General features: G+C 53.2%; 74 protein-coding genes and 1 pseudogene (1 of these 75 only partly in view). 16 read left to right on the forward strand and 59 right to left on the reverse strand.

Annotation, left to right across the window (positions count from 1 at the left end):
• The first annotated feature begins 417 nt into the window (after positions 1-417).
• Positions 418-972, forward strand: coding sequence for a gamma carbonic anhydrase family protein (locus PGR23_RS11100; protein ID WP_049059244.1), 555 nt, complete (start codon positions 418-420; stop codon positions 970-972).
• Here the strand turns inward: PGR23_RS11100 and PGR23_RS11105 are convergent.
• From PGR23_RS11105 to dprA, 6 genes are read right to left on the reverse strand one after another with little or no spacing between them, the layout of a single operon-like run.
• Entirely contained in the window at positions 948-1,205 is a 258-nt protein-coding gene (locus tag PGR23_RS11105) for a DUF1488 domain-containing protein (RefSeq protein ID WP_045397955.1), read from the reverse strand. The genes PGR23_RS11100 and PGR23_RS11105 overlap by 25 nt on opposite strands.
• Complete coding sequence (gene aroE / locus PGR23_RS11110; RefSeq protein WP_047047081.1) at positions 1,202-2,020, reverse strand: shikimate dehydrogenase; 819 nt, start codon at positions 2,018-2,020, stop codon at positions 1,202-1,204. Before aroE ends, PGR23_RS11105 begins: the two co-directional genes overlap by 4 nt.
• Before the next feature lie 3 nt (positions 2,021-2,023).
• Positions 2,024-2,596 carry an L-threonylcarbamoyladenylate synthase type 1 TsaC gene (tsaC, locus tag PGR23_RS11115; protein WP_015703634.1) on the reverse strand — a complete coding sequence of 191 codons (573 nt, stop codon included), beginning with the start codon at positions 2,594-2,596 and terminating at the stop codon, positions 2,024-2,026.
• Positions 2,589-3,143 (reverse strand): DNA topoisomerase family protein, encoded by a 555-nt coding sequence (locus PGR23_RS11120; RefSeq protein ID WP_015369441.1) that lies wholly within the window; start codon positions 3,141-3,143, stop codon positions 2,589-2,591. Before PGR23_RS11120 ends, tsaC begins: the two co-directional genes overlap by 8 nt.
• 26 nt (positions 3,144-3,169) lie before the next feature.
• Positions 3,170-3,643 carry a DUF494 family protein Smg gene (gene smg, locus PGR23_RS11125; RefSeq protein ID WP_015369440.1) on the reverse strand — a complete coding sequence of 158 codons (474 nt, stop codon included), beginning with the start codon at positions 3,641-3,643 and terminating at the stop codon, positions 3,170-3,172.
• A complete protein-coding gene (dprA, locus tag PGR23_RS11130) occupies positions 3,615-4,739 on the reverse strand; it encodes a DNA-protecting protein DprA (protein ID WP_380378716.1) in 1,125 nt (374 codons plus the stop codon). Before dprA ends, smg begins: the two co-directional genes overlap by 29 nt.
• A gap of 128 nt (positions 4,740-4,867) precedes the next feature.
• On the opposite strand from dprA, the gene def reads away from it, so the two are divergent.
• The 5 genes from def to mscL all read left to right on the forward strand — a co-directional run bounded on the left by def (position 4,868) and on the right by mscL (position 9,630).
• The gene (gene def, locus PGR23_RS11135; protein WP_045397945.1) at positions 4,868-5,377 is read left to right on the forward strand and encodes a peptide deformylase; all 510 of its coding nucleotides are present in this window, start codon (positions 4,868-4,870) and stop codon (positions 5,375-5,377) included.
• 14 nt (positions 5,378-5,391) lie between these two features.
• A complete protein-coding gene (fmt, locus tag PGR23_RS11140) occupies positions 5,392-6,339 on the forward strand; it encodes a methionyl-tRNA formyltransferase (protein WP_047047075.1) in 948 nt (315 codons plus the stop codon).
• Positions 6,340-6,391: 52 nt separating this feature from the next.
• Positions 6,392-7,687 (forward strand): 16S rRNA (cytosine(967)-C(5))-methyltransferase RsmB, encoded by a 1,296-nt coding sequence (gene rsmB / locus PGR23_RS11145; protein WP_047047073.1) that lies wholly within the window; start codon positions 6,392-6,394, stop codon positions 7,685-7,687.
• Positions 7,688-7,700: 13 nt separating this feature from the next.
• Positions 7,701-9,077 (forward strand): Trk system potassium transporter TrkA, encoded by a 1,377-nt coding sequence (gene trkA, locus PGR23_RS11150; RefSeq protein WP_015369435.1) that lies wholly within the window; start codon positions 7,701-7,703, stop codon positions 9,075-9,077.
• 142 nt (positions 9,078-9,219) lie between these two features.
• Positions 9,220-9,630, forward strand: coding sequence for a large-conductance mechanosensitive channel protein MscL (mscL, locus tag PGR23_RS11155; RefSeq protein WP_015369434.1), 411 nt, complete (start codon positions 9,220-9,222; stop codon positions 9,628-9,630).
• Here mscL and PGR23_RS11160 read toward each other — a convergent pair.
• The 31 genes and pseudogenes from PGR23_RS11160 to rpsJ form a co-directional block, all read right to left on the reverse strand.
• Positions 9,590-9,846: pseudogene (locus PGR23_RS11160) on the reverse strand (alternative ribosome-rescue factor A); the annotation flags it as partial. The gene mscL and the pseudogene PGR23_RS11160 overlap by 41 nt on opposite strands.
• 57 nt (positions 9,847-9,903) lie before the next feature.
• Positions 9,904-10,329, reverse strand: a complete 426-nt coding sequence (gene zntR / locus PGR23_RS11165) for a Zn(2+)-responsive transcriptional regulator (RefSeq protein ID WP_063416149.1) — start codon at positions 10,327-10,329, stop codon at positions 9,904-9,906.
• A 2-nt stretch (positions 10,330-10,331) separates the two neighbouring features.
• Positions 10,332-10,700 carry a DUF1992 domain-containing protein gene (locus PGR23_RS11170; RefSeq protein WP_047078581.1) on the reverse strand — a complete coding sequence of 123 codons (369 nt, stop codon included), beginning with the start codon at positions 10,698-10,700 and terminating at the stop codon, positions 10,332-10,334.
• 108 nt (positions 10,701-10,808) lie between these two features.
• Positions 10,809-11,195: a 50S ribosomal protein L17 gene (gene rplQ / locus PGR23_RS11175; RefSeq protein ID WP_004868344.1), complete on the reverse strand. Its 387-nt coding sequence runs from the start codon at positions 11,193-11,195 to the stop codon at positions 10,809-10,811.
• 40 nt (positions 11,196-11,235) lie between these two features.
• Positions 11,236-12,225 carry a DNA-directed RNA polymerase subunit alpha gene (locus tag PGR23_RS11180; RefSeq protein ID WP_002438685.1) on the reverse strand — a complete coding sequence of 330 codons (990 nt, stop codon included), beginning with the start codon at positions 12,223-12,225 and terminating at the stop codon, positions 11,236-11,238.
• Positions 12,226-12,250: 25 nt separating this feature from the next.
• Positions 12,251-12,871, reverse strand: a complete 621-nt coding sequence (gene rpsD / locus PGR23_RS11185) for a 30S ribosomal protein S4 (RefSeq protein ID WP_002919224.1) — start codon at positions 12,869-12,871, stop codon at positions 12,251-12,253.
• Between the two features lie 32 nt (positions 12,872-12,903).
• Complete coding sequence (gene rpsK / locus PGR23_RS11190; protein WP_004388621.1) at positions 12,904-13,293, reverse strand: 30S ribosomal protein S11; 390 nt, start codon at positions 13,291-13,293, stop codon at positions 12,904-12,906.
• A 16-nt stretch (positions 13,294-13,309) separates the two neighbouring features.
• Positions 13,310-13,666: a 30S ribosomal protein S13 gene (gene rpsM, locus PGR23_RS11195; RefSeq protein WP_015369429.1), complete on the reverse strand. Its 357-nt coding sequence runs from the start codon at positions 13,664-13,666 to the stop codon at positions 13,310-13,312.
• Between the two features lie 146 nt (positions 13,667-13,812).
• Positions 13,813-13,929, reverse strand: coding sequence for a 50S ribosomal protein L36 (rpmJ, locus tag PGR23_RS11200; protein WP_000868187.1), 117 nt, complete (start codon positions 13,927-13,929; stop codon positions 13,813-13,815).
• Positions 13,930-13,960: 31 nt separating this feature from the next.
• Positions 13,961-15,292 (reverse strand): preprotein translocase subunit SecY, encoded by a 1,332-nt coding sequence (secY, locus tag PGR23_RS11205; protein WP_015703640.1) that lies wholly within the window; start codon positions 15,290-15,292, stop codon positions 13,961-13,963.
• 7 nt (positions 15,293-15,299) lie between these two features.
• On the reverse strand, positions 15,300-15,734 hold the full coding sequence (gene rplO / locus PGR23_RS11210) for a 50S ribosomal protein L15 (RefSeq protein WP_015369426.1): 435 nt from the start codon (positions 15,732-15,734) through the stop codon (positions 15,300-15,302).
• 3 nt (positions 15,735-15,737) lie between these two features.
• Positions 15,738-15,917: a 50S ribosomal protein L30 gene (rpmD, locus tag PGR23_RS11215; RefSeq protein ID WP_001140434.1), complete on the reverse strand. Its 180-nt coding sequence runs from the start codon at positions 15,915-15,917 to the stop codon at positions 15,738-15,740.
• A 3-nt stretch (positions 15,918-15,920) separates the two neighbouring features.
• Complete coding sequence (gene rpsE, locus PGR23_RS11220) at positions 15,921-16,424, reverse strand: 30S ribosomal protein S5 (protein WP_015703641.1); 504 nt, start codon at positions 16,422-16,424, stop codon at positions 15,921-15,923.
• A 14-nt stretch (positions 16,425-16,438) separates the two neighbouring features.
• On the reverse strand, positions 16,439-16,792 hold the full coding sequence (gene rplR / locus PGR23_RS11225; RefSeq protein ID WP_006817270.1) for a 50S ribosomal protein L18: 354 nt from the start codon (positions 16,790-16,792) through the stop codon (positions 16,439-16,441).
• 9 nt (positions 16,793-16,801) lie between these two features.
• Entirely contained in the window at positions 16,802-17,335 is a 534-nt protein-coding gene (gene rplF / locus PGR23_RS11230; protein WP_008807049.1) for a 50S ribosomal protein L6, read from the reverse strand.
• 12 nt (positions 17,336-17,347) lie between these two features.
• Positions 17,348-17,740 (reverse strand): 30S ribosomal protein S8, encoded by a 393-nt coding sequence (gene rpsH / locus PGR23_RS11235; RefSeq protein WP_008807048.1) that lies wholly within the window; start codon positions 17,738-17,740, stop codon positions 17,348-17,350.
• A 33-nt stretch (positions 17,741-17,773) separates the two neighbouring features.
• Complete coding sequence (gene rpsN, locus PGR23_RS11240; protein ID WP_002919667.1) at positions 17,774-18,079, reverse strand: 30S ribosomal protein S14; 306 nt, start codon at positions 18,077-18,079, stop codon at positions 17,774-17,776.
• A gap of 14 nt (positions 18,080-18,093) precedes the next feature.
• Positions 18,094-18,633, reverse strand: a complete 540-nt coding sequence (gene rplE, locus PGR23_RS11245) for a 50S ribosomal protein L5 (RefSeq protein WP_003031123.1) — start codon at positions 18,631-18,633, stop codon at positions 18,094-18,096.
• Between the two features lie 14 nt (positions 18,634-18,647).
• Positions 18,648-18,962 (reverse strand): 50S ribosomal protein L24, encoded by a 315-nt coding sequence (gene rplX, locus PGR23_RS11250; protein ID WP_015369424.1) that lies wholly within the window; start codon positions 18,960-18,962, stop codon positions 18,648-18,650.
• Between the two features lie 10 nt (positions 18,963-18,972).
• Positions 18,973-19,344, reverse strand: a complete 372-nt coding sequence (gene rplN / locus PGR23_RS11255; protein ID WP_000613954.1) for a 50S ribosomal protein L14 — start codon at positions 19,342-19,344, stop codon at positions 18,973-18,975.
• A gap of 164 nt (positions 19,345-19,508) precedes the next feature.
• Positions 19,509-19,763 carry a 30S ribosomal protein S17 gene (rpsQ, locus tag PGR23_RS11260; RefSeq protein WP_002438707.1) on the reverse strand — a complete coding sequence of 85 codons (255 nt, stop codon included), beginning with the start codon at positions 19,761-19,763 and terminating at the stop codon, positions 19,509-19,511.
• Positions 19,763-19,954 carry a 50S ribosomal protein L29 gene (gene rpmC, locus PGR23_RS11265; protein WP_002919754.1) on the reverse strand — a complete coding sequence of 64 codons (192 nt, stop codon included), beginning with the start codon at positions 19,952-19,954 and terminating at the stop codon, positions 19,763-19,765. Before rpmC ends, rpsQ begins: the two co-directional genes overlap by 1 nt.
• Entirely contained in the window at positions 19,954-20,364 is a 411-nt protein-coding gene (gene rplP / locus PGR23_RS11270) for a 50S ribosomal protein L16 (RefSeq protein ID WP_002919759.1), read from the reverse strand. Before rplP ends, rpmC begins: the two co-directional genes overlap by 1 nt.
• A 12-nt stretch (positions 20,365-20,376) precedes the next feature.
• Positions 20,377-21,075: a 30S ribosomal protein S3 gene (rpsC, locus tag PGR23_RS11275; RefSeq protein WP_002919766.1), complete on the reverse strand. Its 699-nt coding sequence runs from the start codon at positions 21,073-21,075 to the stop codon at positions 20,377-20,379.
• Positions 21,076-21,092: 17 nt separating this feature from the next.
• The gene (gene rplV / locus PGR23_RS11280; protein ID WP_002919773.1) at positions 21,093-21,425 is read right to left on the reverse strand and encodes a 50S ribosomal protein L22; all 333 of its coding nucleotides are present in this window, start codon (positions 21,423-21,425) and stop codon (positions 21,093-21,095) included.
• Positions 21,426-21,439: 14 nt separating this feature from the next.
• On the reverse strand, positions 21,440-21,718 hold the full coding sequence (gene rpsS / locus PGR23_RS11285; RefSeq protein ID WP_001138115.1) for a 30S ribosomal protein S19: 279 nt from the start codon (positions 21,716-21,718) through the stop codon (positions 21,440-21,442).
• Between the two features lie 16 nt (positions 21,719-21,734).
• Positions 21,735-22,556, reverse strand: a complete 822-nt coding sequence (gene rplB, locus PGR23_RS11290) for a 50S ribosomal protein L2 (RefSeq protein ID WP_015369423.1) — start codon at positions 22,554-22,556, stop codon at positions 21,735-21,737.
• A gap of 17 nt (positions 22,557-22,573) precedes the next feature.
• The gene (gene rplW, locus PGR23_RS11295) at positions 22,574-22,876 is read right to left on the reverse strand and encodes a 50S ribosomal protein L23 (RefSeq protein WP_000617546.1); all 303 of its coding nucleotides are present in this window, start codon (positions 22,874-22,876) and stop codon (positions 22,574-22,576) included.
• A complete protein-coding gene (gene rplD / locus PGR23_RS11300; protein WP_000424395.1) occupies positions 22,873-23,478 on the reverse strand; it encodes a 50S ribosomal protein L4 in 606 nt (201 codons plus the stop codon). The genes rplW and rplD overlap by 4 nt, the downstream gene beginning before the upstream one ends.
• Before the next feature lie 10 nt (positions 23,479-23,488).
• A complete protein-coding gene (gene rplC / locus PGR23_RS11305) occupies positions 23,489-24,118 on the reverse strand; it encodes a 50S ribosomal protein L3 (RefSeq protein WP_015369422.1) in 630 nt (209 codons plus the stop codon).
• Between the two features lie 32 nt (positions 24,119-24,150).
• Positions 24,151-24,462 carry a 30S ribosomal protein S10 gene (gene rpsJ, locus PGR23_RS11310; protein WP_001181005.1) on the reverse strand — a complete coding sequence of 104 codons (312 nt, stop codon included), beginning with the start codon at positions 24,460-24,462 and terminating at the stop codon, positions 24,151-24,153.
• Positions 24,463-24,838: 376 nt separating this feature from the next.
• On the opposite strand from rpsJ, the gene PGR23_RS11315 reads away from it, so the two are divergent.
• Complete coding sequence (locus PGR23_RS11315; RefSeq protein ID WP_047047067.1) at positions 24,839-25,321, forward strand: prepilin peptidase; 483 nt, start codon at positions 24,839-24,841, stop codon at positions 25,319-25,321.
• On the opposite strand, the gene bfr is transcribed toward PGR23_RS11315, so the two are convergent.
• From bfr to fkpA, 11 genes are all read right to left on the reverse strand, one after another.
• Positions 25,305-25,781, reverse strand: coding sequence for a bacterioferritin (gene bfr / locus PGR23_RS11320; protein ID WP_015369420.1), 477 nt, complete (start codon positions 25,779-25,781; stop codon positions 25,305-25,307). The genes PGR23_RS11315 and bfr overlap by 17 nt on opposite strands.
• A 74-nt stretch (positions 25,782-25,855) precedes the next feature.
• Positions 25,856-26,050 (reverse strand): bacterioferritin-associated ferredoxin, encoded by a 195-nt coding sequence (gene bfd, locus PGR23_RS11325; RefSeq protein WP_015369419.1) that lies wholly within the window; start codon positions 26,048-26,050, stop codon positions 25,856-25,858.
• A 180-nt stretch (positions 26,051-26,230) separates the two neighbouring features.
• Positions 26,231-27,415 carry an elongation factor Tu gene (gene tuf, locus PGR23_RS11330; RefSeq protein ID WP_015369418.1) on the reverse strand — a complete coding sequence of 395 codons (1,185 nt, stop codon included), beginning with the start codon at positions 27,413-27,415 and terminating at the stop codon, positions 26,231-26,233.
• Between the two features lie 69 nt (positions 27,416-27,484).
• Entirely contained in the window at positions 27,485-29,599 is a 2,115-nt protein-coding gene (fusA, locus tag PGR23_RS11335) for an elongation factor G (RefSeq protein WP_045375915.1), read from the reverse strand.
• A 96-nt stretch (positions 29,600-29,695) separates the two neighbouring features.
• Positions 29,696-30,166, reverse strand: coding sequence for a 30S ribosomal protein S7 (rpsG, locus tag PGR23_RS11340; RefSeq protein WP_015369416.1), 471 nt, complete (start codon positions 30,164-30,166; stop codon positions 29,696-29,698).
• Between the two features lie 95 nt (positions 30,167-30,261).
• Positions 30,262-30,636: a 30S ribosomal protein S12 gene (rpsL, locus tag PGR23_RS11345; RefSeq protein WP_000246815.1), complete on the reverse strand. Its 375-nt coding sequence runs from the start codon at positions 30,634-30,636 to the stop codon at positions 30,262-30,264.
• A gap of 124 nt (positions 30,637-30,760) precedes the next feature.
• Complete coding sequence (gene tusB, locus PGR23_RS11350) at positions 30,761-31,048, reverse strand: sulfurtransferase complex subunit TusB (protein ID WP_045394886.1); 288 nt, start codon at positions 31,046-31,048, stop codon at positions 30,761-30,763.
• 7 nt (positions 31,049-31,055) lie between these two features.
• Entirely contained in the window at positions 31,056-31,415 is a 360-nt protein-coding gene (gene tusC / locus PGR23_RS11355) for a sulfurtransferase complex subunit TusC (protein ID WP_045394885.1), read from the reverse strand.
• A complete protein-coding gene (gene tusD, locus PGR23_RS11360; RefSeq protein ID WP_045394884.1) occupies positions 31,415-31,801 on the reverse strand; it encodes a sulfurtransferase complex subunit TusD in 387 nt (128 codons plus the stop codon). The genes tusC and tusD overlap by 1 nt, the downstream gene beginning before the upstream one ends.
• On the reverse strand, positions 31,801-32,523 hold the full coding sequence (locus PGR23_RS11365; RefSeq protein ID WP_004868391.1) for a helix-turn-helix transcriptional regulator: 723 nt from the start codon (positions 32,521-32,523) through the stop codon (positions 31,801-31,803). Before PGR23_RS11365 ends, tusD begins: the two co-directional genes overlap by 1 nt.
• A gap of 166 nt (positions 32,524-32,689) precedes the next feature.
• On the reverse strand, positions 32,690-33,508 hold the full coding sequence (gene fkpA / locus PGR23_RS11370) for an FKBP-type peptidyl-prolyl cis-trans isomerase (protein ID WP_015369412.1): 819 nt from the start codon (positions 33,506-33,508) through the stop codon (positions 32,690-32,692).
• A 221-nt stretch (positions 33,509-33,729) separates the two neighbouring features.
• On the opposite strand from fkpA, the gene PGR23_RS11375 reads away from it, so the two are divergent.
• A complete protein-coding gene (locus PGR23_RS11375; protein ID WP_015369411.1) occupies positions 33,730-33,948 on the forward strand; it encodes a protein SlyX in 219 nt (72 codons plus the stop codon).
• Positions 33,949-34,006: 58 nt separating this feature from the next.
• On the opposite strand, the gene slyD is transcribed toward PGR23_RS11375, so the two are convergent.
• The 4 genes from slyD to kefG form a co-directional block, all read right to left on the reverse strand.
• Positions 34,007-34,597, reverse strand: a complete 591-nt coding sequence (gene slyD, locus PGR23_RS11380; RefSeq protein WP_015369410.1) for a peptidylprolyl isomerase — start codon at positions 34,595-34,597, stop codon at positions 34,007-34,009.
• Between the two features lie 94 nt (positions 34,598-34,691).
• On the reverse strand, positions 34,692-34,892 hold the full coding sequence (locus tag PGR23_RS11385; RefSeq protein ID WP_004106389.1) for a YheV family putative zinc ribbon protein: 201 nt from the start codon (positions 34,890-34,892) through the stop codon (positions 34,692-34,694).
• A gap of 13 nt (positions 34,893-34,905) precedes the next feature.
• Complete coding sequence (gene kefB, locus PGR23_RS11390) at positions 34,906-36,711, reverse strand: glutathione-regulated potassium-efflux system protein KefB (RefSeq protein WP_047065852.1); 1,806 nt, start codon at positions 36,709-36,711, stop codon at positions 34,906-34,908.
• A complete protein-coding gene (kefG, locus tag PGR23_RS11395; protein ID WP_047065853.1) occupies positions 36,698-37,261 on the reverse strand; it encodes a glutathione-regulated potassium-efflux system ancillary protein KefG in 564 nt (187 codons plus the stop codon). Before kefG ends, kefB begins: the two co-directional genes overlap by 14 nt.
• Positions 37,262-37,434: 173 nt before the next feature.
• Between kefG and PGR23_RS11400 the strand changes: the two genes are divergently transcribed.
• The 4 genes from PGR23_RS11400 to PGR23_RS11415 all read left to right on the forward strand — a co-directional run bounded on the left by PGR23_RS11400 (position 37,435) and on the right by PGR23_RS11415 (position 41,728).
• Positions 37,435-39,339: an ABC transporter ATP-binding protein gene (locus PGR23_RS11400; protein ID WP_396279352.1), complete on the forward strand. Its 1,905-nt coding sequence runs from the start codon at positions 37,435-37,437 to the stop codon at positions 39,337-39,339.
• 209 nt (positions 39,340-39,548) lie between these two features.
• Positions 39,549-40,571, forward strand: coding sequence for a hydrolase (locus PGR23_RS11405; RefSeq protein ID WP_045375901.1), 1,023 nt, complete (start codon positions 39,549-39,551; stop codon positions 40,569-40,571).
• On the forward strand, positions 40,568-40,786 hold the full coding sequence (locus tag PGR23_RS11410) for a YheU family protein (protein ID WP_015369405.1): 219 nt from the start codon (positions 40,568-40,570) through the stop codon (positions 40,784-40,786). The genes PGR23_RS11405 and PGR23_RS11410 overlap by 4 nt, the downstream gene beginning before the upstream one ends.
• Positions 40,787-40,858: 72 nt before the next feature.
• A complete protein-coding gene (locus tag PGR23_RS11415) occupies positions 40,859-41,728 on the forward strand; it encodes a phosphoribulokinase (RefSeq protein WP_015369404.1) in 870 nt (289 codons plus the stop codon).
• Between the two features lie 62 nt (positions 41,729-41,790).
• On the opposite strand, the gene PGR23_RS11420 is transcribed toward PGR23_RS11415, so the two are convergent.
• Positions 41,791-42,195, reverse strand: a complete 405-nt coding sequence (locus tag PGR23_RS11420) for an OsmC family protein (protein WP_015703648.1) — start codon at positions 42,193-42,195, stop codon at positions 41,791-41,793.
• Between the two features lie 304 nt (positions 42,196-42,499).
• On the opposite strand from PGR23_RS11420, the gene crp reads away from it, so the two are divergent.
• Positions 42,500-43,132 (forward strand): cAMP-activated global transcriptional regulator CRP, encoded by a 633-nt coding sequence (gene crp, locus PGR23_RS11425; protein ID WP_000242758.1) that lies wholly within the window; start codon positions 42,500-42,502, stop codon positions 43,130-43,132.
• A 50-nt stretch (positions 43,133-43,182) separates the two neighbouring features.
• Complete coding sequence (locus PGR23_RS11430; RefSeq protein ID WP_396279351.1) at positions 43,183-45,261, forward strand: YccS/YhfK family putative transporter; 2,079 nt, start codon at positions 43,183-43,185, stop codon at positions 45,259-45,261.
• On the opposite strand, the gene argD is transcribed toward PGR23_RS11430, so the two are convergent.
• The 5 genes from argD to ppiA all read right to left on the reverse strand — a co-directional run bounded on the left by argD (position 45,251) and on the right by ppiA (position 48,592).
• Positions 45,251-46,471: a bifunctional acetylornithine/succinyldiaminopimelate transaminase gene (gene argD, locus PGR23_RS11435; protein ID WP_047078894.1), complete on the reverse strand. Its 1,221-nt coding sequence runs from the start codon at positions 46,469-46,471 to the stop codon at positions 45,251-45,253. The genes PGR23_RS11430 and argD overlap by 11 nt on opposite strands.
• An 89-nt stretch (positions 46,472-46,560) precedes the next feature.
• A complete protein-coding gene (pabA, locus tag PGR23_RS11440) occupies positions 46,561-47,124 on the reverse strand; it encodes an aminodeoxychorismate synthase component 2 (protein ID WP_396279350.1) in 564 nt (187 codons plus the stop codon).
• 32 nt (positions 47,125-47,156) lie between these two features.
• A complete protein-coding gene (locus PGR23_RS11445) occupies positions 47,157-47,759 on the reverse strand; it encodes a putative adenosine monophosphate-protein transferase Fic (protein WP_047048022.1) in 603 nt (200 codons plus the stop codon).
• Entirely contained in the window at positions 47,749-47,916 is a 168-nt protein-coding gene (locus PGR23_RS11450; protein WP_064571555.1) for a YhfG family protein, read from the reverse strand. Before PGR23_RS11450 ends, PGR23_RS11445 begins: the two co-directional genes overlap by 11 nt.
• A gap of 106 nt (positions 47,917-48,022) precedes the next feature.
• Positions 48,023-48,592: a peptidylprolyl isomerase A gene (gene ppiA / locus PGR23_RS11455; protein WP_015369397.1), complete on the reverse strand. Its 570-nt coding sequence runs from the start codon at positions 48,590-48,592 to the stop codon at positions 48,023-48,025.
• 277 nt (positions 48,593-48,869) lie between these two features.
• Between ppiA and tsgA the strand changes: the two genes are divergently transcribed.
• The gene (gene tsgA, locus PGR23_RS11460; RefSeq protein ID WP_396279349.1) at positions 48,870-50,048 is read left to right on the forward strand and encodes an MFS transporter TsgA; all 1,179 of its coding nucleotides are present in this window, start codon (positions 48,870-48,872) and stop codon (positions 50,046-50,048) included.
• On the opposite strand, the gene PGR23_RS11465 is transcribed toward tsgA, so the two are convergent.
• Positions 50,045-51,367: a cytosine deaminase gene (locus PGR23_RS11465; RefSeq protein WP_032715192.1), complete on the reverse strand. Its 1,323-nt coding sequence runs from the start codon at positions 51,365-51,367 to the stop codon at positions 50,045-50,047. The two genes, tsgA and PGR23_RS11465, sit on opposite strands and share 4 nt — an antisense overlap.
• A gap of 215 nt (positions 51,368-51,582) precedes the next feature.
• Between PGR23_RS11465 and nirB the strand changes: the two genes are divergently transcribed.
• On the forward strand, positions 51,583-52,482 hold the 5' portion of the coding sequence (gene nirB, locus PGR23_RS11470) for a nitrite reductase large subunit NirB (RefSeq protein WP_047078892.1). 1,644 nt of this gene lie beyond the right edge of the window; only the first 900 of its 2,544 coding nucleotides appear in the window; it begins with the start codon at positions 51,583-51,585; its stop codon lies beyond the right edge, outside the window.

The raw sequence follows: 52,482 nt of genomic DNA on the forward strand, positions 1-52,482 counted from the left end.
GACTTGGTATTCATTTTTCGTCCGAGGACGTTAAGAATCCATGTCACTTTGAGTGCCCACACAGATTGTCTGATAAATTGTTAAAGAGCAGTTGCGACGCGCTTTAGCGCTCTGTCGCGAGGTGGCGTATATTACGCTTTCCTCTTTCAGAGTCAACCCTGAATTTCAGAATTTTTCTCTTCAACCGAACCGGCTGTTTGTGTGAAGTGATTCACATTTGCCGTGTCAGTGGGAGCGCATTATAGGGATCCCATTTTTTTGCACAAGCCTTTTTTCGATCTTTTTTTCTGAATGATGGTTTTTCGCGCTTTTCGCGCTGTTATTGCTCAAATAGCTCAATTTTTATCAGAAAAAGGGGTTGCGGGAGCGCCTGAAAGCTACCAAAGTCTGCTTATCTACCCTGATGTTGAGGCAGCCATGTCCAGTAATATACGTCCTTATAAAGAATTATTTCCCCAAATCGGTCTGCGGGTGATGCTGGATCCCAGCAGCGTTGTGATAGGCGACGTCAGAATTGCCGATGATGTAAGCATTTGGCCACTGGTCGCCATCCGCGGCGACGTGAACTATGTGTCAATCGGCGCACGTTCGAATATTCAGGACGGCAGCGTCCTGCATGTCACCCACAAGTCTTCTTATAACCCTGAAGGTAATCCGCTGCTCATCGGTGAGGATGTTACCGTCGGGCATAAGGTCATGCTGCACGGTTGCACTATCGGCAATCGCATTCTTGTCGGAATGGGGTCAATTCTGCTGGATGGCGTGGTAGTAGAGGATGACGTGATGATCGGCGCCGGCAGCCTGGTTCCGCAAAACAAGCGTCTGGAAAGCGGATACCTCTACTTTGGCAATCCGGTAAAACAAATCCGCCCCCTGACGGAGGCGGAATATGCAGGGCTGAAGTATTCAGCCAACAACTATGTGAAGTGGAAAGACGACTACCTGGATCAGGAAAACCAGACCCAACCCTGAGGGTCTTCTTGCCGATCGCGAATTAGCGCTTCCGCTTCATCTTCCAGATCCCAGCGATGTTCACTAAATAGAGCCAGCCACTGCGCTGGCTCATCGCCACCGAATCGTTGCTGCAGTGTCTTACCCCGAATAGCGCAGGTTAACTGCATACCATTGACCAGCGCCGGGAATAGGATGCATTGCCGTTCAGCGTCCCACTCTTCTCTATCGGGAAATTGGATCGCCTGGTTCACGCATTCAGTTCCTGATGTAAAACGGCAATTACCGGAGCAATTTCCGGTAGCGTACCGTGCCACAGCAGAACGGCATGTGCGGCCTGAGCCACCAGCATACCTAATCCATCCGCCAGTTTTTTAGCGCCATACTGCTGGCACCAATGCAGAAATGGCGTATTTCCTTTCTGATAGAACATGTCATAGCAGTAAACGTCGGCATGAATTAACGAGGAAGGTATTGCCGGGATATCGCCACTTATACCGCTGGACGTCGCGTTAATAATGAGGTCAAACTGGTGGCCTTCCAGTTTATCCAGCGGTAACGCGCTAACGCTGCCGGTATGAGCAAAAAGCGTTGCCAGCTCATGAGCGCGGGAAAAAGTACGGTTAACAATAGTGACCGCGCAATCTAAAGAGAGCAGCGGTAACAATACACCACGCGATGCGCCGCCTGCGCCAATCAATAAAATCCTCATACCAGGTTTGATAAAACCCAGGCGCTCTAAATCGCTTAATAACCCTATGCCATCCGTATTGTCGCCAAGCAGACGGCCATCTTCCAGGCGCTTCAACGTATTGACTGCACCAGCCAGCGCGGCGCGTTCAGTGAGTTCATCGGCACGGGCAAAAGCTTCCTCTTTAAAGGGAACGGTCACGTTAGCGCCCTTACCGCCCGTGTTGAAAAAAGCGTCCAGGGTATTCACAAAATCATCTAATGGCGCCAGTACCCGACCGTAGGGGTGCGCAATATGTAACTGTTCGGCAAACAACTGATGAATGGAAGGCGACTTGCTATGCGCTATAGGGTTACCAAAAACGGCATAAGTTTCCATAAATTACCCCTGGCGGAACTGTTCACCCGTCAGGGCATCACGGATTTCAGATGGGTTTTGCCGCCCGCCCGTTGCGCCATCCACCACCGGGAAACTGTCGCCAAACTGGGCACGTACTTCAGCAGTAGTCCGGCACGGCGGCTGACCGGTTAAGTTGGCGCTCGTTGAGACCAGCGGCTTTCCGTAGGCTTCACATAATTCAATTACCAGTGGATGATCGGTAACGCGCACGGCCAGCGAATCAAAGCGCCCCGTCAGCCAGCGTGGAGTATCCGGACGCGCCGGGAACACGAACGTCACCGGGCCGGGCCAACAGGAAAAGATAGCTTCACGCTGGGCGTCGCTTAACCGGGAATCATCAATATACGGTTTCAACTGTTCAAAGCTGGCGGCGATAAGAATCAGTCCCTTTTCAACAGGGCGCTGTTTTAACGCCAGAAGACGCATCACGGCCGTTTCGCTATCCGGATCGCAACCAACGCCAAATACCGCTTCGGTTGGATAGGCGATAACATGTTCATTATTCAGTACCGCCACAGCCTGTGCGACGGTTTCTGAGGGCAGGTTTTTATTCACTTATTTGTTCCGCCGGGATCGGCTTTCCACATTGTTTACTGGCGCAAAAGCGTTTAACACCCTGCGCCGTTTTCTTTTCTATTAATAGCGGGTAATGGCATTCAGGGCATTCGCCCGCCACCGGTTTAAAATTAATAACGAACTGGCAATCAGGGTAGCGATCGCAGGAGTGAAAGGTTTTACCGAAACGGGAGCGACGCTGCACCAGATGACCCTGTCCGCATTGCGGACACGCGATAGCGGTCTCATCAGGTTTATCAATCAGCTCGGTATGTTCGCATTCGGGATAACGACTGCAGCCGATGAACATACCAAAGCGCCCCTGGCGTAACACCATAACAGCGCCGCAAGATGGGCACTCTTGCCCCTCCAGCACCTTGACGATATGTCCATCCGCCTGACTTTTCAGGGGACGGACATAGTCACAGTCCGGATAGTGAGAACAGCCGAGAAACGGGCCATGTTTCCCGGAACGAATCACCAGTTCGGCCCCGCACTGCGGGCAGGGCTCGTTTTTACGCACCGAAAACAGTGCTGATTTGGTCATAACAACTCGATGTTGCTGCAATAAGATTAATGCAGCATACCTTCATTTACTTCGAAGAGTAATTCTTCCATTTGCTGATAGGCGTTTTCACAGCCCGGAATATTAAACAGAACCATCAGGATCACCCATTTCAGGTCTTCCAGTTCAAACTCTGCCGTATCCAGCGCCAGTACGCGCTCTATCACCATTTCTCGCGTTTCGAGGTTCAACACCTGGATCTGCTCGAGGAAGAGTAAAAATCCTCGACAGCTGGCATCCAGACGCTGGCACTCTTCATCGGTATATACCCGAAGAGAGAGCGGGTCGGAGGCGAGCTGCATGGGTTCAACGAGACCTTCCTGATAATCAGCCAGTTTCTCGAGCCACATTAACGCGTTATAGATGTCTTCCCGCTCAAAACCTGCATCGGTCAGATCCCGCGTCAGTTTGTCCTGATCCACGCGCATTTCTGCTTCGTTATGGATATAAGTCTCAAACAAATACATGAGTACGTCGAACATGGCTTGCCCTCCTTAATCGGACATAGCCGCCGGGTACAGCTGCGATCCAGCCTGCTAACTCCAGTTCAAGTAGCTGGGCTACGGTTACTGGCACAGATTGGCCGGCACGTTCAGCGACAACGTCAACAGGTGTTACCTCATCTCCTACGTTAGCCAGGAGCTCTGGAAATGGCAATGCTACAGGGGGCTGATCTGCGTAATTATTTAGCAAATCAGCGGTCTCTTCCCGCGCTGACAGCTCATATTGCCAATACTCAAGGATCTCTTCCGGTGCGGTAACGGGAACCGCTCCCTGCTTTATCAGCCAGTGCGGCCCTTCAGAGCCTGGATTGCCAATTGGCCCAGGCAGGGCAAATACATCTCTACCCTGTTCCAGCGCGCAGCGGACAGTTACCAGGGAACCGCTTTTCAAGGCGGCCTCTATCACCAGAACCCCAGCGCTTAACCCGCTGATAATCCGGTTGCGGCGTGGGAAATTCCCCGGTAACGGTCGCGCAGAGAGAGGAAATTCGGAAAGTAGCGCGCCGCCGCTTTCCTCGATCTGCTTTGCTAAAGCCCGATGCCGGTGCGGATAGATATCAGATAAACCATTGCCTAATACGGCGATGGTTTTTCCCTTTACCGCCAACGCCCCGCGATGGGCAATACCGTCAATCCCCAACGCCAGACCGCTAGTAATGGTCAAGCCATACCGCGCTAGCGCTTCACTGAATGCCTTTCCCCACCGCGCGCCGTACCACGAGTGCGCGCGGCTCCCAATGATCGCCAACTGTCGGCTACACAAGAGATCAACATTACCGCTCACCAGCAGCGCGCCGGGATAATCGTCGATAGCGCGTAGCTGCGGCGGGTAACGTGCATGATCCGCTGAAAGCAAATGATGTTCTGGTTGTTCTAACCATTGCAGTGAGGCGTCAATCTCCTGTTGCTTAAAGGCAAGAAACTGCATTGCCTGCGCTTTAGTTAAACCGGCCTCATGCAACGTTTCATTATCCGCATGACCTGCGCCAGCCAGCCATCGCGCAACAAATACCATTTTATCGCCGTACAGGTTATTCACCCGCATCAGACGCAACCAAATCTCCGTGGGCGTCATCCGTTCCCCCTGCCATTAGCGGCTCAGCCAATCCTTGTGATTGGTTAGCGAGACTGTCAATTAGAGGGGGTTTTGTCTAGAATAGAGGTAATAATCTTATCAACTACTGAATACGACTCTGGATCTTTATGGCAGTTTTGCAAGTGTTACATATTCCGGACGAGCGCCTTCGCAAAGTCGCCGAGCCGGTCAAAGAAGTGAATGCAGAAATTCAGCGTATCGTCGATGATATGTTCGACACGATGTACGCTGAAGAAGGTATTGGTCTGGCCGCCACGCAGGTGGATATCCATCAGCGTATTATCGTTATTGATGTCTCGGAAAACCGTGAAGAGCGCCTGGTGCTCATCAACCCAGAGCTACTCGAAAAGGACGGCGAAACCGGCATTGAAGAAGGTTGCCTGTCGATTCCGGAACAACGTGCGCTGGTTCCACGTGCCGAAACCGTAAAAATCCGCGCGTTGGACCGTGAAGGCAACGCTTTCGAGCTGGAAGCTGATGGCTTGTTGGCTATCTGTATCCAGCATGAAATGGATCACCTGGTCGGTAAGCTGTTCATTGACTATCTGTCGCCGCTCAAACAGCAGCGCATTCGCCAGAAAGTTGAGAAACTGGATCGTTTACGCGCCCGTGCCTGATAACAAGGATTAACGTGTCACAAACACTACGTATCATTTTCGCCGGAACCCCCGACTTTGCAGCGCGTCACCTTGACGCGCTGTTGTCGTCTGAACATCAGGTGGTTGGCGTATTTACTCAGCCCGACCGCCCTGCTGGTCGCGGCAAAAAATTGATGCCGAGCCCGGTAAAAGTGCTGGCTGAAGCCAACAATCTACCGGTCTTCCAGCCATCCTCCCTACGTCCGCAGGAAAATCAGCAACTGATTGCCGATCTTAACGCCGATGTTATGGTCGTCGTGGCTTATGGACTGATCCTGCCGAAAGCGGTTCTTGAAATGCCGCGTTTGGGCTGCATTAACGTTCACGGCTCCCTGCTTCCTCGCTGGCGCGGCGCAGCGCCGATTCAGCGTTCGCTATGGGCTGGCGATGCCGAAACCGGTGTCACCATCATGCAGATGGACGTCGGTCTTGATACCGGCGACATGCTGTATAAGCTCTCCTGCCCGATTACCGCGGAAGATACCAGCGGTAGCCTGTACGATAAGCTGGCCGACCTTGGCCCAGAGGGTCTACTGGCGACCTTAGCGCAGCTGGCCGATGGTAGCGCAGAGCCTGAAGTTCAGGACGAATCGCTAGTCAGTTACGCCGAGAAGCTGAGTAAGGAAGAGGCCCGTATTGATTGGTCGCTTTCCGCAGAACAGCTCGAACGCTGTATCCGCGCATTTAATCCCTGGCCAATGAGCTGGCTGGAAATCGATGAGCAACCGGTGAAGGTGTGGCATGCATCCGTTATTGCAGAATCCGCCAACGCAGAGCCAGGCACTATCGTTGCAGCAACCAAGCAAGGGATCCAGGTTGCCACCGGCAACGGTATTCTGAATCTGGAATCACTGCAGCCGGCAGGGAAAAAAGCGATGAGTGCCCAGGATTTACTGAACTCTCGCCGGGAATGGTTTATCCCCGGAAACCGCCTTGCCTGACGCACTTCTCTTCTAAAGCCCGGGTTCGCCGGGCATTTTTATTTTTGCGCTTATGAAAAAGAATAGTAATTTACGCAGCCTGGCAGCCCAGGCTATTGAGCAGGTCGTAGAGAAAGGCCAGTCTTTAAGCAATGTTCTGCCGCCGCTTCAGCAAAAAGTGAGCGAAAAAGACAAAGCGCTGCTGCAGGAGCTGTGCTTCGGCGTCTTGCGTACCTTAAGCCAACTCGAGTGGCTGATTGGTAAACTAATGGCGCGTCCGATGACCGGCAAACAGCGTACCGTACATTTCCTGATCATGGTCGGCCTGTATCAGCTACTTTATACGCGAATTCCCCCGCACGCCGCGCTGGCGGAAACGGTGGAAGGCGCGGTGGCAATTAAGCGTCCGCAGCTTAAAGGGCTTATCAATGGCGTATTACGCCAGTTTCAGCGCCAACAGGAAGAGCTGCTGGCCGAATTCGCCCAGCATGAGAACCGGTATCTCCATCCTAAATGGCTGCTTAAACGTCTGCAGCAGGCCTGGCCGGAACAATGGCAGGATATTGTGTCAGCTAATAATTTACGCCCGCCAATGTGGCTGCGTGTGAATCGCAGTCATCATTCGCGAGATGAATGGCTCTCTCTGCTGGAAGACGCGGGTTTACAGGGTTTCGCTCACCCGGACTATCCGGATGCCGTCCGTCTTGCCTCCCCGGCCCCGGTCCATGCGTTACCGGGATTTGAAGAAGGCTGGGTCACCGTTCAGGACGCCTCAGCTCAGGGCTGCATGCGCTACTTGCAACCGGAAAACGGCGAGCGCATTCTCGATCTCTGTGCGGCGCCGGGCGGCAAGACGACGCATATTCTGGAAGTCGCGCCGCAGGCAAATCTAATGGCGGTCGACATCGACCAGCAGCGTCTGTCTCGTGTCTATGACAACCTGAAACGTCTGGGTATGAAAGCGGAAGTGAAACAGGGCGATGGCCGCTATCCTGAACAGTGGTGCGGCGATGAGCAGTTCGACCGTATTTTGCTTGATGCGCCATGTTCGGCCACCGGCGTTATCCGTCGCCATCCGGATATTAAATGGCTGCGCCGGGATCGCGATATCGCCGAGCTGGCGCAATTACAGGCAGAAATTCTCGATGCCACCTGGGCTCATCTGAAACCGGGCGGTACGCTGGTCTATGCGACATGCTCTATTTTGCCGGAAGAGAATAGCCAACAGATCGCCGCCTTCCTGGCCCGTACCAGAGATGCCGAACTCCATGAGACAGGGACGCCGGAAAACCCGGGTCAGCAAAATCTGCCAGGGGCGGAAGAAGGCGATGGCTTCTTTTACGCTAAGCTAATCAAAAAGCGGAATTAATGGGTCACTGCTGATGAAGATTATTATTCTTGGCGCCGGACAGGTAGGCGGCACGCTGGCGGAAAATCTCGTCGGCGAAAACAACGATATTACCCTGGTCGATACCAATGGCGACCGTTTGCGCGGTCTGCAGGATAAGTTCGATCTCCGCGTCGTTCAGGGCCACGGTTCTCATCCGCGCGTGCTGCGTGAAGCTGGCGCCGATGATGCCGATATGCTGGTCGCCGTGACCAGCTCAGATGAGACCAACATGGTGGCCTGTCAGGTCGCCTATTCGCTGTTTAATACGCCGAATCGTATCGCCCGAATTCGTTCACCGGATTACGTTCGCGATGCCGATAAACTTTTTCATTCAGAAGCGGTACCAATTGACCATCTGATTGCTCCGGAGCAATTAGTCATCGATAACATCTACCGTCTGATTGAATATCCGGGCGCGCTTCAGGTAGTGAACTTCGCTGAAGGGAAAGTGAGCCTGGCCGTTGTGAAGGCTTATTACGGTGGACCACTGGTCGGTAATGCACTATCAACGATGCGTGAACATATGCCGCACATCGACACGCGCGTTGCGGCAATTTTCCGCCACGACCGACCAATTCGCCCACAGGGATCAACCATCGTTGAAGCTGGCGACGAAGTCTTCTTTATCGCCGCATCGCAACATATTCGCGCAGTAATGAGCGAACTCCAACGTCTGGAGAAACCCTACAAGCGCATTATGCTGGTCGGCGGCGGCAACATCGGCGCGGGTCTCGCGCACCGCCTGGAGAAAGACTACAGCGTGAAGTTGATCGAGCGCGATCAACAGCGTGCCGCTGAGCTTGCCGAAAAGCTGCAGAATACGATCGTCTTTTATGGCGATGCGTCGGATCAAGAGTTACTGGCGGAAGAGCATATCGATCAAGTCGATCTCTTTATTGCCGTCACCAATGATGACGAAGCCAATATCATGTCAGCAATGCTGGCCAAGCGGATGGGCGCGAAGAAGGTCATGGTGCTGATCCAGCGTCGCGCTTATGTCGATCTGGTTCAGGGAAGCGTGATTGATATTGCGATATCGCCGCAGCAAGCCACTATTTCTGCACTGCTGAGCCACGTACGTAAAGCTGATATTGTCGGTGTTTCGTCGCTACGCCGCGGCGTTGCCGAAGCGATTGAGGCCGTCGCGCATGGCGATGAAAGCACCTCTCGGGTAGTTGGCCGTTCAATTGATGAAATTAAGCTGCCGCCGGGAACGATTATTGGCGCGGTAGTGCGCGGTAATGACGTAATGATCGCCAATAATAATTTACGTATTGAGCAAGGCGACCACGTAATTATGTTCCTGACCGACAAGAAATTTATCTCCGACGTTGAGAGACTATTCCAGCCGAGCCCGTTCTTCCTGTAATTACAATGGGCGTCGCTCAGACGCCTTTTTATTATCCCTTATTTATCAATGGATAATATTTTCCGGCAATTATTCAACAGCAATGGAAAATGGAAATACATTTGATAAACTTATCAATGTCAGCTGGCTCAAGGAGAGTAAAATGGGTATGTTAAAAGAATTCCGCGAATTCGCAATGCGCGGGAATGTTGTCGATTTGGCAGTGGGTGTCATCATTGGTGCAGCATTCGGTAAAATTGTATCGTCTTTAGTGGCCGATATTATTATGCCTCCACTGGGTTTGCTTATTGGCGGGATCGACTTTAAACAGTTCGCCGTTACGCTACGCGATGCGCAGGGAGATGTCCCAGCCGTTGTCATGCATTATGGCGTGTTTATTCAGAACGTTTTCGATTTCATCATCGTCGCCTTCGCGATTTTCATGGCGATCAAACTGATGAATAAACTGAACCGTAAGAAAGAAGAAGCGCCTGCCGCTCCGGCGCCGAGCAAAGAAGAAGTTCTTCTGAGTGAAATCCGCGATCTGTTAAAAGAACAAAATAACCGTTCTTAATCAGCACACAGAAAGCAGAAGGCCAGTGGTAAAAAAGCGATTCGCTTGCTTGCCACTGGCCTCCCGGTCATTACGTCCTGCATGTTTTTCTTTACGTTGATAGCTTCCTTTCCCTTTCTTATTTTTCTCAACGCGCTGTCTGAATAATGGGTCATGCAGTAATGCCTCAATCGCATTATCTTTAATTTGCCCTTTGGTATGCTTATAGCGACTCATAGTAACTCCAGTTAATGTATGAATTCGGCGCGAGTGTAGATCCGCGCGCGGAAAAAATCAACGCCCGGCATGGCTACCGCTGGCGCCTTGCTCTAAAGCTTCGAGAATTGAGCAGTAAACGCTACTGTGCGCCGTGCCGCAGCAGGCATCATTCAGCCGCTGTAAAGAACGCCGCATCGTTTCCAGTTCTTTAATACGCGCTTCGACTTCACTTAGCCTGGCCAGGACGATCCCTTTAGACTCCTGGCAAGTATGATGTTCGGGATCGATACGGATCGATAACAGTTCGCGGATCGACTCTAGTGTAAAGCCTAATTGCCGGGCATAACGGATAAAACGCAGTCGCTGCAGATCGTTATCCGAATAGAGGCGAAAACCGCCTTCGGTGCGGATGTCGTGATCCATCATTTGCTGCTTTTCATAATAGCGGATGGTATCCGGGGTGACATCAGCCAGTTTGGCCAGCTCGCCAATACGATACATAGCTACTCCTCGTTCATTTTGTGCCACAGTCTATCGGCATAATCACCGCGTAGAAAATCGGTATTCATCCCTGCCTGACGTAATTTCAGCTCAAACAGAGTCAAGCGACGGTTTAACTCGGCATACCGCGGGTCGTCATGCTCAACGGTCTTGAGTAGGTCGCTCAACGCCATGGCATCTCTACGTAACTCGAGTTCAGGTGGTAAACAGCCGGCATTTTTTAATAAGCGGTAACCGGCGCGTAGTTCCGGCGGCACATGTGAATCATCATCCAGCGCCAGCGGTTCGCCGCTGCCCGTCAGATTATCAAACTCGCCTTTAGATTGTGCGTCGAGGATGTGGCGTTCTGCCCACTGGTCCAGTAACCACATTATACGGCTCCCAGGGATGAACAAAAAGAGTACAGATAGTGTAATGAAGTGGGGTGGCGGTAGATATAAAAAAACCCGCCGGGGCGGGTTTTTTTACGTTACTACAGATTACTCTGCAGCAGCTTCTGCTTTCAGCTCAGCACGATCAACCAGCTCGATGTATGCCATCGGCGCGTTGTCGCCTGCACGGAAGCCACACTTCAGAATGCGAGTGTAACCACCGGCGCGGCTCGCGAAACGCGGGCCCAGCTCGTTAAACAGTTTTGCCACGATCTCGTTATCACGAGTGCGGGCGAATGCCAGACGACGATTAGCAACGCTATCAGTCTTGGCAAGAGTAATCAGCGGCTCAACTACGCGACGCAGTTCTTTCGCTTTCGGCAGGGTCGTCTTGATGATCTCATGACGAACCAGCGAACCTGCCATGTTACGGAACATAGCCTGGCGATGGCTGCTGTTGCGGTTCAGTTGACGACCACTCTTACGATGGCGCATGACCTTATCCTTCTCAGTAAAACCTTAACCTGTGATCCGGTTACTCGTCAGCAATGCTTGCCGGCGGCCAGTTTTCCAGGCGCATGCCCAGAGACAGACCACGTGAAGCCAGCACGTCTTTAATCTCGGTAAGAGATTTTTTACCCAGGTTCGGCGTTTTCAGCAACTCAACCTCGGTACGCTGTACCAGATCACCGATATAGTGGATAGCTTCTGCCTTGAGGCAGTTAGCAGAGCGGACAGTCAATTCCAGATCGTCAACAGGGCGCAGCAGGATCGGATCGAACTCTGGTTTCTCTTCTTTCACTTCCGGCTGACGTACATCACGTAAGTCAACGAAAGCTTCCAGTTGTTCAGCCAGAATGGTTGCCGCACGACGAATCGCCTCTTCAGGATCGATTGTGCCGTTGGTTTCCATCTCGATGACCAGCTTGTCCAGGTCGGTACGCTGCTCAACACGCGCGGCTTCAACATTGTAGGCAATACGCTCTACAGGGCTGTAGCAGGCGTCGACCAGCAGACGGCCGATTGGGCGCTCATCTTCTTCCGAATGAATTCGGGCAGAAGCCGGCACATAACCGCGACCGCGCTGAACTTTGATGCGCATGCTAATAGATGCGTTCTCATCGGTCAGGTGGCAGATCACGTGCTGCGGCTTGACGATTTCGACATCACCGTCGTGGGTAATGTCGGCTGCAGTCACAGGGCCAATGCCAGATTTATTCAAAGTAAGGATGACTTCATCTTTACCCTGAACTCTCACCGCCAGCCCTTTCAGGTTGAGCAGGATTTCAAGGATGTCTTCCTGAACGCCTTCTTTGGTGCTGTACTCGTGCAGTACACCATCAATCTCAACCTCGGTCACCGCGCAACCCGGCATCGATGAGAGCAGAATACGGCGCAGTGCGTTACCCAGAGTATGGCCGAAGCCACGCTCTAAAGGCTCAAGGGTCACCTTGGCGTGCGTCGAACTCACTTGCTCGATATCGACCAGGCGCGGTTTTAGAAACTCTGTCACAGAACCCTGCATTGTGTCCTCTCTTTGGTACTAAGCTTTACTTGGAGTAAAGCTCGACGATCAGGTGTTCGTTAATGTCCGCAGACAGATCAGAACGCTCCGGCTGACGCTTGAACGTACCTTCCATCTTGCCAGCATCAACTTCCAGCCAGGTTGGCTTTTCACGCTGCTCAGCCAGCTCCAGAGCGGCTTTCACGCGAGATTGCTTTTTCGCTTTCTCACGGATGCTAACAACGTCATTCGCTTTTACCTGATAAGAAGCGATGTTAACAACACGACCGTTTACCATGATAGCCTTGTGGCTAACCAGCTGGCGTGCTTCAGCACGAGTGGCGCCGAAGCCCATACGGTATACAACGTTGTCCAGACGACCTTCCAGCAGAGCCAACAGGTTTTCACCGGTGTTGCCTTTCAGACGTGCTGCTTCTTTATAGTAGTTACGGAACTGACGCTCCAGCACACCGTACATACGGCGAACTTTTTGCTTTTCACGCAACTGCACACCATAGTCAGACAGACGCGGCTTACGCGCACCGTGCTGGCCAGGAGCTTGTTCAATTTTACACTTGGTATCGATCGCGCGAACGCCAGACTTAAGGAATAAGTCAGTGCCCTCACGACGGCTCAGCTTGAGCTTAGGACCCAAATATCTTGCCATTTTCTTTCTCCAACAATCCTAGAAACGAGGCGTTATACGCGACGTTTTTTCGGCGGACGACAACCGTTATGAGGGATCGGAGTCACATCAGTAATATTAGTGATGCGGAAACCAGCGGCGTTCAGTGCACGAATAGTAGATTCGCGACCTGGACCCGGACCTTTAACCATAACTTCCAGATTCTTGATGCCGTATTCTTTTACGGCTTCTGCGCAACGCTCTGCTGCAACCTGAGCTGCAAACGGAGTGGATTTGCGAGAACCACGGAAACCGGAACCACCGGCTGTTGCCCAACCCAGCGCGTTACCCTGACGATCAGTGATGGTAACGATGGTGTTGTTAAAAGAAGCATGGATATGAGCCACGCCATCAGAGACTTGTTTTCTTACACGCTTACGTGCACGAACTGGTGCCTTTGCCATTATTCAATCACCCCGATTATTTCTTGATCGGTTTACGCGGACCCTTACGGGTACGTGCGTTGGTCTTAGTACGCTGACCGCGAACCGGAAGACCACGACGATGGCGTAAACCACGGTAGCAACCAAGGTCCATCAGACGCTTGATGCTAAGGGTGATTTCACGGCGCAGATCACCTTCAACGACAAATTTACCTACTGCTTCACGCAGAGAATCAATCTGTTCTTCAGACAGCTCACTGATCTTAACATTTTCAGCGATACCCGTTTCAGCGCAGATGGCTTTAGAGCGGGTCTTGCCGATACCAAAAATTGCGGTTAAAGCAATTACGGTATGTTTCTGATCAGGAATGTTAATGCCTGCTATACGGGCCACTATGCACTCCTACTATTTAATATGTACGTACCATGCTGAAAAGCCCGTTTTCAGGATACTCAAATGGAAACGTACAGACATACAAAAGATTGGCTGGCTAATCTAGCCAGCTCAACCCAACTTTGCAAGAAAAATATGCGAATAAATCAGCCTTGGCGCTGTTTATGCTTTGGCTCGGCACTGCAAATCACACGGATGACACCATCACGCTTAACGATTTTGCAGTTACGGCATAATTTCTTGACGGAAGCACGAACTTTCATTTTTACTCTCCGTAACTTCTCGGGCGACCAGTTAGCGGCCGTAGCCTTTCAGGTTCGCCTTCTTCAATGCAGACTCATACTGACTAGACATCATCAGAGTTTGCACTTGAGCCATAAAGTCCATAATCACGACGACAACAATAAGCAGCGAGGTTCCACCGAAGTAGAACGGCACTTTCATTGCATCACGCATGAACTCCGGGATCAGGCAGATAAAAGTGATATACAACGCACCGACCAGAGTCAGGCGGGTCATTACTTTATCGATATACTTCGCCGTTTGTTCTCCCGGACGAATTCCTGGTACAAATGCACCGGACTTCTTCAGGTTATCTGCTGTTTCACGCGGGTTGAAAACCAACGCCGTGTAGAAGAAACAGAAGAAGATGATTGCAGACGCATAGAGTAACACATAAAGCGGTTGCCCAGGCTGCAAATACAGCGAAATTGTTGTCAGCCAGTTCCAACCAGTACCGCCCCCGAACCATGACGTGATGGTCGCCGGGAACAGAATAATACTGGAAGCGAAAATTGCCGGGATTACCCCCGCCATATTCACTTTCAGCGGTAAATGTGTGCTCTGTGCAGCATAGACACGACGACCCTGTTGACGCTTAGCGTAGTTTACCACAATGCGGCGTTGACCACGTTCAACGAATACAACGAAGAAGGTCACTGCAAATACTAATACTGCAACCAACAGCAACAGGAGGAAGTGCAGGTCGCCTTGACGCGCTTGCTCGATAGTATGGGCGATGGCCGGCGGGAGTCCCGCAACGATCCCGGCGAAGATCAGGATCGAGATACCGTTTCCGATACCGCGTTCGGTGATCTGTTCGCCGAGCCACATCAGGAACATAGTCCCTGTGACCAGACTAACAACAGCGGTGAAATAGAATGCAAAGCCCGGATTAATCACCAGGCCCTGCATACCAGGCATATTCGGCAGACCGGTAGCAATACCGATCGACTGGAATATAGCCAGCACCAGAGTACCGTAGCGGGTGTACTGGCTGATCTTACGACGACCAGACTCCCCTTCTTTCTTCAGTTCTGCCAGCGGTTGATAAACAACGGTCAGCAGCTGGACAATGATCGACGCCGAAATATACGGCATGATCCCCAGAGCAAAGATAGAAGCACGGCTGAGAGCACCACCAGAGAACATGTTAAACATTTCAATGATGGTGCCTCGCTGTTGCTCAAGCAGTTTGGCAAGTACAGTGGCATCAATACCAGGGATCGGAATAAAAGAGCCAATACGGAACACAATCAGCGCACCGATAACAAACAGAAGTCTGCGTTTCAGTTCGCCAATTCCACCTTTGGCACTTTGAAAATCTAATCCCGGTTGTTTAGCCATCTGCTACTTATTCCTCAATTTTACCGCCAGCAGCTTCGATAGCAGCACGAGCGCCTTTAGTCACGCGCAGGCCACGAACAGTTACCGGACGAGTTACCTCACCAGACAGGATCACTTTCGCGAACTCGATCTGGATACCGATAATGTTAGCCGCTTTCAGCGTGTTCAGGTCTACCACATCGCCTTCTACGTGAGCCAGATCAGACAGACGAACTTCTGCGGTGATCATTGCTTTACGAGAAGTGAAGCCGAATTTCGGCAGACGACGGTACAGTGGCATCTGACCACCCTCGAAACCGCGACGTACGCCACCGCCAGAACGAGAGTTCTGACCTTTGTGACCACGACCACCGGTTTTACCGAGGCCAGAACCGATACCACGACCCAGGCGTTTACCCGCCTTTTTGGAGCCTTCGGCCGGAGACAGAGTATTTAAACGCATCTCTTACTCCTCAACTTTAACCATGAAGGAAACCGCGTTGACCATACCACGAACAGCAGGAGTATCCTCGCGCTCTACGGTGTGACCAATACGACGCAGACCCAGGCCAAGCAGCGTTGCCTTGTGTTTCGGCAAACGACCGATTGCACTGCGGGTTTGAGTAATTTTAATAGTCTTTGCCATGGTTTATTTCCCCAGAATTTCTTCAACGGATTTACCACGCTTGGCAGCGACCATATCTGGAGACTTCATATTTTCCAAGCCATCAATAGTTGCACGAACCACGTTGATCGGGTTGGTGGAACCATATGCTTTAGCCAGAACGTTACGAACCCCAGCGACTTCCAGAACGGCGCGCATTGCACCACCGGCGATGATACCGGTACCTTCGGAAGCCGGCTGCATGAATACACGAGAACCCGTGTGAGTACCCTTAACCGGGTGCTGCAGGGTGCCAGTATTCAGCGCGACGTTAATCATATTGCGACGGGCTTTTTCCATCGCTTTCTGGATCGCTGCTGGAACTTCACGCGCTTTACCGTAACCAAAACCTACGCGACCGTTACCGTCACCAACTACAGTCAGAGCTGTGAAGGAGAAAATACGACCACCTTTAACGGTTTTAGATACGCGGTTAACCGCGATCAGCTTTTCCTGCAGTTCGCCAGCTTGTTTTTCGATGTGAGCCATCTTACACCTCTACCTTAGAACTGAAGGCCAGCTTCACGGGCAGCATCTGCCAGTGCCTGGACACGACCATGATATTGGAACCCGGAACGGTCAAAGGAAACATCTTTGATGCCTTTTTCCAGAGCGCGTTCAGCAACAGCTTTACCCACAGCTGCAGCCGCGTCTTTGTTACCGGTGTACTTCAGTTGTTCAGAGATAGCTTTTTCTACAGTAGAAGCAGCTACCAGAACTTCAGAACCATTCGGAGCAATTACCTGTGCGTAAATATGACGCGGGGTACGATGTACCACCAGGCGAGTTGCACCCAGCTCCTGGAGCTTGCGGCGTGCGCGGGTCGCACGACGGATACGAGCAGATTTCTTATCCATAGTGTTACCTTACTTCTTCTTAGCCTCTTTGGTACGCACGACTTCGTCGGCGTAACGAACACCCTTGCCTTTGTAAGGCTCAGGACGACGGTAGGCGCGCAGATCTGCTGCAACCTGGCCGATCACCTGCTTATCAGCGCCTTTCAGCACGATTTCAGTTTGAGTCGGACATTCTGCAGTGATACCGGCCGGCAGCTTATGTTCAACAGGATGAGAGAAACCTAAAGCCAGGTTTACTACATCCCCTTTGACCGCTGCACGATAGCCTACACCAACCAGCTGAAGCTTTTTAGTGAAGCCTTCGGTAACACCGATAACCATTGAGTTCAGCAGGGCACGCGCGGTACCAGCCTGAGCCCATCCGTCTACGTAACCATCACGCGGACCGAAGGTCAGAGCATTATCTGCATGTTTAACTTCAACAGCATCGTTGAGAGTACGAGTCAGCTCGCCATTCTTACCTTTGATCGTAATAACCTGACCGTTGACTTTAACGTCAACGCCGGCAGGAACAACGACCGGTGCTTTAGCAACACGAGACATTTTTTCCTCCGATTAGGCTACGTAGCAGATAATTTCGCCACCAAGACCAGCTTGGCGCGCTGCACGATCAGTCATAACACCTTTAGAGGTAGAAACAACTGCGATACCCAGACCCGCCATAACTTTCGGCAGCTCATCTTTACGTTTGTAGATGCGCAGACCTGGGCGGCTGACACGCTGAATGCTTTCTACAACAGCTTTACCCTGGAAATACTTAAGAGTCAGTTCCAGTTCCGGCTTGATGTCGCCTTCAACTTTAAAATCTTCAATAAAGCCTTCTTCCTTCAGCACGTTGGCAATTGCCACTTTCAGCTTGGAGGAAGGCATGGTGACCGCAGCTTTATTCGCGGCCTGACCGTTACGGATACGGGTCAGCATATCCGCGATCGGATCTTGCATGCTCATCTGTCTTTACTCCCGTGATTCAATTGGTGACAATTACCAGCTAGCCTTTTTCAGACCCGGGATTTCACCGCGCATAGCGGCTTCACGGACCTTAATACGGCTCAACCCGAACTTCCGCAGGAAACCATGCGGACGACCTGTTTGACGGCAGCGATTACGCTGACGAGACGGGCTGGAATCACGCGGCAGAGTCTGCAGCTTGAGAACAGCGTTCCAACGATCTTCGTCGGTTGCGTTCACATCAGAGATGATAGCTTTCAGTTCAGCGCGTTTAGCGAAGAATTTATCAGCTAAAGCCACGCGCTTTACTTCGCGTGCTTTCATTGATTGCTTAGCCATTAAGTAACCCTACCTTACTTGCGGAACGGGAAGTCAAAGGCAGCCAGCAGAGCGCGGCCTTCTTCATCAGATTTCGCAGTAGTGGTAATGGTAATATCCAAACCACGAACGCGGTCGACTTTATCGTAGTCGATTTCTGGGAAGATGATCTGCTCACGGACACCCATGCTGTAGTTACCACGACCGTCGAAAGACTTAGCGGACAAGCCACGGAAGTCACGGATACGCGGTACAGCAATAGTGATCAGGCGCTCAAAGAACTCCCACATGCGCTCGCCGCGCAGAGTTACTTTACAGCCGATCGGATAGCCCTGACGGATTTTGAAGCCTGCAACTGATTTGCGTGCTTTGGTGATCAGCGGTTTTTGACCGGAGATTGCTGTCAGGTCAGCTGCTGCGTTATCCAGCAGTTTCTTGTCAGCGATCGCTTCACCAACACCCATGTTCAGGGTGATCTTCTCGACCCGAGGGACTTGCATGACAGAATTGTAGTTAAACTCAGTCATGAGTTTAGCGACTACTTCGTCTTTGTAGTAATCATGCAGTTTCGCCATCGTACTACTCCAAATTACTTGATAGTTTCGCTATTAGATTTGAAGAAACGGACTTTTTTGCCGTCTTCGAATCTAAAGCCTACACGGTCAGCCTTGCCGGTTGCCGCGTTGAAGATAGCAAGGTTAGAGACTTGAATAGCTGCTTCTTTCTCTACGATGCCGCCTGGTTGGTTCAGGGCCGGAACCGGCTTCTGATGTTTCTTAACCAGGTTGATACCTTCAACAATGACCTTGCCGGAAGACAGGACATTTTTAACTTTACCGCGTTTACCTTTATCTTTACCGGTTAACACGATAACTTCGTCATCACGACGGATTTTCGCTGCCATGATTCGCTCCTTAGAGTACTTCTGGTGCCAGAGAGATAATTTTCATGAACTTCTCGTTACGAAGTTCACGAGTTACCGGCCCAAAAATACGCGTACCGATAGGTTGCTCGCTGTTATTGTTTAAAATAACGCATGCATTACCATCGAAGCGAATGACAGAACCGTCCGGGCGACGAACACCCTTCTTGGTGCGCACCACTACCGCCTTCAGCACATCACCTTTCTTGACCTTACCACGCGGAATTGCTTCTTTGATGGTGATCTTGATGATGTCGCCTACGCCTGCGTAGCGACGGTGCGAGCCACCCAGAACCTTGATACACATTACGCGACGTGCACCGGAGTTGTCGGCGACGTTCAGCATAGTCTGTTCTTGGATCATTTTAGTGCTCCGCTAATGTCAACTACTACTGGGACCCAAAAGCTGGGTCGTTAAAAAGCCCCATATCGAGGGCGCGGCATTATAACACCGCTTCTGCAATATGGGTAGAAAAAATAAACGGCCCATCGCTGAGCCGTTTATTCGTATTGAGAATGCGTACTCTATTACAGAACCGCTTTCTCTACAACGCGAACCAGCGTCCAGGACTTAGTCTTGGACAGTGGACGGCATTCACGGATTTCAACCTTGTCGCCGATACCACATTCGTTGTTCTCGTCATGTACGTGCAGTTTGGTCGTACGTTTGATGAATTTACCGTAGATCGGGTGTTTCACAAAACGTTCGATAGCAACAACAATGGATTTCTCCATTTTGTCGCTAACTACGCGACCTTGCAGAGTACGGATTTTATCGGTCATTACGCACCCGCCTTCTGAGTCAGTAAAGTCTTAACGCGTGCAACATCACGACGCACTTGCTTCAGCAGATGAGTCTGTTGCAGCTGGCCACTTGCAGCCTGCATACGCAGGTTGAACTGCTCACGCAGCAGGTTCAGCAGCTCAGCGTTCAGCTCTTCAACGCTTTTTTCACGCAGCTCTTTTGCTTTCATTACATCACCGTCTTAGTTACAAAGGTGGTTTTGATCGGCAGTTTCGCTGCTGCCAGGCCGAATGCTTCACGGGCCAGCTCTTCCGGTACGCCGTCCATTTCATAAAGGACTTTACCCGGCTGAATCAAGGCAACCCAGTACTCCACGTTACCTTTACCTTTACCCATACGAACTTCCAGCGGCTTCTCGGTGATCGGTTTGTCCGGGAATACACGGATCCAGATCTTACCTTGACGCTTAACTGCACGGGTCATAGCACGACGTGCTGCTTCGATCTGACGTGCAGTCAGACGACCACGGCCAACAGCTTTCAGACCGAAAGTGCCGAAGCTAACATCCGTACCCTGCGCCAGACCACGGTTGCGGCCTTTGTGCACTTTACGGAATTTTGTACGCTTTGGTTGTAACATCAGCGACGCTCCTTATTTACGGCCTTTACGCTGCTGCTTTTTAGGTTGAGCAGCCGGTTCCGGTTGTTCAACAGCAGCCATACCACCCAGGATCTCACCTTTGAAGATCCATACCTTAACGCCGATTACACCGTAAGTGGTGTGCGCTTCAGAGGTGTTGTAGTCGATGTCAGCACGCAGAGTGTGCAGCGGTACGCGACCTTCACGGTACCATTCGGTACGTGCGATTTCCGCGCCGCCCAGACGGCCGCTAACTTCAACTTTGATACCTTTAGCGCCCAGACGCATTGCGTTCTGTACAGCACGCTTCATAGCACGACGGAACATAACGCGACGTTCCAGCTGAGAAGTGATGCTGTCAGCAACCAATTTAGCGTCCAGTTCAGGCTTACGAACTTCGGCAATATTGATCTGTGCAGGAACGCCAGCGATATCCGCTACGACCTTGCGCAGTTTTTCTACGTCTTCGCCTTTCTTACCGATAACGATACCCGGGCGAGCAGTGTGAATGGTCACACGGATGCTCTTAGCCGGACGCTCGATAACGATGCGAGATACAGACGCTTTAGCCAGCTCTTTAGTTAAGAACTGACGTACTTTAAAATCGCTGTCCAGGTTGTCAGCGAATTCTTTGGTGTTCGCGAACCAGGTAGAGTTCCATGGTTTGACAATACCCAGGCGAATACCATTAGGATGTACTTTCTGACCCATTGCTAGTCTCCAGAGTCTCAGCGATCGGACACAACCACAGTGATGTGGCTGGTGCGCTTCAGGATGCGATCTGCACGACCTTTAGCACGCGGCATAATGCGCTTCATGCTCGGGCCTTCGTCTACGAAAATTTTCGCAACTTTCAGATCATCAATGTCAGCGCCATCGTTGTGTTCAGCGTTAGCAATGGCAGATTCCAGTACCTTCTTGACCAGTACAGCAGCTTTTTTGTTGGTGTAGGTCAGAATATCCAGGGCCTGCGACACTTTCTTACCGCGAATCAGGTCAGCTACAAGGCGAACCTTCTGAGCAGAAGAACGAGCATGGCGATGTTGAGCTAAAGTTTCCATCTCTTCCTCCTACCTTATTTCTTCTTCGCTTTTTTATCAGCAGCGTGGCCGCGATAAGTACGAGTCGGTGCGAATTCACCCAGTTTGTGACCAACCATTTCGTCGGAAACAAAGACTGGAACGTGCTGACGACCATTATGGACAGCGATGGTCAAACCGATCATGTTAGGAAAGATCGTTGAACGACGGGACCAAGTGCGCAGGGGCTTCTTGTCTCCGCTTTCCACCGCTTTCTCTACCTTCTTCAGCAAGTGCAGGTCAATAAAAGGACCTTTCTTGAGAGAACGTGGCATGGCTTATCCTCTAAAATTATTTGCTACGGCGACGTACGATGAATTTATCAGTACGCTTGTTGCTGCGGGTCTTCTTACCTTTGGTCTGCAGGCCCCACGGGGATACCGGGTGCTTACCAAAGTTACGACCTTCACCACCACCATGTGGGTGATCGACTGGGTTCATCGCAGTACCGCGAACGGTAGGACGAACACCACGCCAGCGTGCAGCACCTGCTTTACCCAGAACGCGCAGCATATGCTCAGCATTGCCAACTTCGCCCAGAGTAGCGCGGCAGTCTGCTTCGACTTTACGCATTTCACCAGAACGCAGACGCAGGGTGACATAAGCACCGTCACGAGCAACGATCTGAACGTAAGTACCAGCGGAACGAGCCAGCTGACCGCCTTTACCTGGTTTCATTTCTACGTTATGAACGGTAGAACCAACCGGGATATTGCGCATCGGCAGGGTGTTGCCTGCTTTGATTGCAGCATCAACGCCAGACTGAATCTGGTCGCCAGCTTTCAGGCCTTTCGGGGCCAGAATGTAACGGCGCTCACCGTCTTTGTACAGAACCAGCGCGATGTTCGCGGAACGGTTCGGATCGTACTCAAGACGTTCAACAACTGCCGGGATACCATCTTTGTTGCGTTTGAAGTCAACAATACGGTAAGCCTGCTTGTGACCACCACCGATATGACGAGTGGTGATACGGCCATTGTTGTTACGACCGCCGGATTTGCTGTTTTTTTCAACCAGCGGAGCAAAAGGTTTGCCCTTGTGCAGCTCTGGGTTGACCACTTTAACAACGTGGCGACGACCCGGAGATGTCGGTTTACATTTAACAACTGCCATTGTATTACTCCTCCGACTTACTCAGCGCCGCCGACGAAGTCCAGATTCTGGCCTTCCTTCAGGGTGACGTAAGCTTTTTTCCAGTCGCTACGACGACCGATACGCTGTCCGTGACGTTTAACTTTCCCTTTAACTACCAGGGTGTTAACGACTTCGACTTCGACTTCAAACAGTTTCTGCACAGCAGCTTTGATTTCTGCTTTGGTCGCGTCTTTAGCAACTTTGAGAACGATGGTGTTGGTTTTTTCCATCGCAGTAGACGCTTTTTCAGAAACGTGCGGTGCGCGCAGCACCTTCAGCAGACGTTCTTCACGAATCATGCCAGCATCTCCTCAACTTGCTTAACAGCATCAGCAGTCATTACGACTTTGTCGAAGGCGATCAGGCTAACCGGGTCGATACCAGTCGCATCGCGTACGTCAACCTTGTGCAGGTTACGTGCGGCCAGGAACAGGTTCTCGTCCAGCTCACCGGTGATGATCAGCACATCTTCCAGAGCCATGTCTTTCAGTTTCTGAGCCAGCAGCTTAGTTTTAGGCGCTTCTACAGAGAACTTCTCGACAACGATCAGACGATCCTGACGTACCAGTTCGGACAGAATGCTTTTCAGCGCGCCGCGGTACATCTTCTTGTTAACTTTTTGACTGTGGTCCTGCGGACGAGCAGCGAAGGTTACGCCACCGGAACGCCAGATCGGGCTCTTGATAGAACCTGAACGCGCACGGCCGGTACCTTTCTGGCGCCATGGCTTTTTGCCTGAACCAGTTACTTCAGCACGAGTCTTCTGAGCACGAGTACCCTGACGCGCACCAGCTGCATAAGCAACAACAACCTGGTGAACCAGCGCTTCGTTGAAATCACGACCGAAGGTAGTTTCGGAAACAGTCAGCGCGCTCTGCGCGTCTTTCAATACTAATTCCATTGCTATCCCCTTACGCCTTCACAGCTGGTTTAACGATCAGGTCGCAGCCGGTTGCACCCGGAACACCACCTTTAACCAGCAGCAGGTTGCGCTCAGCGTCAACACGTACTACGTCCAGGCTCTGAACAGTAACGCGTTCGTTGCCCAGCTGACCTGCCATTTTCTTGCCTTTGAACACTTTGCCCGGAGTCTGGTTCTGACCGATAGAACCCGGAACGCGGTGAGACAAGGAGTTACCGTGGGTAGCGTCCTGGGTACGGAAGTTCCAGCGCTTAACGGTACCAGCGAAACCTTTACCTTTAGAGGTACCGGTTACGTCAACTTTTTTAACGTCAGCAAACAGTTCAACGCTAATGTTCTGACCAACGGTGTATTCTTCACCATCTGCCAGACGGAACTCCCACAGGCCGCGGCCAGCTTCTACGCCAGCTTTAGCAAAGTGACCAGCTTCCGGCTTAGTTACACGGTTAGCTTTTTTAGCACCAGTGGTAACCTGAATAGCGCGATAGCCATCGTTAGCCAGATCTTTGACCTGAGTAACGCGGTTTGCTTCAACTTCGATAACGGTTACTGGGATAGAGACGCCATCTTCAGTGAAGATGCGGGTCATACCCACTTTTTTACCGACTAAACCAATCATTGTATCAACCTCTCAATCGCTCGATGACCTGATTAACCCAGGCTGATCTGCACGTCTACACCGGCAGCCAGGTCCAGACGCATCAGAGCATCAACGGTTTTTTCAGTTGGCTCAACGATGTCAACCAGACGCTTGTGAGTACGAATCTCGTACTGATCACGCGCATCTTTGTTGACGTGCGGAGAGATCAGAACGGTGAAACGCTCTTTGCGGGTCGGCAGCGGGATCGGACCACGGACTTGCGCACCAGTGCGCTTAGCAGTCTCGACGATTTCCGCGGTTGATTGATCGATCAGACGATGATCAAACGCTTTAAGGCGGATACGGATTCTTTGGTTCTGCATGAGACCAGAGCTCCAATTATTTTATAGACGAAATGATTACTCCTCATACCCATTACGATTGATGGGAGAGTGTAACCGTTCTTACAGAGTTCCCCGATTGGGAACATTGTTAGGTAGCAAACTGCGCTACCAGGGCTCATATCGAACCGGCCGTCAATTTTGACAGGCCCGCGCATTATACGCAAATTCAGGCGCGACGCAAGTGCTGATTAGAAAATCATCACCACAATTTGCGCGTCTTCTCGCGCAGGCGCTCAGCAATGCAATAACACGATAAATAAGTCAGGAATAAGCCTTCCATCTTGCACAAATGCGCTTTGCGCAAACGCGCGACGATAAGCAAAGTGAGCGCATTATCCCCTAACAGGAGTGTTCCATGCTTACCGTCCTCCCCTTCTTAGTTTGCTACTGTGCATTAACCCTGGCGTTGTGCCGGCAGGACCTGCTTCACGGTCTTCTTCCCGACAGTCTCACCTGCCCGCTGCTGTGGAGTGGTTTAGTTTTTTACCTGTGTCTTGCGCCGCAGCGGCTAGAAGATGCCGTCTGGGGGGCTATTGCCGGCTATCTTTTTTTTGCCCTGCTCTATTGGCTATATCGCATGTTTCGCAGCTATGAGGGATTAGGATACGGCGACGTTAAATATCTTGCCGCCCTCGGCGCCTGGCACGGCTGGCAAAGGTTGCCACAGCTGGTATTGGTCGCCTCGCTGTTTGCCGGGATGACATGGATGACATTGGCGTTGGTCAGGAGGAGGAAGCAACAACGATGGGATTTGAACAACCCGCTGCCGTTTGGGCCATTTCTGACTGCAGCGGGTTTTTGGTGCGGTTGGCAGACGTTCGCTAGTCTGACACTTTGATCTGCGATTGAAGGTAATTTTGCAGACCGATTTTGCCGATCAGATCTAACTCGGTTTCCAGCCAGTCAATATGGCCTTCCTCATCGGCAAGGATTTCAATCATCATATCGCGACTGACATAATCATGAACGCTGTCGGCATAGGCGATTGCCTCACGCAGGTTTTGCGCGCCTTCGAGCTCCAGCCGTAAGTCAGACTGCAGCATCTCTTCGACATCCTCACCGATGCCAAGTTTGCCAAGATCCTGCAGGTTAGGCAGCCCTTCAAGAAACAAAATACGCTCGATGTACTTATCGGCGTGTTTCATCTCATCGATAGATTCATGATATTCAATATCGTTGAGGCGCATCAGGCCCCAGTTCTTGAACATTCTTGCATGAAGAAAATACTGATTAATAGCAACCAGTTCGTTTCCCAATAATTTATTGAGATAACTTATGATTTTGACATCACCTTTCATTATAAAGACCCTCCGCTTCCACTTATTGAAGCGTAGTCCGGGCTATAAGGATGTCAAAAAGAGAAGGGTCGCGATCAGGCGATTTCTTTGAATTCCGGCATGCTGGTTAATTCATCTTCCATCACTTCGCGTGCCGCGCGGACGCACTTACCGCATTGATTTCCAACGGGAATAAACTTGCGTAATTGTTGAAAAGATTGCGGTTGAAATTGACGCACAACCTGGCGGATTTTTTTATCGCTAACGCCATTGCACAAACAAACGTACATATAAACTCCCGTTCAATTTATGCACAAAGTTTAAATGAGAATAGTTATGATTACAATAGACTGTTTATTAATTATCCGTAGCGGCGCACTTTATGAATATTTAAACCAACCTGGCTTATCACCAAATCACAGACAGCAAAAAGGGCGCCGAAGCGCCCTTTTTAATTCAAAGCTAACGAATTAGCCCAGAACTTTAGCTACAACGCCCGCGCCAACGGTACGGCCGCCTTCACGGATTGCGAAACGCAGACCGTCGTCCATCGCGATCGGGTGGATCAGGGTAACAACCATTTTGATGTTGTCGCCCGGCATTACCATCTCTACGCCTTCCGGCAGTTCGATGGTACCAGTCACGTCAGTAGTACGGAAGTAGAACTGCGGACGGTAGCCTTTGAAGAACGGAGTATGACGGCCGCCTTCGTCTTTGGACAGGATGTACACTTCAGATTCGAACTTGGTGTGCGGCTTGATGCTGCCCGGCTTAGCCAGTACCTGACCACGTTCGATTTCTTCACGTTTGATACCACGCAGCAGAACACCAACGTTCTCACCAGCACGGCCTTCGTCCAGCAGTTTGCGGAACATTTCAACGCCAGTACAGGTGGTTTTCGCGGTTTCTTTGATACCAACGATTTCAACTTCTTCACCAACTTTGATGATACCGCGCTCTACACGACCGGTAACAACGGTACCACGACCGGAGATGGAGAATACGTCTTCGATCGGCAGCAGGAACGGCTTGTCAATCGCACGCTCTGGTTCCGGGATGTAAGAATCCAGGAAGCCAGCCAGTTCGATGATTTTCGCTTCCCACTCTGCGTCGCCTTCCAGCGCTTTCAGAGCAGAACCACGAACGATCGGAGTGTCGTCGCCCGGGAAATCGTACTGAGACAGCAGTTCACGAACTTCCATCTCAACCAGTTCCAGCAGCTCTTCGTCATCAACCATGTCGCATTTGTTCAGGAACACGATGATGTACGGAACGCCTACCTGACGACCCAGCAGGATGTGCTCACGAGTCTGCGGCATCGGGCCGTCAGTCGCAGCAACAACCAGGATCGCGCCATCCATCTGAGCAGCACCGGTGATCATGTTTTTAACATAGTCGGCGTGGCCCGGGCAGTCTACGTGTGCGTAGTGGCGAGTCGGGGTGTCATATTCAACGTGAGAAGTGTTGATGGTGATACCACGAGCTTTTTCTTCCGGCGCGTTATCGATCTGGTCGAATGCGCGAGCAGCACCGCCGTAGGTTTTAGCCAGTACGGTGGTGATTGCAGCGGTCAGAGTAGTTTTACCATGGTCGACGTGGCCGATAGTACCAACGTTGACGTGCGGTTTTGTACGTTCAAATTTTTCTTTAGACACGGCTATATTCCTTACTATAGTGCTCTCCCCTCAGGAGAGAGCACGGGACTTAGGTTTTAATCCTGTGGATTATTTACCACGGGCTTCAATAACGGCCTGAGCAACGTTGTTCGGCGCATCATCATACTTCAGGAATTCCATGGTGTATGATGCACGACCTTTGGTCAGAGAACGCAGCTGAGTTGCATATCCGAACATTTCAGACAGCGGAACTTCAGCGTGGATCTTAACGCCAGTTACTTCAGATTCTTGACCGCGCAGCATGCCGCGACGACGGCTCAAGTCACCGATTACGTCACCGGTGTTCTCTTCCGGAGTTTCTACTTCAACCTTCATGATCGGCTCAAGCAGAACTGGTTTCGCTTTCTTAAAGCCTTCTTTAAAGGCGATAGAAGCGGCCAGTTTAAACGCCAGCTCAGAGGAGTCAACGTCGTGGTAAGAACCGAAGTGCAGACGGATACCCATATCAACTACCGGGTAACCAGCCAGCGGACCAGCTTTCAGCTGTTCCTGGATGCCTTTATCAACGGCCGGGATGTATTCGCCAGGGATTACACCACCTTTAATGTCGTTGATGAACTCGTAACCTTTCGGGTTAGAGCCCGGCTCCAGCGGGTACATGTCGATCACAACGTGACCGTACTGACCACGACCACCAGACTGCTTGGCGTGTTTACCTTCAACATCGGTAACTTTCTGGCGAATCGCTTCGCGGTAAGCAACCTGAGGTTTACCGACGTTCGCTTCAACGTTGAATTCACGCTTCATACGGTCAACGATGATGTCGAGGTGCAGCTCACCCATACCGGCGATGATGGTCTGGTTAGACTCTTCGTCAGTCCATACGCGGAATGACGGGTCTTCTTTAGCCAGACGACCCAGAGCCAGACCCATTTTTTCCTGGTCAGCTTTGGTTTTCGGCTCAACGGCGATGGAGATTACCGGCTCAGGGAATTCCATACGCTCCAGAATGATCGGCGCATCCGGGTCACACAGGGTGTCACCAGTGGTTACGTCTTTCAGACCGATAGCGGCAGCGATATCGCCCGCGCGAACTTCTTTGATCTCTTCACGTTTGTTAGCGTGCATCTGAACGATACGACCGAAACGCTCACGTGCAGCTTTCACGGAGTTCAGTACGGTATCACCAGAGTTAACCACACCGGAGTACACACGGAAGAAGGTCAGGTTACCAACAAACGGGTCGGTAGCGATTTTGAACGCCAGTGCAGAGAACGGCTCGTCGTCGCTTGCGTGACGCTCAGCCGGGGTATCTTTACCGTCGTCCAGGATGCCGTTGATTGCCGGAACATCAACCGGGGATGGCAGGTAATCAATTACCGCATCCAGCATCGCCTGAACACCTTTGTTCTTGAACGCAGAACCACAGGTTACCAGGATGATTTCGTTGTTCAGAACGCGCTGACGCAGAGCTTTTTTGATCTCTTCTTCAGTCAGTTCTTCACCACCCAGGTATTTTTCCATCAGCTCTTCGGAAGCTTCCGCAGCGGACTCGATCAGGTTCTGGTGCCATTCGTCAGCCAGGTCCTGCATGTCAGCCGGGATATCTTCGTATTCGAAGGTAACGCCCTGGTCTGCATCGTTCCAGTTGATGGCTTTCATTTTCACCAGGTCAACAACACCGGTGAAACCTTCTTCAGCACCAATTGCCAGCTGCAGCGGAACCGGGTTCGCGCCCAGACGGGTTTTGATCTGACCAACAACTTTCAGGAAGTTCGCACCCATGCGGTCCATTTTGTTAACGAACGCAATGCGTGGAACTTTATATTTGTTTGCCTGACGCCATACGGTTTCAGACTGCGGCTGAACACCACCAACTGCGCAGTAAACCATTACCGCACCATCAAGAACACGCATGGAACGTTCTACTTCGATAGTGAAGTCAACGTGCCCCGGGGTGTCGATGATGTTTACACGGTGCGGTTCATACTGTTTAGCCATACCAGACCAGAATGCAGTAGTCGCAGCGGAAGTGATGGTGATACCACGTTCCTGCTCCTGCTCCATCCAGTCCATGGTAGCGGCGCCGTCATGAACTTCACCGATTTTGTGGTTTACACCGGTGTAGAACAGAATACGTTCGGTAGTAGTGGTTTTACCGGCGTCGATGTGCGCACTGATACCGATGTTACGGTAGCGTGCGATGGGTGTTGTACGAGCCATTTGATTCCTCGTTTATTTCTTTAGGCGTTCAGTTAAGTTATCCAGAGCGGGCGACTCATCTGAAACGCCCGCCTGGTGACTATGACTCCGAAGGGATTACCAACGGTAGTGTGCGAACGCCTTGTTGGCTTCGGCCATACGGTGAACGTCTTCACGTTTCTTAACTGCAGTACCTTTGTTGTCTGCAGCGTCAGTGAGTTCGTTCGCCAGGCGCAGAGCCATGGATTTATCACCGCGTTTACGAGCAGCTTCAACGATCCAACGCATTGCCAGGGCATTACGACGAACCGGACGTACTTCAACTGGAACCTGATAAGTAGAACCACCTACGCGGCGGGACTTAACTTCGACAGTCGGGCGCACGTTTTCGAGCGCAACTTCGAAGGCTTCCAGTTCAGTTTTACCAGAGCGCTGAGCCAGGGTCTCCAGCGCGCTGTATACGATAGTTTCTGCAGTAGATTTTTTACCATCTACCATCAGGATATTTACAAATTTAGCCAGCAGTTCTGATCCGAACTTCGGATCCGGCAGAATTTTACGCTGACCAATGACGCGACGACGTGGCATGGAAATACTCCGTTGTTAATTCAGGATTGTCCAAAACTCAAAGAGTTTAGTTTGACATTAATATAAAACGTTTGGCCTTACTTAACGGAGAACCATTAAGCCTTAGGACGCTTCACGCCGTACTTGGAGCGAGCCTGCTTACGGTCTTTAACGCCGGAGCAGTCAAGCGCACCACGAACGGTGTGGTAACGAACACCCGGAAGGTCTTTAACACGACCGCCACGGATCAGGATCACGGAGTGCTCCTGCAGGTTGTGACCTTCACCACCGATGTAGGAGGTGACTTCGAAACCGTTAGTCAGACGCACACGGCAAACTTTACGCAGTGCGGAGTTCGGTTTCTTAGGAGTGGTGGTATATACGCGAGTACATACGCCACGTTTCTGCGGGCAGGCTTCCAGCGCCGGCACGTTGCTCTTTGCAACTTTGCGCGCGCGTGGTTTGCGTACCAGCTGGTTAACTGTTGCCATTAAATAGCTCCTGGTTTTAGCTTTTGCTTCGTAAACACGTAATAAATCGCCTCATATAATATGAGGACGCAGAATTTTAGGGCGGTGCCGAAAAGGTGTCAAGAAATATACAACGATCCCGCCATTACCAGGCCAACTGACCTTCATGTTTGACCGTAAGACTGACGAAATCAGTATAGTCAACCCTGACGACACTGTCCGCAATTTGACCAGCCAGCCCGCGGGCTTCGATATCGTCTTGCAGAGCATGTAGGGTTATGGGGGCGGATTGCAGGATTTCAAGGAAACGGCCGCCGTCAATCGCCGCAACCACGCCATCGGAGAGCAGCAGCAGATCGTCACCTGGCTTCACCAGACGCAGCATCGCATCGATATCGGCGTGCCAGGGAGAGACACTTAGAGTATGAAGCATGTGGGCCTCAGAATCGTAGAATCACGTTGAACTCGTCAAGCCGGGCGCGCAGCGCTTCTGGCTCGAGGCTTTCTGCATCCACCACCCACGGCGTATCGGCGGCCAGACCGCGTTCGCGGGCAGACGCCGCGCATAGCCAACACTGTTCGATGTCATACAGCGATAACAGCTTGAAGGTGGCGATATAATCACGGGCGAGGATTTTTCCCGGCTGCTGGCCAGGGATAATCTGAAACACGCCGTCGCCGACAAAGAAGACGCCGAGATCATCGGTAAGCGCCGAGGTCGCCAGTAAGGCGTCCAGCCCTTCCCTGCCGGCTGCGCTGCCGTGCGGCGCGGAAGAAAATACGAAAGCCACGCGTTTCATCAGAACTGCACCATTCTATCGCAGGTTAACGACGCTTCAGCCAGCGCGCCTAGTCCGCTTAAGGTGAATCCCGGCTGCAGATTCTGCGCCGGCAAACCAAGCTGCTGCGCTTCGCGTTCATCGGTCACGCCGCGGCGTAGCGCGGCTGCCACGCAAATGTGCAGCGCAACGGCATGTTCATCATGCAGGCGCTGCCAGTGACGCACCAGATCTACCTCATCGCTGGCAGGGGCCGTCAGCTGATTGGCGTTGTAGACTCCTTCGCGATAGAAAAACACGCAGGCCAGTTCATGCCCTGCGTTAATAACCGCCTGCGCAAACTGCCACGCGCTACTGGCCTGCTGAGTACCGTAGGCAGGCCCGGTTACCGTGATGGCAAAACGCATTACTTATCGAGTCCCTGGAAATCACCGCTTTTAAACTGGCGGATGTAGAGGTACACCGTGTGTTTAGAGATATTCAGGCGATCGGCTACCTGGTTAATCGCATCTTTGATATCGAAGATGCCTTTCTCGTAAAGATTCAACACGATTTGGCGGTTTTTCGCGTTATTCGACACGTTGCGATCGGCATTCACCTCTTCAATGGTGAACTCCAGCGTTTGTGCGACCAGGTCATCTACCGACGAGGCGAAGTTGACCTGCGAGTTGACTTCCGGCGTTTCCGGCGGAATGAAAGTGCTCATAATCTGCGAGAACGGGACATCGAGGTTCATGTTGATACAAAGCAGACCAATCACCCGATGTTCGCGGTTACGTATGGCGATAGTCACCGATTTCATCAGCACGCCGCTTTTCGCGCGGGTAAAATAGCACTTCGATACGCTGCTATCCGCTCCCGTCATATCGTGCAGCATACGTAACGCCAGATCGGTAATCGGCGAGCCAATTTGGCGGCCGGTATGTTCACCGTTAGCGATACGAATAGCGGAGCATTTTAAATCCTGCAGTGAGTGCAGCACGATTTCACAGTGGGAGCCAATGAGCATCGCTAACCCGTCCACCACCGCTTCATAGGATTTTAGGATATCGAAGTCGGTCTGGTCGAAAGGACGTTGATCCAGCAGGTCAAGCTCGCTGGTTTCGTTGGTTAAAAGCGACCTGGACATGTAAAAAAGCACTCCTTTTCAGGAGCCTGTCGTTATCGTCAGGGCAGGCTCATCATCATTATTAAGCTATCTAAAGTAATACAGCGCCTGAGGAATTTTCCAGTTTTAATTATATCTGCTGCCAATAAAAAAGCCGCCGCCCCTGAAGGCGGCGGCTTATGGCAGATTACTTCTTAGCGTCTGCAGCCGGTGCTTCGGCAGCGGCTTCTGGCTTAGCATCAGCCTTCGGAGCCGGTTTGATGTCCAGCAGTTCTACATCGAATACCAGCGTAGAGTTAGCCGGGATACCCGGAACGCCAGTTTTGCCGTAAGCCAGATCCGGTGGGATGACCAGCTTGATTTTGCCGCCTTTTTTGATGTTTTTCAGGCCTTCGGTCCAGCCCGGGATAACGCCATCAAGACGGAAAGAGAGCGGCTCGCCGCGGGTGTAAGAGTTGTCGAACTCTTTACCATCGATCAGCGTACCTTTGTAGTTCACCACGACGGTATCGCTGTCTTTCGGCGCATCGCCGGTACCGGCTTTCTCGACTTTATACATCAGGCCGGATTTAGAAGTTTTCACGCCCTTCTCTTTAGCGAAGGCGTCACGGAACGCTTTGCCTTTGGCATCGTTCTCAGTCGCATCTTTTTCCATCTTCTGCTGAGCGGCGGTTTTCACGCGGGTCTCAAAGGACTGCAGAGTGGTTTCAATTTCTTTGTCGGACAGTTTGCTCTTATCGGCAAACGCATCCTGCACACCGGCGATCAGCTGGTCTTTATCCAGTTTGATACCCAGCTTCTCTTGTTCTTTCAGGGAGTTTTCCATGTAACGGCCGAGGGATGCACCCAGCGCATAAGCGGATTTTTGATCGTCATTTTTAAATGCCGATTTGCTGTCCGCCGCCGGTGCGGCTTTTGCTGCGGTATCGGCAGCAAAGGTCAGCGGTGCATTCAGGGCAACGGCCATCGTGGTCGCCAGCAGCGTTACTTTAAACAGTGATTTCATCCATTTCTCCAGGGCCGGGGCATCTCACCCCAGGGTTATCATAAAAAGCAAAAAACGTACTATAGAACGTTGCAGAACAAATCTACATACGGACCTACCTGAATATCGCCTCATTTCAGACTATTTTTGTATGAATTAGTTTCCTCTCTGACGTTACGATGCTGCGTTAACGCGGAAACTTGAGTAGAATCCGCCCGCAAACAAGACAGAAGAGGCGACCTATGAACGATAGCACAATGGAGACGCGTCTGGCGGAACTGGAAAGCCGACTGGCGTTTCAGGAGATCACCATCGAGGACCTCAACAAAACCGTCACGGCGCATGAAATAGAAATGGCCAAAATGCGCGAACATATGCGCTTGATGATCGAAAAACTGAAAGCGACGCAGCCGTCGCACATCGCGTCACAGTCTGAAGAGACGCCGCCTCCGCATTATTGAGACGTAAAAAAAGCGGGTCTCCCCGCTTTTTTTAGCTATTCGCGCGAACGCGACGCCATTAGTGGCAACCGCAACCGCCGTTACCGCAACCACCTTTGCCGTGTTCATGGTCGTGACCATGATCGTGGCCGTGGCCGCCGCAGCAACCGTCATGACCGTGGTCATGATCGTGATCGTGGCCATGAGCGCCGTGTACGTGACCGTGTTCCAGCTCTTCTGCAGTGGCTTCGCGCAGGGCGACAACTTCTACGTTGAACTTCAGATTCTGGCCAGCCAGCATGTGGTTGCCGTCAACCACCACGAAATCGTCGCCGACTTCGGTGATTTCTACCGGTACCGGACCCTGGTCGGTTTCAGCCAGGAAGCGCATGCCAACCTGCAGTTCGTCAACGCCCATGAAGACGTCTTTAGGAACGCGCTGAACCAGGTTTTCGTCATACTGGCCGTACGCGTCATTCGCGCCGACTTCGACATCAAATTTGTCGCCCACTTCGTGGCCGTTTAATGCGTTTTCCAGGCCGGAAATCAGGGAACCGTGACCATGCAGGTAGTCCAGCGGCGCACTCACCGGAGACTCATCAACCAACACACCGTCTTCTGTACGTACCTGATAGGCCAGGCTGACCACCAGGTCTTTTGCTACTTTCATGATATCTCCTGAGCATGGGAAGAATAGTGGCGCAGATTGTAGCGGAATTCTGCAGCCGTGTACCCTCTAGCTTAAAAAAAGGCGACAGATAACGCTAGTCCGGATGAAAAATGCCGATCACTTGCTCTTCTTTGCGAACGTGTTCGCGGACCTCTTTATCGGCCTCGCGCATCTGATGTCCGCACTTAACGCACTCAACAATATCGACATTATTCTCGCGCCACATCGCCAGTGAATCCTGTGCCTGGCACGCCGGACATTTTGCGCCGGCAATAAAACGTTTACGTACCGCCATTTTGCTCTACCTTCTATTCAAACTCGTCCCAGCCGTCCAGCTGCCGGCTTTCTTTCTGCATCTCACGCTCAAAAATCTCTTCCAGCTCGCGCCGGGCTTCCCGCACGCGGGATATCTGTACGGTATCAGTATGCACCGGCATTAACTCGCGAAGCATTCGCATATCGAGGCGTCGAAAGTGTAACTGAGCGCGCTGCGCCTGATGCGGATGCATTCCCAGAGTCACCAGCGCCTTGCGCCCCAATTCCAGGGCGCTGGAGAAGGTTTCACGCGAGAACTGCGTCACGCCGGCCTGTAATAGCTCATGCGCCTCTACGCGCCCCCGTGCTCGCGCCAGAATATGCAGGTGGGGAAAATGCTGTTGGCACATCTCCACCAGCTTCATGGTATCTTCCGGCTCGTTGCAGGTAATCACGATCGACTGCGCCTCTTCCGCCCCCGCCGAGCGCAGCAGCTCAAGCTGCGTCGCATCGCCGAAATAGACTTTGTAGCCATATTTGCGCATCAGGTTAACCGCGCTGATATCGCGTTCAAGCACGGTAATACGCATTTTATTAGCCATCAGCAGACGCCCAATCACCTGACCAAAACGCCCGAAACCGACGATAATCACCTGTGGCTTATCATCCTCGACCCACGGCGCCTCATCGGTATCTTCCGCCGGGTTAAGCCGTCGCGACAGCACTTTATCAATGATCTTCATCAGGAGCGGCGTGGTCATCATCGATAAGGTTACGGTAACCAGCAGCAGCGCCATCTGATCGTTATGGAACAGTTTCTGCGAAGCCGGCATGGAAAAGAGAACAAAGGCGAACTCGCCGCCCTGGCTCAATACGCCGGCGAACTGCGTGCGCTCGGAGCTGCGCAAACCATATACCCGAGCCAATACATAGAGCACCAACGCTTTCACCGCCACCAGCGCGGCAACGCTTACCACCACCCACAGCAGATGGGTGTAGAGCACGCCAAGATTCAGCGCCATGCCGACGGAGATAAAAAACAGCCCCAGCAGCAGGCCTTTAAACGGCTCAATAGCGATTTCCAGCTCGTGGCGATATTCGCTTTCCGCCAGCAGCACGCCGGCGATAAACGTCCCCAGCGCCATCGACAGCCCCAGGGCGTCCATAAACAGCGCGGAACCCAGCACCAGCAGCAGCGTGGCGGCGGTGAAGACCTCACGCACGCCGGAACCAGCGATAAAGCGGAATACCGGGCGCAGCAGAAAACGGCCGCCAATCAGCATGCCGGCGAATGCCAGCACCTTCATCCCTACCGACATCCAGTTGAAGTTATCGTCGCCGTGTCCGGCGAGCAGCGGGACCAGCGCCAGCGCCGGGATCACCGCTAAATCCTGAAATAACAGAACTGAAAAACCCAGTTGGCCGGATTCGTTACGGCTCATTCCTTTCTCGCGCATCAGCTGCAGCGCCATCGCGGTAGAGGACATCGCCAGACCAATACCGCCCACTACGGCCGCCTGCCACGAAAACCCGGTGACCACCAGCAATCCGCCGAGGATCGCCGCGCTAAACAACACCTGCGCCGCGCCGACTCCGAATATTGAGTTGCGCAGTTGCCACAGTTTGGCGGGGTTGAGCTCAAGGCCGATGATAAACATGAGGAACACGACGCCCAGCTCGGAAAAGTGAAGAATTTCATCCACATCGCTAATAAACCCGAGCCCCCACGGGCCAATCGCAATCCCGGCCAGCAGGTAACCGAGTACGGCGCCAATACCCAGCCGGGCCGCCAGCGGAACCGCCACCACGGCGGCAAACAAAAACAGTACCCCTGCTAATAGCAAATCAGCTCCCGCCATTGGCGCCTCCTGTTGCAACAGGATTCGCGAGCCAATCGCGGTACGCGCGGGCGTGGCTTTGCAAATCTTCCGGCCGCTGTCGGCGCGCCCAGTAGACAATAATCGGACTCAGCCAGTGCATGCGGCACATGCCGGCCGTTAACTCAAAAGGGCGCAGAATATCGTTCATCGGATAGCGGTTAGCATCGCGGCGGTAAGCGCTCTCCGGCTCGCCGGTGGTGATCACGCTACGCCAGTACTTTCCCGCCAGTTGATTTCCTCCCGCGCCGCTGGCGAAGCCGCGGCTCAGCACCCGGTCCAGCCACTCTTTCAACAATGCCGGACAGCTCCACGTATACAGCGGATGTTGGAACACAATCACCTGATGCTGACGCAGGAGATCCTGCTCATGGGCGATATCAATAAAAAAATCTGGATAGTGCGCATAAAGATCGTGCACGGTGACATTCGGCAACTGTAAAGCCGGTTCAAGCAACACCCGGTTGGCCACGGAATCCTGAGATTCTGGGTGGGCATACAGCAGCAACACTTTCGCTGTCTGAGACATCATTCCCCTCCCGAACGTCATCTGGCGGCTTGCGAAGCGGCTGCGTCTCGACGCAACCAGAATGACTTTGTCTATCGTCTTCATTTTGGGCTACCATTGCGGCCCAATGGAGCGTTTCGCTTCCACACTACATTATCATAAAGACAAATTAACATAGTCTGAACATACGGCGCCTTATGATTGTTTTCTCCTCGTTACAAATTCGTCGCGGCGTACGCGTCCTGCTGGACAACGCCACCGCCACCATCAATCCTGGCCAGAAGGTCGGTCTGGTGGGTAAAAACGGCTGCGGTAAATCTACGTTGCTTTCGCTTTTGAAAAACGAGATAAGCGCCGACGGCGGTTCCATGACCTTCCCGAGCAACTGGCAGCTGGCGTGGGTTAATCAGGAAACGCCGGCCCTACCGCTGCCGGCTATTGATTATGTTATTGATGGCGATCGCGAGTTCCGCAAGCTGGAAGCCGATTTACAGCAGGCCAATGAGCGCGACGACGGCCATGCCATCGCCACCGTCCACGGTAAGCTGGATGCGATTGACGCCTGGACGATTCGTTCCCGCGCCGCCAGCCTGCTGCACGGCCTTGGTTTCAGTAACGAACAGCTCGATCGGCCGGTCAGTGATTTCTCCGGCGGCTGGCGTATGCGCTTAAACCTCGCGCAGGCGCTGATCTGCCGTTCCGATCTGCTGCTGCTCGACGAACCGACCAACCACCTCGATCTTGATGCGGTGATCTGGCTGGAAAAGTGGCTAAAGGGCTATAACGGTACGCTGATCCTGATTTCCCACGATCGTGATTTCCTCGATCCGATCGTCGATAAAATTATTCATATCGAACAGCAAACGATGTTCGAATACACCGGTAACTACAGCTCGTTTGAAATCCAGCGCGCGACCCGTCTGTCACAGCAGCAGGCCATGTATGAAAGCCAGCAGCAGCGCGTAGCCCACTTGCAGAGCTACATCGACCGTTTCCGCGCCAAAGCCACCAAAGCGAAGCAGGCGCAGAGCCGTATCAAAATGCTTGAGCGTATGGAGCTTATCGCCCCGGCGCACGTCGATAACCCGTTCCACTTCAGCTTCCGCGCGCCGGAAAGTCTACCGAACCCGTTACTCAAGATGGAGAAAGTCAGCGCCGGCTACGGCGAACGAATTATTCTCGACTCCATCAAGCTGAATCTGGTACCCGGTTCGCGTATCGGTCTGCTGGGGCGCAACGGCGCCGGTAAATCAACGCTGATTAAGCTGCTGGCCGGCGAACTACAGCCGCTGTCCGGTGAAATTGGCCTGGCTAAGGGCATTAAGCTCGGTTACTTCGCCCAGCATCAGCTCGAATTCCTGCGCGCCGATGAGTCGCCGATACAGCATCTGGCCCGCCTGGCGCCGCAGGAGCTGGAACAAAAATTGCGCGACTACCTCGGCGGCTTTGGATTCCAGGGGGATAAAGTCAGCGAAGAGACCCGCCGTTTCTCCGGCGGCGAAAAAGCGCGTCTGGTGCTGGCGTTAATCGTCTGGCAGCGCCCTAACCTGCTGCTGCTCGATGAACCGACCAACCACCTTGATCTTGATATGCGCCAGGCCTTGACCGAAGCGCTGATCGACTTCGAAGGGGCGCTGGTCGTGGTCTCGCACGATCGCCACCTGATCCGCTCCACCACTGACGATCTGTACCTCGTACACGACGGCAAAGTCGAACCCTTTGATGGCGATCTGGAAGATTATCAGCAGTGGCTGAGCGATTCGCAGAAGCTGGAAAACCAGACCTCTGAAGCGCCAAAGGATAACGGCAATAGCGCGCAGGCGCGTAAGGATCAAAAACGCCGCGAAGCCGAACTGCGTACGCAAACGCAACCGCTGCGTAAAGAGATTGCCCGTCTGGAAAAAGAGATGGATAAACTCAACGCGCAGCTGGCGCAGGCGGAAGAGAAACTGGGCGACAGCGAGTTGTATGACGCCTCGCGCAAAGCGGAATTAACCGCATGCCTGCAGCAGCAGGCGAGCGCCAAATCAGGGCTCGAAGAGTGTGAGATGGCGTGGCTCGACGCGCAGGAACAGCTGGAGCGGATGCTGCAGGAAAGTTAATGAGTAACCGCCCGGCGGTGAGAGAAAATTCATCGTCGGGACTTTCTGCTTAGGCATCCCGGGAGACTTTCCGAAATTCATCGCTCAGCCATTCTCTTGAGTCATTTTCATGTAATCTATACCGATTACCCGCAAGACCACATATTGGCTAACCGCCCACTTTTATGCGCGGTATAGTGTTCTAAAAGTTTCTTAATAATCCTGGTACTATGGTTGAAATAACCCCGACAGCAGTGACGCCCCCCGATAACGACTCGCGTGAATTCCATCCGATGCGCGGCGTGGGCAATCGTCATCTGCAAACCATGCTGCCGCGGATCATCCGCCGCAAGCTCCGATTTACGCCGCACTGGCAACGCCTTGAGCTGCCGGATGGCGATTTCGTCGATCTGGCCTGGAGCGAAGACCCCGCCGGCGCGCGCCACAAACCGCGACTGGTGGTCTTTCACGGTCTGGAAGGCAGCCTGCACAGCCCTTACGCCCACGGTTTAATTCACGCCGCCATGCAGCGCGGCTGGCTCGGGGTGGTGATGCATTTTCGCGGTTGCAGCGGCGAGCCGAATCGCAACAGTCGTATTTATCACTCTGGCGAAACGGAAGACGGTACCTGGTTCCTGCACTGGCTGCAGCGCGAATTCGGCGCCGCGCCGACGGCGGCGGTAGGCTATTCGCTTGGCGGCAACATGCTGGGCTGTCTGCTGGCGAAAGAAGGCGACAATATTCCGCTCGATGCAGCCGTCATTGTCTCGGCGCCCTTTATGCTGGAAGCCTGCAGCTACCATATGGACAAAGGATTTTCGCGCGTCTATCAGCGTTACCTGCTCAACCTGCTGAAAGCCAACGCCGCGCGCAAGCTGAAAGCCTATCCAGGCTCGCTGCCGGTCGATCTTCGCCAGCTTAAAAGCATGCGCCGCATCCGCGAATTCGACGACATGATCACCGCCAAAATCCACGGTTTCGCCGATGCGCTAGACTATTACCGACAGTGCAGCGCGATGCCGCGCTTAAGCGATATCACCAAGCCGACGCTGATCATTCACGCGAAAGACGATCCGTTTATGGACCATCATTCAATTCCGCCGCAGGAACAACTGCCGGCTAACGTCGAATATCAGCTCACGGAACAGGGCGGCCACGTTGGCTTTGTCGGCGGTACGCTGCGAAAACCGCAAATGTGGCTGGAGCAACGTATTCCGGATTGGTTAACCCGCTGGCTGGGAGGACAAGCATGATTATTCCCTGGCAGGATCTCGATCCCGAAACGCTGGATAATCTGATTGAAAGCTTTGTGTTGCGCGAAGGCACCGATTATGGTGAACATGAACGTTCGCTTGCCGATAAAGTCGCCGATGTAAAACAGCAGCTTAAAACCGGGGAGGCCGTGCTGGTGTGGTCAGAACTGCACGAGACGGTCAACATCATGCCCCGCAAGATGTTTAACGGCTAAGCGCCATGCCCCTCTAACCGCGAGTGCCTGGCGCGATACGGCGACACACCATCACTTAATCAGGGAGTTGTTATGTCTGCCAAACATCCAGTGATCGCAGTCACGGGCTCCAGCGGCGCGGGCACCACCACCACCAGCCTCGCGTTTCGCAAAATTTTCTCGCAACTGAACCTGCATGCCGCGGAGGTCGAAGGGGATAGCTTCCATCGCTATACTCGCCCGGAAATGGACATGGCGATCCGCAAGGCGCGCGATCAGGGCAAACACATCAGCTACTTTGGCCCGGAAGCCAACGACTTCAGCCTGCTTGAACGCACCTTTTTAGAGTACGGCGAATTCGGCAAGGGCCAGTCGCGAAAATATCTCCATACCTACGATGAAGCGGTTCCCTGGAATCAGGTTCCCGGCACCTTTACCCCATGGCAACCGCTGCCTGAACCGACCGACGTGTTGTTTTATGAAGGGCTGCACGGCGGCGTGGTGACGCCGCAGCATGACGTGGCGAAACATGTCGACCTGCTGGTCGGCGTGGTGCCGATCGTCAACCTTGAATGGATCCAGAAGCTCATTCGCGATACCAGCGAACGCGGCCATTCGCGCGAAGCGGTGATGGACTCGGTGGTGCGTTCGATGGAAGACTATATCAATTTCATCACCCCGCAGTTCTCACGCACCCATATCAACTTCCAGCGTGTGCCGACGGTCGATACCTCGAATCCGTTTGCCGCCAAAGGCATTCCATCGCTCGACGAAAGCTTCGTGGTGATTCACTTTCGCAATTTGCAGGGGATTGATTACCCCTGGCTGTTGGCGATGCTACAGGGGTCGTTTATCTCGCATATGAACACCCTGGTGGTGCCAGGCGGTAAGATGGGGCTGGCGATGGAGCTCATTATGGCGCCGCTGGTCGAGCGCTTGATGGAAGGCAAAACCATTAGTTAAGGGCAAAATAAAACCCCGGCCGCCGTGCTGCCGGGGTTAGCGTCCCGCTACATCAATTCGTCTCAGGCTTCGATCACTTCGTAAGAGTGGGTGATGTTGACGGCCTTTTCCAGCATCAGGGCCACCGAGCAGTACTTCTCCGCGGATAAATCCACCGCACGGGACACCGCCGCATCCTTCAGCTCTTTGCCGGTGACGATAAAGTGCAGATTGATATGGGTGAACAGGCGCGGCGCCTCTTCACGGCGTTCAGAAGTCAGCTTCACTTCGCAGTTGGTGACGTTTTGACGCCCTTTTTGCAGGATAGACACCACGTCAATTGCGCTACAGCCGCCCGCCGCCATCAGCACCATTTCCATCGGGCTGGGCGCTTTGTCCCCGGAGTTGCCATCCATTAAAATCTGGTGGCCGGAGGCCGACTCACCGATGAAGGTTAGACCTTCCACCCATTTCACACGCGCTTGCATAAAATTTAACTCCGCTGTTGCAATTTTCCTGACAGATTACGCGCACATAACAAATCTCGCAACGGAAGGCGACCTGGGTCATGCTGAAGCGAGACACCAGGAGACATGCGGTGAAAGCTATGCTAAAACAGTCTGGATGCTACAGTAATACATTGATGTACCGCATGTATGCTGAGGAGTTCACATTACAGGCTGCATAAATTGAGCAGCCAGCTTCCCAGGCATAGGGAAAAATACGATTGCATGCCCGGATGCCGTGTAGTGTCGGCGTCCGGAGATAGCTTATAACAGAGGATAACCGCGCATGGTGCTTGGCAAACCGCAAACAGACCCTACCCTTGAATGGTTCTTGTCTCATTGCCACATTCATAAGTACCCATCAAAGAGCACGCTGATTCACCAGGGTGAGAAAGCGGAAACGCTTTACTACATCGTAAAAGGCTCCGTGGCTGTACTCATCAAGGATGAAGAAGGTAAAGAGATGATCCTCTCTTACCTCAACCAGGGCGATTTCATCGGTGAATTAGGCCTGTTTGAAGAAGGTCAGGAACGTAGTGCCTGGGTACGTGCGAAAACCGCATGTGAAGTGGCCGAGATCTCTTACAAAAAATTCCGTCAGTTAATCCAGGTGAACCCGGACATCCTGATGCGCCTCTCTTCTCAGATGGCGCGTCGTCTGCAGGTCACTTCCGAGAAAGTCGGTAACCTTGCTTTCCTCGACGTGACGGGCCGTATCGCTCAGACCTTACTGAATCTGGCGAAACAGCCTGATGCCATGACCCACCCGGACGGGATGCAGATCAAAATCACCCGCCAGGAAATTGGCCAGATCGTCGGCTGTTCTCGTGAGACGGTTGGCCGTATTCTGAAGATGCTGGAAGATCAAAATCTGATCTCCGCACACGGTAAAACTATCGTCGTCTACGGTACCCGTTAAGTCGCTAAACGGCGTATTGCTCCGCGCAGTACGCCGTTTTTGTTTCTCCCATGTGGCGCAGGCTGATTTACCACCCGGAAGTCAACTATGCACTGCGGCAAACGCTGGTGCTGTGTCTACCTGTGGCCATCGGGCTTATGCTCGGCCATCTGCAGCAGGGGTTGCTGTTCTCATTAGTTCCTGCCTGTTGCAATATCGCCGGTCTCGACACCCCGCATAAACGCTTTTTCAAACGCCTGATCGTTGGCGGCTGCCTGTTTGCCGGCAGCAGCCTGATTGTGCAATTGCTTCTGGCGCGGGAAATCCCTCTGCCGCTTATCCTCAGCGCGCTGGCGCTGATTCTCGGCGTGACGGCGGAAATCAGTTCGCTGCACGCTCGCCTGTTGCCGGCATCGCTTATCGCCGCCATTTTTACCTTAAGCCTGGCCGGCAATATGCCCATCTGGGAGCCGCTGCTTATCTATGCGCTGGGAACCTTGTGGTACGGACTCTTTAACTGGTTCTGGTTTTGGCTCTGGCGGGAGCAGCCGCTGCGCGAGTCGTTAAGCCTGCTTTACCGCGAACTGGCTAATTATTGCGAGGCCAAATATAGCCTCCTGACGCAGCACACTGACCCGACGACCTCCCTGCCGCCGCTGCTTACCCGCCAGCAGAAGGTGGTCGATTTAATTACCCAATGCTACCAGCAGATGCATATGTTAGCCGCCAACCAGCGTAGCGATCATAAGCGCCTGCTGCGCGCGTTCCAGGTTGGGCTGGATCTGCAGGAACATATTTCAGTGAGCCTGCACCAGCCGGAAGAGGTGCAAAAACTGGTGGAGCGCAGCCATGCGGAAGCGGTTATCCGCTGGAACGCGCAGACCGTCGCCGCGCGTCTGCGGGTGCTGGCGGATGATATTCTCTACCACCGCTACCCGCGTCGCTTCCAGATGGATAAGCAAATCGGCGCGCTGGAAAAAATCGCTTATCAGCATTCCGATAACCCGGTAGGCCAGTTCTGCGCCTGGCACTTCAGTCGTATCGCCCGCGTGCTGCGCACCCAGCGCCCGCTGTACGCACGGAATCTGATGGCGGATAAAGAACGGCGCCTACCGCTACTACCGGCGCTGAAGAACTACCTGTCATTGAAATCCCCGGCGCTGCGCAACGCCGCGCGCATCAGCGTAATGTTGAGCATCGCCAGCCTGATGGGCAGCGCCCTACATCTGCCGAAGCCGTACTGGATCCTGATGACCGTGCTGTTCGTGACGCAAAACGGTTACGGCGCCACCCGCGTGCGGATTGTCCACCGGGCGGCAGGCACCCTGGCGGGCCTGGTGATCGCCTGGCTGACCCTACATTTCCACGTACCGGAGAGCTACACGTTAAGCGGTATGTTGTTCATCACGCTGCTGAGCTATCTCATCATCCGTAAACACTACGGCTGGGCGATGGTGGGCTTTACCGTCACCGCGGTATATACCCTGCAGTTGCTAACGCTTAACGGCGAGCAGTTCATCGTCGCCCGCTTTATCGATACCATCATTGGCTGTCTGATCGCCTTTGGCGGAATGGTCTGGCTATGGCCGCAATGGCAGAGCGGCCTGCTACGTAAAAACGCCCACGATGCCCTGGAGGCCGATCAGGAGGCTATTCGGCTGATCCTTAGCGCCGATCCGCAGGCCCCGGCGTTGGCCTACCAACGTATGCGCGTCAACCAGGCGCACAACGCCCTGTATAACTCGCTTAACCAGGCGATGCAGGAACCGGGCTTTAACTCGCACTATCTGGAAGATATGAAGCTGTGGGTAACCCATAGCCAGTTTATCGTTGAGCATATCAACGCCATGACCACGCTGGCACGCGAGCATACGATGCTAACGCCTGACCTGGCGCAGCGGTATCTGGAGTCTTGTGAAATTGCCCTGCAGCGCTGTCAGCAGCGTCTGGATTCAGACGGGCCGGGCAGCGCGGGCGATGTGAATATTATGGAATCCCAGGACGGGGAAGTGTTGCGTGGGCCGCTCAGCACCCTTGAGCAGCATTTGCAGCGGATCCTCGGCCATCTGAACACCATGCACACCATTTCGTCGGTGGCATGGCGTCAGCGTCCGCATCACGGCATCTGGCTACGCACGACTAAGCGCTAAGTACGTTTTTAACCGCCTGCGCGAAGCGCGCCATCCCTTCGGCGATATCGCTATCATCAATCACCAGCGACGGCACAAAGCGCATTACGTCCGGCCCGGCGTTTAACACCATCACCCCGGCCTCCGCCGCAGCATAGAGGAAATCGCGCGCGCGTCCGTGATGCTGCGGCTTAAGCGCGGCGCCGATTAACAGTCCCATGCCGCGGATGTCGCTGAACAGATCAAACTGCGCATCGATCTGCTGCAGGTGTTCGACAAACAGCGCCCGTTTGGCATTGACGCCCGCCAGCACCTGCGGCGTGTTAATCAGGTTGAAAGCCGCGGTCGCCACCGCACAGGCCAGCGGATTGCCGCCGTAGGTGGAGCCATGGGAACCGGCATGGAAGGCGCTGGCGATTTCATTGGTGGTTAACATCGCGCTAATCGGGAAACCGCCCCCGAGCGCTTTCGCGCTGGTCAGGATGTCCGGCGTCACGCCGTAATGCATATAGGCGAACAATGAACCGGTACGGCCCATACCGCACTGCACTTCATCAAATACCAGCAGCGCCTGATGCTGGTCGCACAGATCGCGCAGCCCCTGCAGGAACGCTGGCGTCGCCGCCATCACCCCGCCCTCGCCCTGAATCGGCTCAACCACCACCGCGCAGGTATGGTCATCGATCACCGCTTTCACCGCCTCGAGATCGTTAAATGGAACATGCACGATATCTGCCGGTTTCGGCCCGAAACCGTCAGAGTATTTCGGCTGACCGCCGACCGAGACGGTGAACAGCGACCGTCCGTGGAAAGCATTATGGAAAGCGATGATTTTGGTTTTGTACGGACTATGGCGAGTGATCGCGTAATGACGCGCCAGCTTGAACGCCGTTTCGTTGGCTTCCGTTCCGGAGTTCATAAACACCACGCGCTCGGCAAAAGTGGCATCTACCAGCTGGCGCCCCAGGCGCAGCGCCGGCTCGTTGGTAAAAACGTTGCTGGTGTGCCACAGGGTCTCGCCCTGCTCGTGCAGCGCCGCCACCAGCGCCGGGTGACAGTGGCCCAGCGCGGTCACCGCAATCCCGCCGGCAAAATCAACGTACTCTTTGCCCTGCTGATCCCAAACGCGGCTGCCTTTCCCCTTCACCGGAATAAACTCCGCCGGTGCATAAATCGGCAGAATGACTTCATCGAATGTGGCGCGGGTGATTGCCGGTTGATCTGTTGCCATGTGATGCCCATCCTTCTGTGTAATGTGCAATGATTGCGATGTTTTAATCACAAAATATGCATAATAAATCACATCATGGCAACTACAAATCAGCGTTTAAGGAAGTTTTCCAGCAACTGGTGTCCCTGTTCGCTAAGAATGCTCTCCGGGTGGAACTGCACGCCTTCGAGATCCCACTGGCGATGGCGGATACCCATGATTTCACCGCTGGCGCTGCGGGCGGTAACGATAAAATCCGCGGGAAGGGTCGGCGGGTCGATAACTAATGAATGGTAGCGCGTAACGGTAAGCGGGTTGTTTAGTCCCTGAAAAACGCCCTCGCCGTTGTGCTCAATCAGCGACGTTTTACCATGCATGACCTGCGCGGCGCGTACGATGGTGGCGCCAAAGACCTGGGCGATGGCCTGATGACCCAGACACACGCCGAGCAGCGGTGTTTTACCGGCATAGCGGCGGATAACGTTCAGCGAAATACCGGACTCATCCGGCGTGCAGGGGCCCGGCGAAATGACGATTTTCTCCGGCGCCAGCGACGCTATCTCTTCCAGCGTTAACTCATCGTTACGCTTAACCAGCACCTCCGCCCCCAGTTCACAAAAGTACTGGTACAGATTCCAGGTGAAAGAGTCATAGTTATCGATTAGCAGGATCATAGCGGCTCCGGAAAAAACAAAACCGGGCTATTCTACTCAGATTCCCGCGCTTCGCTCACCACTTTACGAAAGATCCGCTCCAGCGGCTCCGGGTCGCCCATCGCGCCCAGCTGGTTAGCCTGGCTCCACGCATCCGGATCGATGCCCCGCCAGTCGAGCAGGTAACCGGCGTGAATGGCCAACTGTTCGAAGAAGATCCTTTGCGTCAGGCCGTTGCCAAGGCGGAAAGGATGCAGGACATTGATTTCGCCGTAGTACCAGCTCAGGCGCTCGACGAAGGTCTCCCGGGGCAGTTCACACAGATAGTCCTCTTCTTCCAGCTTGCGCATCAGCGCGTTGCCCTCTTTCTCTATCCACGCGAAGTGGCAAAATGGCGTATCGCCCTGGTAGATATCGATTTCCCGCAGTTTGCCCGCCCAGTCAAAGAGATCCTGATAAAGTTGCCGGTGAATGGCGCAGAGATGCGGTAAACCGCGGCCGCGCGGGCCCAACGGGATCGTCGCCGCACGCAGCGAAGTGAATTCCCATACAGTTTGTTCCAGCCGTTGCGCCTGATGGATACCCAGCCGGTTACGCAGCACATCCAGCGCCGGATAGAGATAGGGGTCGCGACCGTCGCCATATTTATCGCTCATGACGCCTCCTCAGCTCGGCAAGACGCGCCAGCGCTTCCTCAGCCGTCAGGCTAACCAGCGGTACCGTCGCGCCTTCAAGGCGTCTGCTGGCCTGAAAATTGGCGTTGCGGGTCTGTTCCCAGAGCCGGGATTTTTGCTTATCGGTGAGTAAACGCATGGTCGCCTCCCTTATCGTCCCCTGTGTGCCACAAGTATAAGCAGCAATTTCGGGTTACGCAGAGAGGCAAGCCAGGCGCAGGCGGACCGCCCGCGCCAGAAGAGGGTTACGGCAGCACTTTCGCCGAAAGAATAACGACCGGTTTGGACGGAACATTTTGGTACGGGCCAACGTTGTGGGTCGGAACCTGAGAGATTTTGTCGGCGACGTCCATACCCTTCACCACTTTACCAAATACCGCGTAGCCAAAATCACGCTGGCCGTGGTCGAGGAAGGCGTTATCCGCCACGTTGATGAAGAACTGGCTGGTCGCGCTGTCCTGATCGGCGGTACGCGCCATGGCGATCGTCCCGCGGGTATTACGCAGGCCATTGTCGGCTTCGTTTTTAATCGGCGGGTTAGGCTGCTTTTGCTGCATCTGCTCGTTAAAGCCGCCGCCCTGCACCATAAAGCCTGGGATCACCCGGTGGAAGGTCGTGTTGTTATAGAAACCGCTGTTCACGTACTTCAGGAAGTTATCGACAGAAATCGGCGCCTTCTGGCTATTCAGCTCCAACTCGATGTTGCCAGCAGAAGTGGTCAGCAGTACGTGCGGGTCGCCCTTGGCCGCCATGGCGGGGGAGAATGCTGAAATGGCGAATACGGCAGCCATCGCCGCCAGAGTGGATTTGAGCATGGAAATTCCTTAACGGAGCAGAGTAAAAAGCAAGTGCCTTGATTCTAAAGAGCCTTTGCATAGCGGGCTAGCCTTTTACCTAATTTTACTTAGCTGAAACACTTGTTACGAACTGACTCAATCCTCTCACCGATCACTAATGTGACTGATATCACATAAATCCATGCAATAAATTCTACATTTCAATATAAACGTTTGCCTTCATCACTTGAATGAATAAAATCTGTGCGCCCGGCGCAGCGTCAACGCGCTTTACCTATCTATTCACAGGCCTGTCATGACTAACAGCAATCGTATCAAGCTCACATGGATCAGCTTTTTCTCCTACGCCCTGACCGGCGCGTTGGTGATCGTCACCGGGATGGTGATGGGGAACATCGCAGATTATTTCCATCTGCCGGTGTCCAGTATGAGTAACACCTTTACCTTCCTCAATGCCGGTATTCTGATTTCTATCTTTCTCAATGCCTGGCTGATGGAGATCGTGCCGCTGAAAACCCAGCTGCGCTTCGGCTTTATCCTGATGCTGTTAGCCATCGCCGGGCTGATGTTCGGCCACAGCCTGACGCTGTTCTCCGCGTCGATGTTCGTGCTCGGTCTGGTCAGCGGGATCACCATGTCGATCGGGACTTTCCTGATTACCCACATGTATGAAGGCCGCCAGCGCGGTGCGCGTCTGCTGTTCACGGACTCCTTCTTCAGCATGGCAGGGATGATCTTCCCGATGGTCGCCGCCGTTCTGCTGGCGCGCAGCATCGAGTGGTACTGGGTTTACGCCTGTATCGGCCTGGTCTACGTCGCTATTTTCGTGCTGACTTTCGGCTGTGAGTTCCCGGTGCTTGGCAATAAAGCGCTGGCGGAAAACAGCCAGCCGGTAGTGAAAGAGAAATGGGGCATCGGCGTGCTGTTCCTTTCCATCGCCGCGCTATGCTACATCCTCGGCCAGTTGGGCTTTATCTCCTGGGTACCAGAGTATGCCAAAGGCCTCGGCATGAGCCTCGGCGATGCCGGTAACCTGGTCAGCGATTTCTGGATGTCCTATATGATCGGCATGTGGTCGTTCAGCTTCATCCTGCGCTTCTTCGACCTGCAGCGCATCCTGACCGTGCTGGCGGGCCTGGCGACAGTCCTGATGTATCTGTTCATTAACGGTTCGCCGGAGCATATGCCGTGGTTCATCCTGACCCTTGGCTTCTTCTCCAGCGCCATCTATACCTCGATCATTACCCTGGGCTCGCAGCAGACCAAAGTCGCTTCACCGAAGCTGGTGAACTTCATTCTGACCTGCGGCACCATCGGCACCATGCTGACCTTCGTGGTGACCGGGCCGATCGTCGCGGCTAGCGGCCCGCTGGCCGCGCTGCATACCGCGAACGGCCTCTATGCCGTGGTATTCGTGATGTGTCTGCTCCTTGGCTTCGTTTCCCGCCACCGTCAAAACGCGTCGGCGCACTAAGCCTTAGGCCCCTTTGCTTCGGCAAAGGGGCTATTTTTGGTAAAAAACAGCTCCTCGCCGCCTTTATCGGTCTGTATCCACGTCTGCGCCAGCTGCGTTGTCGCAATAACCCTTCCCTGACGAATTGACCAACGTACCGGCACCTGGCAGCGTACGGCTTCAAAACCGTTTTCCGCCGGCAAGATCACCAGATTAGCCGGGTTGCCGGTAGCGATGCCGTAATCATTGAGCCCAAAGGTTCTGGCGCTGTTGTGGGTAATCAGCTGTAGACTGTCGTTAATCTGCTGATAGCCCATCAGTTGGCAAACGTGCAGCCCCATATGCAGCACCTGTAGCATGTTGCCGGTTCCCAACGGATACCATGGGTCGAACACATCATCGTGGCCAAAACAGACATTAATGCCGGCCGCCATCAGCTCCTTGACCCGCGTCACGCCGCGCCGCTTCGGGTAGTCATCAAAGCGCCCCTGCAGATGAATATTGACCAGCGGGTTGGCGACGAAGTTAATGCCCGAGAGTTTTAACAGGCGGAACAGCCGCGAGGTATAAGCGCCATTGTAGGAGTGCATCGCAGTCGTATGACTCGCGGTCACCCGGGGGCCGATTCCCTCTTTTAACGCCAGCGCGGCGACCGTTTCGACAAAGCGTGACTGTTCATCGTCAATTTCATCGCAGTGGATATCCAGCGGACGCTGGTATTTCTGCGCCAGACGGAAGGCGATATGCAGCGATTCCACTCCGTATTCACGAGTAAATTCGAAATGCGGGATCGCCCCGACCACATCGGCGCCCAGCCGTAATGCCTCCTCCAGCAAACTCTCACCATTGGGGTAGGATAAAATCCCTTCCTGGGGGAAGGCGACTATCTGCAAATCGACCCACGGCGCTACCTCTTGTTTGACTTCCAGCATCGCTTTCAGCGCGGTCAACGATGGGTCAGAAACATCGACATGGGTGCGAACAAACTGGATGCCGTTGGCGATTTGCCAGCGCAGCGTTTTCCACGCACGGGCTTTCACATCCTCATGGCTTAGCAGCGCTTTACGCTCGGCCCAACGCTCAATCCCTTCGAACAGCGTCCCGGACTGGTTCCAGTTTGGCTCTCCCGCCGTCTGCGTGGTATCGAGATGAATGTGCGGTTCGATAAACGGCGGGATGGCCAATCCGCCGCGGGCGTTAAGCACTTCGTAGCTCTCGCTGCGTGCCTCTCCCATCGGCGTAATGTCGCCGAATCGCCCTTTATCAATCGCAATCTGCCACAACCCTTCCCTCTTTGGCAGATGGACGTTCTGAATTAACCACAGCGGCGTTGTCGACATAGTTTGCTCCCCTGAATATTGCTCATTTCTTCCGCTGCCTTTGTACATAAAAAGAACAGAACGGAAAAGCCTGATTTTTCCATAACTTATAAAAATCATTATAAATCATGAATATACTCATTAAGTGGTAGGTAAGTTCTAAATTGATTTGTATCAATGAGTGTAGTAGCTGAATCGTTAAGGTAGGCGGTAATAGAAAAGAAATCGAGGCAAAAATGAGCAAAGTCAGAATCGCTATTATCGGTAACGGCATGGTCGGCCATCGCTTTATCGAAGAGCTTCTTGATAAGGCGCCTGCCGGACAATTCGACATTACCGTGTTCTGTGAAGAGCCGCGTATCGCCTATGACCGTGTCCACCTGTCGTCTTACTTCTCCCATCACACTGCGGAAGAGCTGTCGCTGGTACGTGAAGGTTTCTATGAGAAACACGGCGTCAAGGTGCTGGTCGGCGAACGCGCGATTACCATCAACCGCCAGGAAAAGGTGATCCACTCCAGCGCTGGCCGTACCGTTTTCTACGACAAGCTGATTATGGCGACTGGCTCATACCCGTGGATCCCGCCGATTAAAGGCGCGGAAACCCAGGATTGCTTCGTCTATCGTACTATTGAAGATCTTAACGCCATCGAATCCTGCGCCCGTCGCAGCAAACGCGGCGCGGTGGTCGGCGGCGGCCTGCTCGGTCTGGAAGCAGCCGGCGCGTTGAAAAATCTCGGCGTGGAAACCCACGTGATCGAGTTTGCGCCGATGCTGATGGCCGAGCAGCTCGATCAGATGGGCGGCGAGCAGCTGAAACGCAAGATCGAAAGCATGGGGGTGAAAGTTCACACCAGCAAAAACACCAAAGAGATTGTTCAGCAGGGCACCGAGGCGCGCAAAACGATGCGCTTCGCCGACGGCAGCGAACTGCAGGTCGATTTCATCGTCTTCTCTACCGGTATCCGTCCGCGCGACAAGTTGGCTACCCAGTGCGGGCTGGCGGTCGCCCAACGCGGCGGCATCATGGTCAACGATAGCTGCCAGACCTCCGACCCGGATATCTACGCTATCGGCGAATGCGCCAGCTGGAATAACCGCGTGTATGGTCTTGTCGCCCCGGGCTACAAAATGGCG

Source organism: Klebsiella sp. 141162 (assembly GCF_050600755.1).
Taxonomy (GTDB): Bacteria; Pseudomonadota; Gammaproteobacteria; order Enterobacterales; family Enterobacteriaceae; genus Klebsiella; species Klebsiella aerogenes.

What these genes read in the sequence shown, in the direction of transcription:
- PGR23_RS11315 (WP_047047067.1), top strand. Translation starts at nt 24,839, where the DNA reads ATGCTTACCGTCCTCCCCTTCTTAGTTTGCTACTGTGCATTAACCCTG.
- rplN (WP_000613954.1), bottom strand. Translation starts at nt 19,344, where the DNA reads ATGATCCAAGAACAGACTATGCTGAACGTCGCCGACAACTCCGGTGCA.
- tusC (WP_045394885.1), bottom strand. Translation starts at nt 31,415, where the DNA reads ATGAAACGCGTGGCTTTCGTATTTTCTTCCGCGCCGCACGGCAGCGCA.
- PGR23_RS11430 (WP_396279351.1), top strand. Translation starts at nt 43,183, where the DNA reads ATGTGGCGCAGGCTGATTTACCACCCGGAAGTCAACTATGCACTGCGG.
- PGR23_RS11420 (WP_015703648.1), bottom strand. Translation starts at nt 42,195, where the DNA reads ATGCAAGCGCGTGTGAAATGGGTGGAAGGTCTAACCTTCATCGGTGAG.
- tusB (WP_045394886.1), bottom strand. Translation starts at nt 31,048, where the DNA reads ATGCTTCATACTCTAAGTGTCTCTCCCTGGCACGCCGATATCGATGCG.
- PGR23_RS11365 (WP_004868391.1), bottom strand. Translation starts at nt 32,523, where the DNA reads ATGTCCAGGTCGCTTTTAACCAACGAAACCAGCGAGCTTGACCTGCTG.
- rpsQ (WP_002438707.1), bottom strand. Translation starts at nt 19,763, where the DNA reads ATGACCGATAAAATCCGTACTCTGCAAGGTCGCGTAGTTAGCGACAAA.
- rplC (WP_015369422.1), bottom strand. Translation starts at nt 24,118, where the DNA reads ATGATTGGTTTAGTCGGTAAAAAAGTGGGTATGACCCGCATCTTCACT.
- rplP (WP_002919759.1), bottom strand. Translation starts at nt 20,364, where the DNA reads ATGTTACAACCAAAGCGTACAAAATTCCGTAAAGTGCACAAAGGCCGC.
- secY (WP_015703640.1), bottom strand. Translation starts at nt 15,292, where the DNA reads ATGGCTAAACAACCGGGATTAGATTTTCAAAGTGCCAAAGGTGGAATT.
- bfd (WP_015369419.1), bottom strand. Translation starts at nt 26,050, where the DNA reads ATGTACGTTTGTTTGTGCAATGGCGTTAGCGATAAAAAAATCCGCCAG.
- kefB (WP_047065852.1), bottom strand. Translation starts at nt 36,711, where the DNA reads ATGGCGGGAGCTGATTTGCTATTAGCAGGGGTACTGTTTTTGTTTGCC.
- ppiA (WP_015369397.1), bottom strand. Translation starts at nt 48,592, where the DNA reads ATGCTCAAATCCACTCTGGCGGCGATGGCTGCCGTATTCGCCATTTCA.
- slyD (WP_015369410.1), bottom strand. Translation starts at nt 34,597, where the DNA reads ATGAAAGTAGCAAAAGACCTGGTGGTCAGCCTGGCCTATCAGGTACGT.
- PGR23_RS11100 (WP_049059244.1), top strand. Translation starts at nt 418, where the DNA reads ATGTCCAGTAATATACGTCCTTATAAAGAATTATTTCCCCAAATCGGT.
- rpsJ (WP_001181005.1), bottom strand. Translation starts at nt 24,462, where the DNA reads ATGCAGAACCAAAGAATCCGTATCCGCCTTAAAGCGTTTGATCATCGT.
- fusA (WP_045375915.1), bottom strand. Translation starts at nt 29,599, where the DNA reads ATGGCTCGTACAACACCCATCGCACGCTACCGTAACATCGGTATCAGT.
- PGR23_RS11400 (WP_396279352.1), top strand. Translation starts at nt 37,435, where the DNA reads ATGATTGTTTTCTCCTCGTTACAAATTCGTCGCGGCGTACGCGTCCTG.
- bfr (WP_015369420.1), bottom strand. Translation starts at nt 25,781, where the DNA reads ATGAAAGGTGATGTCAAAATCATAAGTTATCTCAATAAATTATTGGGA.
- pabA (WP_396279350.1), bottom strand. Translation starts at nt 47,124, where the DNA reads ATGATCCTGCTAATCGATAACTATGACTCTTTCACCTGGAATCTGTAC.
- rpsS (WP_001138115.1), bottom strand. Translation starts at nt 21,718, where the DNA reads ATGCCACGTTCTCTCAAGAAAGGTCCTTTTATTGACCTGCACTTGCTG.
- rpsC (WP_002919766.1), bottom strand. Translation starts at nt 21,075, where the DNA reads ATGGGTCAGAAAGTACATCCTAATGGTATTCGCCTGGGTATTGTCAAA.
- rpsK (WP_004388621.1), bottom strand. Translation starts at nt 13,293, where the DNA reads ATGGCAAAGGCACCAGTTCGTGCACGTAAGCGTGTAAGAAAACAAGTC.
- PGR23_RS11120 (WP_015369441.1), bottom strand. Translation starts at nt 3,143, where the DNA reads ATGACCAAATCAGCACTGTTTTCGGTGCGTAAAAACGAGCCCTGCCCG.
- dprA (WP_380378716.1), bottom strand. Translation starts at nt 4,739, where the DNA reads ATGACGCCCACGGAGATTTGGTTGCGTCTGATGCGGGTGAATAACCTG.
- rplD (WP_000424395.1), bottom strand. Translation starts at nt 23,478, where the DNA reads ATGGAATTAGTATTGAAAGACGCGCAGAGCGCGCTGACTGTTTCCGAA.
- rpsH (WP_008807048.1), bottom strand. Translation starts at nt 17,740, where the DNA reads ATGAGCATGCAAGATCCGATCGCGGATATGCTGACCCGTATCCGTAAC.
- PGR23_RS11385 (WP_004106389.1), bottom strand. Translation starts at nt 34,892, where the DNA reads ATGGCGGTACGTAAACGTTTTATTGCCGGCGCAAAATGTCCGGCGTGC.
- PGR23_RS11450 (WP_064571555.1), bottom strand. Translation starts at nt 47,916, where the DNA reads ATGCGTTTACTCACCGATAAGCAAAAATCCCGGCTCTGGGAACAGACC.
- PGR23_RS11375 (WP_015369411.1), top strand. Translation starts at nt 33,730, where the DNA reads ATGAACGATAGCACAATGGAGACGCGTCTGGCGGAACTGGAAAGCCGA.
- fkpA (WP_015369412.1), bottom strand. Translation starts at nt 33,508, where the DNA reads ATGAAATCACTGTTTAAAGTAACGCTGCTGGCGACCACGATGGCCGTT.
- rplB (WP_015369423.1), bottom strand. Translation starts at nt 22,556, where the DNA reads ATGGCAGTTGTTAAATGTAAACCGACATCTCCGGGTCGTCGCCACGTT.
- rpsD (WP_002919224.1), bottom strand. Translation starts at nt 12,871, where the DNA reads ATGGCAAGATATTTGGGTCCTAAGCTCAAGCTGAGCCGTCGTGAGGGC.
- PGR23_RS11405 (WP_045375901.1), top strand. Translation starts at nt 39,549, where the DNA reads ATGGTTGAAATAACCCCGACAGCAGTGACGCCCCCCGATAACGACTCG.
- PGR23_RS11180 (WP_002438685.1), bottom strand. Translation starts at nt 12,225, where the DNA reads ATGCAGGGTTCTGTGACAGAGTTTCTAAAACCGCGCCTGGTCGATATC.
- rpsL (WP_000246815.1), bottom strand. Translation starts at nt 30,636, where the DNA reads ATGGCAACAGTTAACCAGCTGGTACGCAAACCACGCGCGCGCAAAGTT.
- mscL (WP_015369434.1), top strand. Translation starts at nt 9,220, where the DNA reads ATGGGTATGTTAAAAGAATTCCGCGAATTCGCAATGCGCGGGAATGTT.
- PGR23_RS11170 (WP_047078581.1), bottom strand. Translation starts at nt 10,700, where the DNA reads ATGTGGTTACTGGACCAGTGGGCAGAACGCCACATCCTCGACGCACAA.
- rpmC (WP_002919754.1), bottom strand. Translation starts at nt 19,954, where the DNA reads ATGAAAGCAAAAGAGCTGCGTGAAAAAAGCGTTGAAGAGCTGAACGCT.
- PGR23_RS11410 (WP_015369405.1), top strand. Translation starts at nt 40,568, where the DNA reads ATGATTATTCCCTGGCAGGATCTCGATCCCGAAACGCTGGATAATCTG.
- rpsN (WP_002919667.1), bottom strand. Translation starts at nt 18,079, where the DNA reads ATGGCTAAGCAATCAATGAAAGCACGCGAAGTAAAGCGCGTGGCTTTA.
- aroE (WP_047047081.1), bottom strand. Translation starts at nt 2,020, where the DNA reads ATGGAAACTTATGCCGTTTTTGGTAACCCTATAGCGCATAGCAAGTCG.
- rplV (WP_002919773.1), bottom strand. Translation starts at nt 21,425, where the DNA reads ATGGAAACTTTAGCTCAACATCGCCATGCTCGTTCTTCTGCTCAGAAG.
- argD (WP_047078894.1), bottom strand. Translation starts at nt 46,471, where the DNA reads ATGGCAACAGATCAACCGGCAATCACCCGCGCCACATTCGATGAAGTC.
- def (WP_045397945.1), top strand. Translation starts at nt 4,868, where the DNA reads ATGGCAGTTTTGCAAGTGTTACATATTCCGGACGAGCGCCTTCGCAAA.
- rpmD (WP_001140434.1), bottom strand. Translation starts at nt 15,917, where the DNA reads ATGGCAAAGACTATTAAAATTACTCAAACCCGCAGTGCAATCGGTCGT.
- PGR23_RS11465 (WP_032715192.1), bottom strand. Translation starts at nt 51,367, where the DNA reads ATGTCGACAACGCCGCTGTGGTTAATTCAGAACGTCCATCTGCCAAAG.
- trkA (WP_015369435.1), top strand. Translation starts at nt 7,701, where the DNA reads ATGAAGATTATTATTCTTGGCGCCGGACAGGTAGGCGGCACGCTGGCG.
- zntR (WP_063416149.1), bottom strand. Translation starts at nt 10,329, where the DNA reads ATGTATCGTATTGGCGAGCTGGCCAAACTGGCTGATGTCACCCCGGAT.
- rplF (WP_008807049.1), bottom strand. Translation starts at nt 17,335, where the DNA reads ATGTCTCGTGTTGCTAAAGCACCGGTCGTTGTTCCTGCCGGCGTTGAC.
- PGR23_RS11445 (WP_047048022.1), bottom strand. Translation starts at nt 47,759, where the DNA reads ATGAGCGATAAATATGGCGACGGTCGCGACCCCTATCTCTATCCGGCG.
- tusD (WP_045394884.1), bottom strand. Translation starts at nt 31,801, where the DNA reads ATGCGTTTTGCCATCACGGTAACCGGGCCTGCCTACGGTACTCAGCAG.
- rplR (WP_006817270.1), bottom strand. Translation starts at nt 16,792, where the DNA reads ATGGATAAGAAATCTGCTCGTATCCGTCGTGCGACCCGCGCACGCCGC.
- rpmJ (WP_000868187.1), bottom strand. Translation starts at nt 13,929, where the DNA reads ATGAAAGTTCGTGCTTCCGTCAAGAAATTATGCCGTAACTGCAAAATC.
- rplE (WP_003031123.1), bottom strand. Translation starts at nt 18,633, where the DNA reads ATGGCGAAACTGCATGATTACTACAAAGACGAAGTAGTCGCTAAACTC.
- tsgA (WP_396279349.1), top strand. Translation starts at nt 48,870, where the DNA reads ATGACTAACAGCAATCGTATCAAGCTCACATGGATCAGCTTTTTCTCC.
- rplO (WP_015369426.1), bottom strand. Translation starts at nt 15,734, where the DNA reads ATGCGTTTAAATACTCTGTCTCCGGCCGAAGGCTCCAAAAAGGCGGGT.
- rsmB (WP_047047073.1), top strand. Translation starts at nt 6,392, where the DNA reads ATGAAAAAGAATAGTAATTTACGCAGCCTGGCAGCCCAGGCTATTGAG.
- crp (WP_000242758.1), top strand. Translation starts at nt 42,500, where the DNA reads ATGGTGCTTGGCAAACCGCAAACAGACCCTACCCTTGAATGGTTCTTG.
- smg (WP_015369440.1), bottom strand. Translation starts at nt 3,643, where the DNA reads ATGTTCGACGTACTCATGTATTTGTTTGAGACTTATATCCATAACGAA.
- PGR23_RS11415 (WP_015369404.1), top strand. Translation starts at nt 40,859, where the DNA reads ATGTCTGCCAAACATCCAGTGATCGCAGTCACGGGCTCCAGCGGCGCG.
- rplQ (WP_004868344.1), bottom strand. Translation starts at nt 11,195, where the DNA reads ATGCGCCATCGTAAGAGTGGTCGTCAACTGAACCGCAACAGCAGCCAT.
- rplX (WP_015369424.1), bottom strand. Translation starts at nt 18,962, where the DNA reads ATGGCAGCGAAAATCCGTCGTGATGACGAAGTTATCGTGTTAACCGGT.
- rplW (WP_000617546.1), bottom strand. Translation starts at nt 22,876, where the DNA reads ATGATTCGTGAAGAACGTCTGCTGAAGGTGCTGCGCGCACCGCACGTT.
- rpsE (WP_015703641.1), bottom strand. Translation starts at nt 16,424, where the DNA reads ATGGCTCACATCGAAAAACAAGCTGGCGAACTGCAGGAAAAGCTGATC.
- kefG (WP_047065853.1), bottom strand. Translation starts at nt 37,261, where the DNA reads ATGATGTCTCAGACAGCGAAAGTGTTGCTGCTGTATGCCCACCCAGAA.
- rpsG (WP_015369416.1), bottom strand. Translation starts at nt 30,166, where the DNA reads ATGCCACGTCGTCGCGTCATTGGTCAGCGTAAAATTCTGCCGGATCCG.